Source organism: Bartonella sp. CM86QHHN (assembly GCF_042194695.1).
In the GTDB taxonomy this organism is placed as follows: Bacteria; Pseudomonadota; Alphaproteobacteria; order Rhizobiales; family Rhizobiaceae; genus Bartonella.
In genome coordinates this window covers 115344-173014 of the sequence record NZ_JBHIND010000060.1, presented here as the reverse complement: position 1 = coordinate 173014, position 57671 = coordinate 115344, and the positions used below count along the sequence as shown (strand labels likewise).

44 protein-coding genes (1 of these 44 only partly in view) are annotated in these 57671 nt (G+C 36.0%); 21 read left to right on the top strand and 23 right to left on the bottom strand.

The window, feature by feature from the left end; translation table 11 throughout:
• Positions 1–1492 precede the first annotated feature (1492 nt).
• From ACFIKX_RS06620 to tsaE, 7 genes are all read left to right on the top strand, one after another.
• Entirely contained in the window at positions 1493–2212 is a 720-nt protein-coding gene (locus ACFIKX_RS06620; protein WP_375612793.1) for a sulfate transporter family protein, read from the top strand.
• Positions 2213–3198: 986 nt separating this feature from the next.
• Positions 3199–4119: an acetyl-CoA carboxylase, carboxyltransferase subunit beta gene (accD, locus tag ACFIKX_RS06615; RefSeq protein ID WP_375611366.1), complete on the top strand. Its 921-nt coding sequence runs from the start codon at positions 3199–3201 to the stop codon at positions 4117–4119.
• A gap of 4 nt (positions 4120–4123) precedes the next feature.
• Positions 4124–5443, top strand: coding sequence for a bifunctional folylpolyglutamate synthase/dihydrofolate synthase (locus ACFIKX_RS06610; protein WP_375628509.1), 1320 nt, complete (start codon positions 4124–4126; stop codon positions 5441–5443).
• A gap of 44 nt (positions 5444–5487) precedes the next feature.
• Complete coding sequence (locus tag ACFIKX_RS06605) at positions 5488–6486, top strand: complex I NDUFA9 subunit family protein (protein WP_375628510.1); 999 nt, start codon at positions 5488–5490, stop codon at positions 6484–6486.
• Positions 6487–7199: 713 nt separating this feature from the next.
• Positions 7200–8597: an adenosylhomocysteinase gene (gene ahcY / locus ACFIKX_RS06600; protein ID WP_375612789.1), complete on the top strand. Its 1398-nt coding sequence runs from the start codon at positions 7200–7202 to the stop codon at positions 8595–8597.
• 34 nt (positions 8598–8631) lie between these two features.
• Positions 8632–11097 (top strand): ATP-binding protein, encoded by a 2466-nt coding sequence (locus tag ACFIKX_RS06595; protein ID WP_375628512.1) that lies wholly within the window; start codon positions 8632–8634, stop codon positions 11095–11097.
• Between the two features lie 51 nt (positions 11098–11148).
• Positions 11149–11619 carry a tRNA (adenosine(37)-N6)-threonylcarbamoyltransferase complex ATPase subunit type 1 TsaE gene (gene tsaE / locus ACFIKX_RS06590; RefSeq protein ID WP_375612787.1) on the top strand — a complete coding sequence of 157 codons (471 nt, stop codon included), beginning with the start codon at positions 11149–11151 and terminating at the stop codon, positions 11617–11619.
• 680 nt (positions 11620–12299) lie between these two features.
• On the opposite strand, the gene trxA is transcribed toward tsaE, so the two are convergent.
• From trxA to ACFIKX_RS06560, 6 genes are all read right to left on the bottom strand, one after another.
• Positions 12300–12623: a thioredoxin gene (gene trxA, locus ACFIKX_RS06585; protein ID WP_273790200.1), complete on the bottom strand. Its 324-nt coding sequence runs from the start codon at positions 12621–12623 to the stop codon at positions 12300–12302.
• 177 nt (positions 12624–12800) lie between these two features.
• Positions 12801–16277 carry a double-strand break repair helicase AddA gene (gene addA / locus ACFIKX_RS06580; protein ID WP_375612786.1) on the bottom strand — a complete coding sequence of 1159 codons (3477 nt, stop codon included), beginning with the start codon at positions 16275–16277 and terminating at the stop codon, positions 12801–12803.
• Positions 16274–19396, bottom strand: coding sequence for a double-strand break repair protein AddB (addB, locus tag ACFIKX_RS06575; RefSeq protein ID WP_375628513.1), 3123 nt, complete (start codon positions 19394–19396; stop codon positions 16274–16276). The genes addA and addB overlap by 4 nt, the downstream gene beginning before the upstream one ends.
• A gap of 386 nt (positions 19397–19782) precedes the next feature.
• Positions 19783–21357 (bottom strand): peptide chain release factor 3, encoded by a 1575-nt coding sequence (locus ACFIKX_RS06570; protein ID WP_375628515.1) that lies wholly within the window; start codon positions 21355–21357, stop codon positions 19783–19785.
• The gene (locus tag ACFIKX_RS06565; RefSeq protein ID WP_375628517.1) at positions 21357–23018 is read right to left on the bottom strand and encodes a lysine--tRNA ligase; all 1662 of its coding nucleotides are present in this window, start codon (positions 23016–23018) and stop codon (positions 21357–21359) included. The genes ACFIKX_RS06570 and ACFIKX_RS06565 overlap by 1 nt, the downstream gene beginning before the upstream one ends.
• Positions 23019–23391: 373 nt before the next feature.
• Positions 23392–24627 (bottom strand): argininosuccinate synthase, encoded by a 1236-nt coding sequence (locus ACFIKX_RS06560; protein WP_375628518.1) that lies wholly within the window; start codon positions 24625–24627, stop codon positions 23392–23394.
• Positions 24628–24793: 166 nt separating this feature from the next.
• Between ACFIKX_RS06560 and ACFIKX_RS06555 the strand changes: the two genes are divergently transcribed.
• Positions 24794–25435, top strand: coding sequence for a LysE family translocator (locus tag ACFIKX_RS06555; protein WP_375606111.1), 642 nt, complete (start codon positions 24794–24796; stop codon positions 25433–25435).
• A 789-nt stretch (positions 25436–26224) separates the two neighbouring features.
• On the opposite strand, the gene rlmN is transcribed toward ACFIKX_RS06555, so the two are convergent.
• From rlmN to lptC, 6 genes are all read right to left on the bottom strand, one after another.
• Positions 26225–27451, bottom strand: coding sequence for a 23S rRNA (adenine(2503)-C(2))-methyltransferase RlmN (gene rlmN / locus ACFIKX_RS06550; RefSeq protein WP_375628519.1), 1227 nt, complete (start codon positions 27449–27451; stop codon positions 26225–26227).
• A 41-nt stretch (positions 27452–27492) separates the two neighbouring features.
• On the bottom strand, positions 27493–27996 hold the full coding sequence (locus ACFIKX_RS06545) for an invasion associated locus B family protein (RefSeq protein ID WP_375611465.1): 504 nt from the start codon (positions 27994–27996) through the stop codon (positions 27493–27495).
• Between the two features lie 1885 nt (positions 27997–29881).
• Complete coding sequence (gene ptsN, locus ACFIKX_RS06540; protein ID WP_375611353.1) at positions 29882–30346, bottom strand: PTS IIA-like nitrogen regulatory protein PtsN; 465 nt, start codon at positions 30344–30346, stop codon at positions 29882–29884.
• Between the two features lie 912 nt (positions 30347–31258).
• Positions 31259–32053, bottom strand: a complete 795-nt coding sequence (gene lptB / locus ACFIKX_RS06535) for an LPS export ABC transporter ATP-binding protein (protein ID WP_012754448.1) — start codon at positions 32051–32053, stop codon at positions 31259–31261.
• A gap of 6 nt (positions 32054–32059) precedes the next feature.
• Complete coding sequence (locus tag ACFIKX_RS06530) at positions 32060–32659, bottom strand: LptA/OstA family protein (protein ID WP_375611352.1); 600 nt, start codon at positions 32657–32659, stop codon at positions 32060–32062.
• A gap of 76 nt (positions 32660–32735) precedes the next feature.
• On the bottom strand, positions 32736–33380 hold the full coding sequence (gene lptC, locus ACFIKX_RS06525) for an LPS export ABC transporter periplasmic protein LptC (RefSeq protein WP_375611351.1): 645 nt from the start codon (positions 33378–33380) through the stop codon (positions 32736–32738).
• Between the two features lie 183 nt (positions 33381–33563).
• Between lptC and ihfB the strand changes: the two genes are divergently transcribed.
• The 7 genes from ihfB to ACFIKX_RS06490 all read left to right on the top strand — a co-directional run bounded on the left by ihfB (position 33564) and on the right by ACFIKX_RS06490 (position 39475).
• A complete protein-coding gene (gene ihfB / locus ACFIKX_RS06520) occupies positions 33564–33842 on the top strand; it encodes an integration host factor subunit beta (RefSeq protein ID WP_273790186.1) in 279 nt (92 codons plus the stop codon).
• A gap of 7 nt (positions 33843–33849) precedes the next feature.
• Entirely contained in the window at positions 33850–34146 is a 297-nt protein-coding gene (locus tag ACFIKX_RS06515) for a lipopolysaccharide assembly protein LapA domain-containing protein (protein WP_273790185.1), read from the top strand.
• A 175-nt stretch (positions 34147–34321) separates the two neighbouring features.
• The gene (locus ACFIKX_RS06510; RefSeq protein WP_375611350.1) at positions 34322–35254 is read left to right on the top strand and encodes a class I SAM-dependent methyltransferase; all 933 of its coding nucleotides are present in this window, start codon (positions 34322–34324) and stop codon (positions 35252–35254) included.
• A gap of 2 nt (positions 35255–35256) precedes the next feature.
• On the top strand, positions 35257–36111 hold the full coding sequence (locus ACFIKX_RS06505; protein ID WP_375611349.1) for a TrmH family RNA methyltransferase: 855 nt from the start codon (positions 35257–35259) through the stop codon (positions 36109–36111).
• Positions 36101–36604 carry a signal peptidase II gene (lspA, locus tag ACFIKX_RS06500; protein ID WP_375611348.1) on the top strand — a complete coding sequence of 168 codons (504 nt, stop codon included), beginning with the start codon at positions 36101–36103 and terminating at the stop codon, positions 36602–36604. Before ACFIKX_RS06505 ends, lspA begins: the two co-directional genes overlap by 11 nt.
• 1121 nt (positions 36605–37725) lie before the next feature.
• Complete coding sequence (locus ACFIKX_RS06495) at positions 37726–38499, top strand: Bax inhibitor-1/YccA family protein (RefSeq protein WP_375611347.1); 774 nt, start codon at positions 37726–37728, stop codon at positions 38497–38499.
• Positions 38500–38611: 112 nt separating this feature from the next.
• The gene (locus ACFIKX_RS06490) at positions 38612–39475 is read left to right on the top strand and encodes an endonuclease/exonuclease/phosphatase family protein (RefSeq protein WP_375612773.1); all 864 of its coding nucleotides are present in this window, start codon (positions 38612–38614) and stop codon (positions 39473–39475) included.
• Positions 39476–39480: 5 nt separating this feature from the next.
• Here the strand turns inward: ACFIKX_RS06490 and polA are convergent, their stop codons facing one another.
• From polA to ACFIKX_RS06460, 6 genes are all read right to left on the bottom strand, one after another.
• The gene (gene polA / locus ACFIKX_RS06485; RefSeq protein ID WP_375628523.1) at positions 39481–42408 is read right to left on the bottom strand and encodes a DNA polymerase I; all 2928 of its coding nucleotides are present in this window, start codon (positions 42406–42408) and stop codon (positions 39481–39483) included.
• Positions 42409–42707: 299 nt separating this feature from the next.
• A complete protein-coding gene (dnaQ, locus tag ACFIKX_RS06480) occupies positions 42708–43415 on the bottom strand; it encodes a DNA polymerase III subunit epsilon (RefSeq protein ID WP_375628525.1) in 708 nt (235 codons plus the stop codon).
• A 4-nt stretch (positions 43416–43419) separates the two neighbouring features.
• Positions 43420–44007 carry a dephospho-CoA kinase gene (gene coaE / locus ACFIKX_RS06475; RefSeq protein WP_375612770.1) on the bottom strand — a complete coding sequence of 196 codons (588 nt, stop codon included), beginning with the start codon at positions 44005–44007 and terminating at the stop codon, positions 43420–43422.
• Positions 44004–44876, bottom strand: coding sequence for a shikimate dehydrogenase (locus tag ACFIKX_RS06470; protein ID WP_375628527.1), 873 nt, complete (start codon positions 44874–44876; stop codon positions 44004–44006). The genes coaE and ACFIKX_RS06470 overlap by 4 nt, the downstream gene beginning before the upstream one ends.
• Positions 44869–45465, bottom strand: a complete 597-nt coding sequence (locus ACFIKX_RS06465; protein ID WP_375611343.1) for a Maf family nucleotide pyrophosphatase — start codon at positions 45463–45465, stop codon at positions 44869–44871. Before ACFIKX_RS06465 ends, ACFIKX_RS06470 begins: the two co-directional genes overlap by 8 nt.
• Entirely contained in the window at positions 45462–46301 is an 840-nt protein-coding gene (locus ACFIKX_RS06460; RefSeq protein ID WP_273790174.1) for a pyruvate, water dikinase regulatory protein, read from the bottom strand. Before ACFIKX_RS06460 ends, ACFIKX_RS06465 begins: the two co-directional genes overlap by 4 nt.
• Positions 46302–46853: 552 nt before the next feature.
• On the opposite strand from ACFIKX_RS06460, the gene rho reads away from it, so the two are divergent.
• The 6 genes from rho to ACFIKX_RS06430 all read left to right on the top strand — a co-directional run bounded on the left by rho (position 46854) and on the right by ACFIKX_RS06430 (position 53822).
• Positions 46854–48119 carry a transcription termination factor Rho gene (rho, locus tag ACFIKX_RS06455; protein ID WP_015857121.1) on the top strand — a complete coding sequence of 422 codons (1266 nt, stop codon included), beginning with the start codon at positions 46854–46856 and terminating at the stop codon, positions 48117–48119.
• 31 nt (positions 48120–48150) lie between these two features.
• Complete coding sequence (gene mnmE / locus ACFIKX_RS06450; protein ID WP_375628529.1) at positions 48151–49458, top strand: tRNA uridine-5-carboxymethylaminomethyl(34) synthesis GTPase MnmE; 1308 nt, start codon at positions 48151–48153, stop codon at positions 49456–49458.
• 106 nt (positions 49459–49564) lie between these two features.
• Positions 49565–51433: a tRNA uridine-5-carboxymethylaminomethyl(34) synthesis enzyme MnmG gene (mnmG, locus tag ACFIKX_RS06445; protein WP_375628530.1), complete on the top strand. Its 1869-nt coding sequence runs from the start codon at positions 49565–49567 to the stop codon at positions 51431–51433.
• Positions 51433–52080, top strand: coding sequence for a 16S rRNA (guanine(527)-N(7))-methyltransferase RsmG (gene rsmG / locus ACFIKX_RS06440; RefSeq protein ID WP_375611339.1), 648 nt, complete (start codon positions 51433–51435; stop codon positions 52078–52080). Before mnmG ends, rsmG begins: the two co-directional genes overlap by 1 nt.
• Before the next feature lie 6 nt (positions 52081–52086).
• Positions 52087–52884 carry a ParA family protein gene (locus ACFIKX_RS06435; protein WP_273790170.1) on the top strand — a complete coding sequence of 266 codons (798 nt, stop codon included), beginning with the start codon at positions 52087–52089 and terminating at the stop codon, positions 52882–52884.
• Positions 52885–52925: 41 nt separating this feature from the next.
• Positions 52926–53822, top strand: a complete 897-nt coding sequence (locus ACFIKX_RS06430) for a ParB/RepB/Spo0J family partition protein (protein ID WP_375612765.1) — start codon at positions 52926–52928, stop codon at positions 53820–53822.
• 23 nt (positions 53823–53845) lie between these two features.
• On the opposite strand, the gene ACFIKX_RS06425 is transcribed toward ACFIKX_RS06430, so the two are convergent.
• The 5 genes from ACFIKX_RS06425 to mtaB all read right to left on the bottom strand — a co-directional run.
• Positions 53846–54319 carry a hypothetical protein gene (locus ACFIKX_RS06425; protein ID WP_375628532.1) on the bottom strand — a complete coding sequence of 158 codons (474 nt, stop codon included), beginning with the start codon at positions 54317–54319 and terminating at the stop codon, positions 53846–53848.
• A 2-nt stretch (positions 54320–54321) separates the two neighbouring features.
• Entirely contained in the window at positions 54322–55083 is a 762-nt protein-coding gene (gene gloB / locus ACFIKX_RS06420) for a hydroxyacylglutathione hydrolase (RefSeq protein ID WP_375628534.1), read from the bottom strand.
• A 62-nt stretch (positions 55084–55145) separates the two neighbouring features.
• Positions 55146–55832, bottom strand: coding sequence for a septation protein A (locus tag ACFIKX_RS06415; RefSeq protein ID WP_375620900.1), 687 nt, complete (start codon positions 55830–55832; stop codon positions 55146–55148).
• Positions 55829–57082 (bottom strand): signal recognition particle-docking protein FtsY, encoded by a 1254-nt coding sequence (gene ftsY / locus ACFIKX_RS06410; protein WP_375628536.1) that lies wholly within the window; start codon positions 57080–57082, stop codon positions 55829–55831. Before ftsY ends, ACFIKX_RS06415 begins: the two co-directional genes overlap by 4 nt.
• Positions 57083–57096: 14 nt before the next feature.
• Positions 57097–57671: the end of a tRNA (N(6)-L-threonylcarbamoyladenosine(37)-C(2))-methylthiotransferase MtaB gene (gene mtaB / locus ACFIKX_RS06405; protein WP_375612759.1), read on the bottom strand. Its footprint extends 709 nt past the window's final position; the window shows 575 of its 1284 coding nt (coding positions 710–1284); its start codon lies off the right edge, out of view; it ends in the stop codon at positions 57097–57099.

Below are 57671 nucleotides of genomic sequence, written 5' to 3'. Positions count from 1 at the left end.
ATATACCATTCACAAACGCTGTTGCGAAATGGGTGTGATGAGCCGTTGGGAAATGTTTTTTTAAAAAATCCTATCTCACCCTAGCCTTCATAAAAGCAGGATCTATTGCACCACTGTCTCGCCAGCTTATAAAAAAACAAGCTATCATTCACTTTGGCTACCATCAATTTTGACAAAGCTCTTGTAATGGATAAAATTTATAAAAAGCATTTTCTTTCTTCAATGTTTTTATCCACATATTGGTCATATTTATGATATGCAAATAAATGATTTTGATTGTTTCATGATGAGAGCAGCTAATGAGAAAATATGACAACTTTATTTTGAGCTCTTATTCGCTATGAAAAATAATGTATAAATCAATGATATTATAACATCTCAATGCAATTTTAAGCATACTTCATGCTGACGCTCATAAAGAATGTAGACAAAATTCATTGTACCACTGTCTATAAGTTTATGAAACTGAAGCCTTTATTATTTTCCTCAGTGATCGGTCTTTAAGATTAAATGTCTGTGTCCTCTCTCCAGAATACCAAGACCACAAAGACTAGAATTTTATCCATGATATCTTCACATTGTGATGTTTCATGAGAAGCATTTTTATTCCTTTATCGAAAGCTTTGTATCCATACATTGGTCTCGCCTATAATGTGTACGTAAATAATTTTTTGATGTTGAATAGAGTCTTTGAAATTAAAGAATATTTCTATATTTGGGATTTTATTCAAGTTGAAAATGATCAATTCTCTTCGATAAATTAGTGGTGTTATTATCTAAAAATTATTTGATACAGTGCACCACTTGTATGAAAAGTGCTTCAATGAATGCTTACTTCATTGCACTTATGGCTTTTAAAATTCAAAATCTCATCATTTTTAAGCATCCGTGGTTTCTCCCTTTCTTTGCTTCTTCTCAAAAAACTGCTCTTCTATGGGATCTGACAGTCAATCGCCTAAGCTTATTTTTTCCACTTCTATCATATTAATCATTCTGTTGCCCAAAATTAGAATATCTACGGAGCTACTACGTTACCCCTATTCCATTGAACTCAATATTTTTTTGAAAGCGAGAGGCAAAAGCATGCCGCCAAATAGTAGAAAAGTACAGAATTTTAGGAATTGTGCAAAACAATTAAGCACTTAGATAAACGAAGTTAGATAACTCTACTGAATAAATAGAAGTAAACAACTTTTCTCCCAAATAGTTCTTATTCCTTAATTTTTTACATATATCATATAAACGCAATAATCTACACTATGTACAAAAATACTAAAAATTTCTTCTACAACAGCTACTTTTTAAATTCTTCTTTGTTTTTAAAAATCAAAATTTCTATTTATTCAAACTTTATTTTTAACAAAGAAACCTTAACCGTTTTTTATAATGTTCTTGAAAAAAATCTTGTAATTCAAAGAAAGAAAAAATTACACTGTACATACTTTAAATATATTTCTTGTTTTTTTTGCTTCTTTCCTTAGTTTATTAATCTATGATTTTTACTGCTGCTTATCGTGCTTTACAACGTCTTCTGACCTCGCAATATCGTATTATGATACTGAAAGCATTGGGGGTTACTTTTTTCATTCTCACCATTTTATGGTTATGTGTGCACCAACTTTTTGTGTCTTACTTTTGGCCCTGGATTGCTCAATTTCTTCCTGGACTCCCTAGTTGGGCGGGATGGATTGGTTTTAGCATGCTTATCATCTTTAATCTTGGGTTGGCTCTTTTGTTGGCTTTTTTGATTGCACCCATCACAGCTATGATTGGTGGTTTTTTCATTGACTCTGCTGCTGAAATCATTGAAAAGGAGGATTACCCAAACGAGCCTATTGGACAAGCCTTGCCGTTTCAGCGTTCTCTTATCATTTCCTTTAAATTTGTTATTTTAAGCCTTCTTGGTAATGGAATTGCTTTTATTTTATTCTTCATACCAGGTATTAATTTAATTGCTTTTTATCTTATTAATGGTTATTTGCTCGGTCATGAATATTTCTTGTTTGCGGCTTACCGTTTTCGAACAGAGCAAAATGCGCGTGCTTTTTTACATACTCATTACACAACAGTTTTTGGCGCAGGATTATTGATAGCGATTTTTGTTTCGATTCCTATTATTAATCTAGCAACACCGCTTTTTGCCGCCGCCTTTATGACACATTTACACAAAATGCTTTCCCAAAAGACCATAGCACGCATTACACAAAAATAGTGTTCCTTGACTTTAAGGTTAATAAAACTTGCCAGCCAAAGAAAGCATAATATAAAATTTTATGCTTTATCTTTTATTAAAGCAATATATTGATTTATAATGATAACTTATCGTTTCACAACATGAGTGAAAAACCTAAATATTATGAGGGTTTCTCATTTTAATCCTATTCATATTGGATCAATTGAAATCGTTTGTTGAAATGTCATAAACGGAGGTGGTGTGCGGATAAAAGTACTTTCAAAAAGGCGTGAAATATCTTTATATGAATCCTCTTAATGCAAACATTATCGTCGCATTGAAAACTGAAAAAGAGTATGATGGTGCCGCTTTGTACCTTCTATTTCAGTAAAAACGGATAGCATAATGTCTTTTATACCATTCATGGAGAGTGTATATTCTTCATAAGAGAGTTTTGGAAATTATTGAAAGATATCTGTGTAAAACAAGCACGTAAATGAGTAATATAATGGTATTTTGAGCGTATTCTATTTTAATTGTAAAAAGCGTGCGCTTTAAAGAAACCTTTTGAAAAAAATCTTGCTCTGATGTTAGCATTTCGCTAATATAGCGTTATTGTATTCATTATCTTTAATGGATTATTTTAGCCTTGTTAGCGCCTTATACTATAAGGTTTCTTTTCTTCAAAACTGTTGATACGAATGATTAATTGGATATTCATTTTTATTAAAAAATAAGGCGTTTGTTAACCATCGCAAGGAGTAAATTTTAACACCAAAGTAAAAAATACAAACATGTAAGTTCTTAGAACTTATGAGAAATTTATTATAGGGAATACTCTTCATGATGCATATGATTGTTATGATATGGGAAAAATTAAAAATTAAAAAACAAGCTATACGTACACTGATAAAAGTATTAAATAGACTCCTTTGTTCAACCGGTAAAGCAAATGTGACTGCTTAAGTTCTATATTCTTTCAAATCATGCAAAAGATGCACAATATTTAAAGGAAGGTTATAAAGATGAACTGGATTACAAATTATGTTCGTCCTAAAATTAACTCTATATTGGGGCGCCGTGAAATTCCAGAAAATCTATGGATTAAAGATCCTACCAGTGGTGAAATGGTCTTCCATAAAGATCTGGAAGCTAATCAATTTGTAGCTCCCAATTCTGGTCATCATATGCGTATCAGTGCTAAAAATCGTCTCATGCATTTTTTTGATGATGGTGTTTATACAGCTCTTGAAAATCCAAAAGTTGTAACAGATCCTTTAAAATTTCGTGACGAAAAACGCTATATTGACCGGTTAAAAGATTATCGTTCTAAACTTGGGGTTGATGACAATATTTTAAGTGCACGTGGTACGATTGAAGGCTTACCAATTATTGCAACTGTTCAAGATTTCGCCTTTATGGGTGGATCACTTGGTATGGCTTCAGGAGAAGCTATTATCAAAGCTTTTGATACTGCCATTGCTGAAAGGCGTCCGCTGGTTCTTTTTGCTGCTTCTGGTGGTGCACGCATGCAAGAAGGAACACTCTCGTTGATGCAAATGCCCCGTACAACTGTAGCGATTGAAATGTTGAAAGAAGCAAAGCTTCCCTATATTGTTGTGCTGACTAATCCAACCACCGGTGGTGTTACTGCTTCTTACGCCATGCTTGGTGATATTCACATTGCCGAGCCTGGCGCTATGATTGGTTTTGCTGGTCCACGTGTGATTCAACAAACTATACGCGAAACCCTACCAGAAGGTTTTCAAAGTAGTGAATATCTGCTTGAACATGGTATGATTGATATGGTTGTATCGCGTTTAGAAATGAAAACAACAATTGCACGTATTTTACGCTTGATGATGAAACGCCCTGCTGTTTTTAACCCTTCCGATCCATCCCCAACAGACTCTCAAACATCGCTTTCTAGGACAAAAGCAGCTTAAGTTTATGCAACAAAGTCAAATACAAAGGGTGGTGGATGATTTACTAAAAAATTATCCGAAAAAATTTGATCTTTCTTTAGAGCGTATTGTTCACCTTTTAGAGCGTCTTGGTAACCCACATTTAAAACTTGCCCCTGTTATTCACATCGCTGGAACAAATGGCAAAGGATCTGCTTCAGCAATTTGCCGTGCTCTTTTGGAAAGTGCAGGATACCGCGTTCATGTTTATAGCTCACCTCATCTCGTCAACTGGAATGAACGCTGCCGGTTAGGTCAAAAAGGAGGAGGTCAACTTGTTACAGAAAACCAATTGGCTGAGACAATCCGTGAAATTATAAAAGTAAATCGTCAAGAGCCGATTACTATTTTTGAAATTTTTACAGCCGCTGCCTTTATGTTGTTTAGTATACATCCAGCTGATGTTGTCATTTTAGAAGTTGGATTGGGAGGACGTTTTGATGCTACCAATGTCGTTAACAAACCAGCTGTATCGCTTATTATGCCCATTGATTATGATCATGAGAGCTTTCTTGGAAATACAATTGCTCAAATCGCTTTTCAAAAAGGGGGAATTATAAAACCAAACGTTCCAGTGGTCATCGGAAAGCAGAATTATGAAGAAACTCTTGCTACTTTAATACCCCTTGCCGATAAAAATAAAGCATCTTATGCTCTCTTTGATCAAGATTATCAAAGCTATAAAGAACATGGACGTATGGTTTTTCAAAACCATCAAGGTCTCATGGATCTTCCTCTTCCTAACCTTATTGGAGACCACCAAATTGCTAATGCTGGTGCATCTCTTGAAGCAGTTTATCAAGCGGGTTTTCAACTTTCAGAACAAACCATAAATGACGCTTTGAAAAATATTTATTGGCCCGCACGAATGCAGCATCTTACCCAAGGACTTTTGGTTGATCAACTATCTCCTGATATTGATTTATGGTTAGATGGTGGTCACAATCCTGCTGCAGGAAAAGTTATTGCGGCAGAACTTACACAATGGAGAAAAAAAACAGATCGCCCCATTATTATGATTGCTGGCATGCTTAATACCAAAGATGCTGTCGGTTATTTTCGTCCTTTAGCTAACCTTGTCGATAAAGTATATACGATACCGCTGCTTGACAATAATGCCAGTATCTCTCCAACAGACTTAGCTGAATCAGCCCAAAAAGTAGGAATCCCTGCTGCCCCAAAAGCGCACCTACAAGATGCTTTGCATAAAATTAAAATGGAATATAAAGAGGCTATTGTCCTTATTAGTGGTTCTCTTTATCTTGCGGGTGATATTTTGCGTGACAATAAAACACCACCGTGCTAGATAATTAGCTATTTTTAAAGCTTTGAAAGATAGACTTTTTAATCATGCAACTTGATTGTGCACTTTATCAACATCCTAAACTCATTACTGTTTTTGGCGGATCCGGTTTTGTAGGACGACATGTCGTTGAAACTTTGACTAAGCGGGGATATCGCGTTCGTATCGCTGTTCGTTGTCCACAAAAAGCTTATTACATGCTCCAAATAGGAGAAGTAGGACAAACCCAAATGCTTAAAACAGATATCAAGCATCGTGCCTCTGTTGCACACGCATTGCTTGGAGCTGATGCGGCAGTGTTTTTACCCGGTAGCTTAAAACAAGCAAATCAATCGAATTTTAAAAACACACAAATTGATGGTGTTTACAATGTTGCTGAATTAACAGCAGAAACTGGTATTCCGCTCATCTATATGTCAACACTTGTGGCTAACGAGAATGCTTCATGTCTTTATGCACGTGTTAAGTTTATGGGTGAACAAATCATTCATAACAAGCATCTTCAAGCAATTATTATCCGTCCATCCGTTATCTTTGGACCAGAGGATTGTTTCTTTAACACCTTAGCAGATTTGTCACGTTTTTTACCAATTATGCCTCTTTTTGGAGGTGGACAAAGCAAATTGCAACCCGTGTATGTTGGTGACGTTGCTGAGTTTATCGTGCGCGCTTTAGATGGACAGGTTGCTTGGGGAAAAAATTATGATCTTGGTGGTCCCCAGATTATCACCTTCCAAAATACTCTTGAAAATATACTCAAAATTATTCACCGTAAAAAAACAATCCTATCCATGCCCCTTTCTGCTGGTCTATTGATTGGAGGAATTTTGGGAACAATCGGTAAATTGCCTTTTGTACCAACACTCGTAACAGCCAATCAGATACGTTTTTTGCAAATGGATAACATTGTTTCTAAAGAAGCTATAGAGAATGGATATACTCTAGAAGGTGTGGGTATTACCCCCAGAGCAATGGCAGCATTCTTGCCAAGTTATCTCTGGCGATTTCGTCCACATGGTCAATTTTCCCAAAACCTACTCGTCTAGAATAAATTCTTCCAAAACTGAGTTAATTATTTGATTTATAATTCATAGCGCGTTGTTAGCGGTTTTAAAATCAGAGTGTTCAATAGAGTGATGTTTTTACATTTTAAATACTCTATTCAGTATCACAAAAAATGTTTAATCGTATATCTATAGTCTTTTGATAAAAATCGTTGAAAACAGGAGAAAAGCACTTCTTATAAACTGTCTTTATCAAAGAGCAGGTTCAACATTGGAATCCTAAAGAACCGATTCTGAACTGCCTATCCATAAACATGATAATCTATGGCTTTGTATTTATATTATTTTGCTAAAAAGCTTAATAATGAGATTAAAGTAATTCTTCCTTTTTCAACAACCGCATAAGTGAGTAGAATACGAGTATACTACTTTCGATATTATCCCATAAAAATCAATATAAAAACTGTAAAGCAATGCACCATTTTTATTATTTAAAAGGTATTCCCTCTGGAGACTTTTAAAAGCTTTAAAGTTACGTGAAAAGGATAGAATTTTGTTTATATAATAAGACTTATCATGAAGATCTCTTATTCTGTCAGTAATATCACTATTCAGATCCATAAATGCATATTTTTTGCACAAATTTATGGAGATTTTAAAAGAGCTTTTTCACATAAAGAAGTCCTCTTCTTGTCTTGCATTTTTTTTTAATTTCTCCTACCGTCTTGGAAAAACTTATTTTAAAGGAATGAAGAATGGCAGCTCAAGATTTTGTTGTCAAAGATATTGCACTTGCCGCTTATGGTCGTAAAGAACTTGATATTGCTGAAACTGAAATGCCTGGTTTGATGGCTTGTCGTAAGGAGTTTTCTTCCAGCCAACCTTTGCGCGGAGCGCGTATTTCTGGCTCATTGCACATGACAATTCAGACAGCTGTTTTAATTGAAACATTAAAAGCGATTGGCGCCGATATACGATGGAGCTCTAGCAATATTTTTTCTACGCAAGACCATGCAGCAGCAGCTATCGCCGCAACAGGCATTCCTGTATTTGCCATTAAAGGTGAAACATTGGAAGAATATTGGACTTATATAGATGCAATCTTCCAATGGCCAGATGGTAATCCTTCCAATCTTATTTTAGATGATGGAGCTGACGCCACAAACTATATTTTAATGGGAAGTCGTGCAGAACAAAATAAAGATATTTTATCGCATCCCAAAACAGAAGAAGAAGAAATTTTTTTCAAACAAATACAAAAGCGTATGGATGCAACGCCAGTTTTTTTTACACGACAGCGCGCGGCAATTAAAGGTGTAAGCGAAGAAACCACAACAGGTGTAAACCGTCTTTATCAGTTACAAAAAGAAGGACTTCTACCTTTTCCTGCTATTAATGTTAATGATAGCGTCACTAAATCAAAGTTTGATAATAAATATGGATGTAAAGAATCATTGGTCGATGGTATTCGACGTGGAACAGATGTGATGATCGCTGGTAAAACTGCCATTGTCTGTGGTTATGGTGATGTAGGAAAAGGTTCAGCAGCATCTCTTTCTGGTGCTGGGGCTCGTGTTAAAATAACAGAAATTGATCCTATTTGCGCTCTTCAAGCCGCTATGGATGGCTATGAAGTTGTTAATTTGGATGATGCTGCTTCCAGTGCTGATATTATCATCACGACAACAGGCAATAAAGATGTTGTTCGTTTAGATCATATGCGACAAGTAAAGGATATGTGTATTCTTGGAAATATTGGTCATTTTGATAACGAAATCCAAGTCGCTGCCCTTAGAAATTTGCCATGGACAAATATTAAACCACAAGTTGATATGATCACCTTTCCCGATGGAAAACGCATCATTTTGCTCTCTGAAGGGCGTTTGTTAAACCTCGGGAATGCGACTGGGCATCCTTCTTTTGTCATGTCAGCCTCGTTTACTAATCAAGTTTTAGCGCAAATTGAACTTTTTACCCGTTCAGAACACTATACAAATGAAGTCACTGTTTTGCCTAAACATCTTGATGAAAAGGTTGCACGTCTACATCTGGATCGGTTAGGAATAAAATTAAGTGTTTTATCAGAAGAACAAGCCGCTTATATTGGAGTCTCACCACAAGGACCTTATAAACCAAACCATTATCGTTACTAATACGTTTCCTTGGGTTAAAAAAGGGAAAGATGCCGTGCTCAGCTTTGGTGACTATAACCCCAAAGAAAAAGCTCAAAAAGAGATCCGAATCTATACGTATATATTTTGCCTTTTTTTCTTTTTTTCTCCAACATGCGCTTTTGCTCAGTCATTGGAAGGTTATTTACCATTTTTCTTCACTTTGCCGAATGGTCCATGGCTGCTTTTAGCGCTGTGTGGAGGAATTTCTTGTGCTTCACTTCTCACGTGCCTAGCTGTTATTATGCGTGCAAAAAAAACTGCACAGAAGCCTTTGAAGATAATTCAGGCAAATTTTTCTGAAAAACTTAAATATTATGAATGGCTTCTGGAAGAAACCGAGCAATTCCTTCTTATTTGGGAAAATCCAACAACCTTACCCCGTGTCGTTGGTGCCCTTTCTGCATTGCAAAAAATAGGAATCGACCAGAAAGATTTTCAGCGTTTTGAGCTCTGGGTTGAAGAAAATTCTCTGCGAGAACTTGATTATGCATTGACTCAACTACGTTGTAAATGTCACCCTTTTGATCTTTCTATCACCACCACAAACAATGTACCGCTACAAGTTACAGGAGTCATCGCAGGAACAGTCGCTATTGCTCGTTTTCAAGATATCTCAAAACAACAGAGTGAAAATGCTCGTTTACAGAAAGATATCGCCCGCCTTCTTACTGAACTGAGAATGCAGCGTAATCTTCTTGATCTTATTCAAGAGCCCGTATGGATAAAAGATTGTGAAGGAAAAGTTTGTTTTATCAATCGCGCCTTTAGAGAAATGACAGATTTTCGTGAAGGCAGTGATGAAGTGGGGGATCTTTTCAATGAAAATACACAACGCAAAACAGATGAAATAGAAACAATTTTTCAAGAACATGTTCACACAGTTATTGATGGAGAACGACATCGTTTTCATCTCACACGTATTACAACAGCCGAAGGGATGGCAGCTTTTGCGCGTGATGACAGCGCATATGAAAATCTTGCTCATGAATTAAGTTATGTTCTTCAAAGCCATTGTGAAACACTTGACCAAATTTCAACAGCTGTAGCTATTTTTGATACAAACCAAAAATTAAAATTCTGTAATCATGCTTTTAAAATTTTATGGCCGTTGGAGACTTCCTTTTTAGAAAGTGAACCAAGCCATACATTATTTCTTGAACGTCTACGTGAAAAAGGGCTCATTGCTGAACACCCCGATTGGCGCGCATGGAAAGAAGAACTTTTTAAAGCCTATCGACAAACAGAATCGAACCAACAAATTTGGAATCTTCCAGATGGGCGTACGGTGCGTGTTATCTCGAACCCTCATCCACAAGGAGGTGTCACTTGGCTTTACGAAAACCTTACAGAAAAAATTGATCTTGAACGCCGTTATAATACACTTATTAAAATACAAGGTGAAACACTTGATAAACTTTCCGAAGGCGTGGTTGTTTTTGGTACTGATGGACGCCTTCGTTTATCGAATCCTGCCTTGTCGAAATTGTGGTCTCTTCCTTATAATTTACTGGTAGAAGGGACCCATATTACACAGTTACAAAGCCATTGTTCAGCCTTAACCTTAGGACAAGAATGGGATCAATTTACCAAATTCATTACCGGTTTTGCTGAAAAACGTGAAACATATTCAGGTCGTATAGATCTTAAAAATGATATGATTATTGACTATACTCTGGTTCCTCTTCCCGATGGACAAACAATGCTTACTTTTGTGAATGTTACAGATACTGTCCATGTTGCACGTGCTCTTCAAGAAAGAAATGAAGCATTAGAAAGTGCTGATCGTTTGCGTAATGAATTTGTCCAACATGTTTCCTATGAATTGCGTACACCTCTCACCAATATTATTGGATTTTCCGATATTTTACGTGATCAAATTTTCGGCTCTATCAATAAACGTCAACAAGAATATCTTGGGCATATTCATTCAGAATCAGGAACTCTTTTAAATATTGTTAACGATATTCTTGATCTTGCTACCCTTGATGCAGGCATTATGGAGTTGGACATAAAATCGGTTAATATTGCAGATGCTATGATACAAGCAGTAGCACGTGTAGAAGATCGCCTTAATGGACGGCATATTACGCTTTTACAACAAATTTCTCCTTCCTTAAATTCTATTTCTGCTGATGAAAAGCGCTTGCATCAAATTTTTGTGAATGTACTGAGTAATGCTATTAATTTTGCAACGGAGGCGAGTACTATTGAATTTTGCGTCGATGAACAAGATGATAACATTGTCTTTAGCGTTCACAATCAGGGCTCTGACATCCCAGAAGACGTTCTTGATCGTATTTTTAAACGTTTTTCTTCCCATTCACACCATGGTGGGCGTGCGGGAGCGGGTCTTGGCCTTTCCCTTGTAAAAAGTTTCGTTGAACTACACGGTGGACATGTTGAAATTCTTACCGGTTCTGGAAAAGGAACAACAGTTAAATGTTTTTTCCCACTCTCCAAAGGAGATACGATTTTTTAATTTTAACCTTTATGATAACAAAAATTTTTCATCCATTTCATGGAACTTTTAATGAATTTTAGTTTTTTTCTTGAAAATGAAGAGGCAACAAAGCTTTTTGCACAAAATTTAGCTCTTTCTTTAAAGCCAGGAGATCTTGTAACGCTGCAAGGAGATCTTGGAACTGGAAAATCAACCATTGCACGTACAATCATTCAAACACTTGCGAACGATAACACTATGGATGTTCCAAGCCCTACTTTTACTCTTGTGCAAAGCTATCAACTTCCAAAGTTTGAAATTATTCATGCTGATCTTTATCGCCTTTCTATGGCAGAAGAAATTGATGAATTAGGGCTTCATGAAGCTCGTGAGAAAAATATTTTACTTGTTGAATGGCCAGAAAGAAATACAGCTCTTTTAGAACTCGCCACTTTTGCACTCACCTTACACTATAAAGAACATGGGCGTCATGTAACAGTTAGATCAGCGCAACATTCCATTGAATGTTTGCAACAGTCTTTTACAATTCGTACATTTTAAAAAAACATGAACATCATCATTTTTTAATTTGATAATACCTCAGTACTACCTATGAAATCTGAGATGATAGACAACATAAAGAAGGCTTCATGGAGGCACCAACCATGGAAGATGAAACGAAATGATGACTCTTTTATATAACAATGACATAAATTGCAAAGGACAGCCGTTAATTTATAGAAATTCATCAATTTATTTTAGAGAATCTGATACCTACAATTTTGATTTTAGAGAATAGTATAAGAGAATTTTAAATTGAAGTGATAACCCTTTAGAAGAGCATTATATAACCTGTAGTGAATTGCTTGTCTCTTTCTGCTTAAAAATTGTGAGCTTCAGAAAAGTAATTTGCAAAGTTTTTGCTTAAAATCTCCCTTTATGTGTTGAAAACACTATCTATCTCAATAGTCTTATCTAAGAAGAAATACCTTTAATGAAATTATCATTCTCCCAATATTTTTAACGCGCCTATAAGGAAAGAATTGCATATATTCTTCATACAAAGCAATTTTTTATAAAAAATGGCCAATTGAATCATGCATAAAAGCACGAATTCTTAAATTCATTTAAAATTTTGATTTTTATTGTCTTTTCATTATAACATAATGCAAAAAAGAATATTTTAAAAAAGTCAAAAGGAGAGACAAAATTTCTCTCCTTTATAGTAATTATACGTGGAATTAACTAAGCCCATCTTTTATCCATTCAGAAAGACGTCCTTTAGAGGTAGCGCCAACCATATTCGATGAAATATTTCCATTTTTAAACATTAATAATGTAGGGATAGAACGTACTCCGTATTGGGTAGCCAGTTCCGGATTTTCATCAATATTTACCTTAGCAATTTTAACTTGATTTTGCATTTCTATTGAAATTTCATCCAACATTGGAGCAATCACTTTGCAAGGGCCACACCATTCTGCCCAAAAATCAACCACAACAGGGGTGGAAGAAGTTAGAACTTCACTTTCGAAATTGTCCTTATCAACTTTTATACACGTCATTGATTTATCCTTTATATTCACCTTTTATAGATTGGTATAATAACAATTCATATCAAGTTATTGCAAAGATAAATTATTAAAGGACTTTTTTACACTAGGGATTATGCGTTGTGTTTGTTTGAGCGATTTTATGAAAGTAAATAAAATGTAAAAATGCTTTGCAAGGAAAAGAGTAACTTATAAGGCAACTTCACTAAGAAATGCCTCAAGTTTTTCTGGAGGAAGTTTAAAAATTTTGGCTTCTTTACTGTAGATAAGCAGAGCCTGTATATCTTTATCGGGATGAATAGCTTGCAATAACTTTCGATAAAGAGCCATTTGCAACCAATGATGAGAAGCAATAGCAGCTTCATTTTCTGGCGGGGTTCCTGTTTTAAAATCTGCAAAGATAACGCTGTTTTGCGTGATGTAGAGACGGTCAATTTGACCAGAGATTGCTTGTTCTTTTCCACGAATTTTCACAATACCCATTAAGGAGACCTCAGCACGTGAATGCTCAGAGAAAAGGGGTTTGAGATAAACATGATCTAATATTTTCCAAATATGGCAAAGAGCATCTTCTCTTTGGCTCTCATGCCAATGAGAGGCTTTGATATTGAGATAGTTTCGAGCATAATCTCGACGTTTTTGTGGGGGACAATCGGGTAAATACTGTAACAATCGGTGAACGAGATTACCATATTCAATGGAAAAAGCTCTGTTTGTGTTCATGGCTCCTAAAACAGGTGAAGTGGTAAGCTGTTTTGGACTTGAGGACAGCTCTGTATCAGCTTCAATGGAAAGGCTCGCCACTGACGGTTTTAACGGTTTTGGTAACACTGGTTCTGCTGGTACTTTATGGGAGAAAAAGTCTGGTAGAGGTGGAAGTGTTTGGCACTCAACGGAAGAAATTTTTTGGTTTATAGAAGTAGAAGAAGGCGGTGTAATGCAATAACGCCAAGCTGCAATATCTTCCGCAGGACCTTTTATAGCTACCGCATGTGGTTCGAGAGCTCTCTTTACCAGTTGTAACCATGTATGAGATGGCGTTTTCGGACCTTTATACCCGCAAACAAACAAGCGATCTTCAGCGCGTGTCATTCCTACATAAAGAAGGCGCCTATACTCCTCTTCAGCACGCTCTTTTAAACGCAAAATTGCTTGTTTAGAAGGCATTGTATCGAATTCTGCATTAGGGCGCCAGATAAAAGCTTGTTGGTCACTCAAATATGCATTGTTCAAGGGAACTTCAAGCAAGTGAGGTGAATGCTGGGGATGCCAAATCGCACTACCGGGATCAACTAAAAATACAACAGCAGCCTCCAGTCCTTTTGCGGCGTGAACAGTCATGATGCGAATTTCTTCATGATTTTGGTCAAACTCACGTTTAATTTCTGGTTCACTGACACTTAATGTTTCCAAAAAAGCTTGTAATCCTGGTAACCCCGTTTTTTGAATCGCGAGTGTGTAGTCCATAAAAGCATCAAGCACATCATTGGCTTCCGAGCCTAAGCGCGCTAAAATTTTTTGTCGTCCCTTATCATCATTTAAGATATGACTATAGAATTCGAAGACTGGTATTTTATCCACTAAAGTACGATATTGACTCAAGCTTTCAAAAGTATCTTTAAAAGGAATATGCGACGATGCCTGTTCACAAAGGCTTTTCCAAAGGGAGCCTGTACGGTGAGCGGCAAGTTGATAAAGTTCCTCTTCGCTAAGCGCAAAGAGTGGACTTTTTAAAACACAAGCAAGAGACAAATCGTCTTGTGGTTGCAAAACAAAACGTCCGAGTGCCATTAAATCACGCACACTCATATGTTTTATAAGCTGTAAACGGTCTGCACCAGCGACGGGTATATTGCGTTGTTTAAGGGCACGAGAAAGCGCTAGGGCAAATTGATCACGCTTACGAACCAAAACCATAATATCACTAGCACGCAATAACCGCCCTTTTGCTGGAAGCATTTCTCCTTTGTGTAACCAGCCTGCAATCGTTTCAGCAACTTTTTCTGCCAAACGTACTGCTGGTATATCTAAATGATCAACAGTTACATGCCAATCATCAGGAAATTCGTCTTTTTCTTTAGAAATGGCATCCCATAAAATAACTTCACCTGGACTGTGAGTACGGATAGCTTCGTGTATGGTTTTTGTATTTTCTGCTGAAAGCCCTTTATAATTCTCTGGTGTTTCAAAGACAAGATCCACACTTTTAAGAACATCGGCTGTGGAGCGAAAAGAGTAATTCAATTGTATTTTTTCAAATTTCTGCTTTGCTTGTTGTGCTTTTTTTTGAATAATTTTGCCATTTGCAGCAAAATTTTCTGGTGCAGCGCCCTGAAAGGAATAAATAGACTGTTTTTCATCTCCAACAGCGAAAAGAGTACGTATATTGTCACGTTGACTATGACCTGTAAAAAATTCTTGCGCTAAAAGTTGAATAATTTTCCATTGATCAGGGTTCGTATCTTGTGCTTCATCAAGCAAAATATGATCAAGACCCTTATCAAGTTTATAGTGCACCCATTGGCTTGCACCTTTGCGCTGTAACAAATGGAGTGTGCGCTCAATGAGATCATCAAAGTTTAAAAAACCATTGGCTTTTTTTAAATTTGCATAAATTTTGAGATAAAGGGCACAAAGCTGAAAAGCAGCCATATTGAGGGTGGCAACTTTTGCACAGTGATATTTTTCTAAAAGAACAGAAAGCTTGCTTTGTTTATCTTTAATCAATTGTTGAATAAAAGGCCAAATTTCATCTGATTTTTTAGACGATATAAGTGCAAAATTACGAGGTTTACCTTCTGTTGTAAAATAAATATTTGAAACAATATCAATGATAGTTTCTTCATCACAAGCAGTTTCTAATTGGGGAAGTTTTTCAATGATACTCTTAGTGTTTTTATTCCCATGGGTTTCACAATGGTTAAGAGCATAAAGAGGAAGACGAGCAGTCTGTTGAATTTTTTCTAGTAATTGCTGATTTGTATCATCAGGTGCTAAATTAAACAGCGCCCGCAATTTCTCTTCTCCATTTTCAGACAGAAGAGAAGACAAAAAATCAGACAGTTTATGTTGCTTTTCAGCTGCTTCATACAGCAATTGGTTAAAAGTATGTTCACTGATAACCTTAAGCAGCTGTTTTAGAGCGGGTTGTATATCATGATGCTTTAAAAGTTGGCAGCGGGCTTCTTGTAGTAATTTCTTGCGGTTGATATCATCTATGAGTTCAAAATGTCCAGCAATATTGGCTTCTAGCATAAATTGATGCAAGAGAGATTCGCAAAATGCGTGAATAGTCTGTATTTTCAAACCACCAGGTGTTTCTAAAGCACGAGCAAAGAGTTGGCGCGCATAGGTTATTTTTGTTGCACTGATAGGTTTGTTTTCAAACTTCGATAAGATTTCTTTAAGCTGTGCATCATCGAGTTCATTCCAGCTGGAGAGTGTGCGAAAAATCCGCGATTGCATAACAGCGGCGGCGGCTCTCGTGTAAGTAAGGCATAAAATACGTGCTGGAGAAGTACCGTTTAAAAGCAAACGAATAACGCGTTCGGTTAGAACATGGGTTTTTCCAGATCCTGCATTTGCAGAAACCCATACATGTGTTTTTGGATGTGTTGCTGTTGCTTGTGCATCAAGGGCTGCTTCAGGAATAGAAAAAAGAGTCATGATTGATCTCCTTTATGAAATCCATTTGACCATTCCCATAAGCGTGCCAGATGATCATAGTCACTTTCATATTGTTTTAACATAGGGACTGCGTGTGAAAGATAGCCTTGTTGTGGATTTTGATAATACTCCATTAACGCGATAAGATGTTCCCACGCCCTTTCACCAAGATTAATAACATTTTGGTGATCTTTTTCCGCTTTTTCTGAAAGAATTAATTGAGGAGTAATCTTACCTTTTCCATTAAGAGGAATATAAAATAGTTTTGAGGGGGACAGATTTTGAAAATCTGTAAAAGCTCCTCTCATTAATAGAGCGGTTTCCAATGCTAATTGTGGAAATAATAATTCGCGAACCTGTTTTGATGAAGGGGGTGTACTCGTTTTAAAATCAAGTATTTCAACCGTTTTGTTTGGCAATATATCAATACGATCAGCACGTCCTGAAAGAGTTACCCCTGTTGTACCTATGGGTATTTTTTGCGATTCCACTTCCGAATGTCGTATTCGGGGTTCTAGACTTTGTTCCCATTGCAAAATAAAGGGAGCAAGATTTTCAAATGTATTCCACCAGATTGTTTCAACATCAGCAGGCAAATTAAACTTATCAAATTCTTTACGTCCAATAGCGAGCAACACATCTAATGCATTTGCAGCATTTAGATTTTTTATTTGTGTGCAAAAATCTGCAAGAATAGCGTGATAAAGTGTTCCGCGTTCAGAAGCACCAAGGTCATGAATAAGGGCTTTAAGTGGTTTGAGCCTTAAGATTTTTTTAGCATAAATGGCATAAGGGTCATGGCGTAACGTTGTTATTTCGGTGATGGAAAAATGACGTGGACGCACTGCAATGGGTGGCACAGGGCAAGGGCGTGTTGCACAAGCAGACATGTCCGTATTGTCAAGCATCTTTGCCCAATGGCGTATCTTTTCACCTCGTGCACGGATTTGTTTCCAAACTTGTTGTCCTACGACAGTTTCTAAGCGTTGTAGCCAGCGTGAAGGGAGAGAAGGAACATGATCAACTCGTAGTGCTCGGCTCATCACCACTTTATCCATTCCCATCGCCCATTGAAAATCATGCGCGGAAAGACCAATACGCTGTTCTGGTGGTTCCAGAGTTAACATCATTTTCATCGGTCGCGATAAAAAAGCATCATTTCGGGTTGATATCGGCCATGATCCTTCATTAAGACCACCAATGACCACTGTATCAACCGTTTGCAAACGCGATTCCAAAGTACCCCAGATGAATAAACGTGGATGTCCTCCAGGCGAAGGTGCGACGGAACGGGTTGCTATTATGGCAGAAAACATAGCGGGCCATTCACAAAGATGAAATGTTAATCCCGATTGATCACTGACCAATTCACGCAAAAAATTTGATAAGGCTTGTCCTGCTTCATGTTGATAAAGATGTGCAAGAGAATTATCCTCATTGCGACCAAAATTTTCAAAAACCTCAACAGTTGCTATTGCAGCCTCATTGATGGTGCATTCTTTCTCTTGTTTCATAAGAGACGTTAAAGGCTCAACAGCTTTTTTTAAAAGATGACAAAAGAGACGTGCTTCTTCACATTTCTGCTGATCAAGGGTGTTATTTTCAGAACTATTATGAAAAGATGTTTCAATCCATTTTTCAAGAAATTGATCACATTCGCAAAGATTAATACGCCCTGTATTCCCTCGAAGAACAAAAAGTTCAAAATTTTCTGCCATTTCCCGTAAACGATGACGATTTTGTTGGAGTGTTGTAAGGGGATGTTTAAGAAGAGAAAGAAAAGCAATGGGATCATCAGGTTGCAATACATTTTCTAAGATAAGTCGTAAGAGAGTTACAGGCAATGTTTGTGCAAGTGGTATTCCGCCTGAATCATTTGCTTCAATTCCAAATCGCTGTAATTCCACAGCAACACGGCGTGCTAAATTACGGTCATTTGTAATAAGGGCTGCAGTTTTTTGAGGTTCTTCAATAGCTTTGCGTAAGGTAACAGCTATAGCGAGAGCTTCTTCACGTTCATTTATAGCTTCAATAAATGACCAATCTGCACAAAGATTTTCATAATCATCACGGATAATTTGTATCCATTTATCTGTTGTAGAAGCAGGTCGGAGTGCTTCTGATAAAAGAGCCATTCGCCTTTTCTTTGTGCTACTCTGTTGGCCAATTTCGCAAACATGATGACGTTGACACCCCATGAGAGAAAGAAGTTTTTTTAAATGATATTGAGGATGACTAAAAATATTTTCTGCATGATCAAGAAAATCACAAGCTGTTTTTTCTTTATTGCTCGTGCTTAATGCATTCCATTGTTCTTCATCCATATGAAAATCAAGTCCAGGAAGAACAACAGCCCCTTTTGGCAGAGAAGCTATAACCTTTAAAAGATGAGAAACTGCAGGAATAGAACCTGACACACCAGCTGCAATAATCGGTTTATCAGGCTGCGTACGTCGTAAATTCTCTGCATGCATTGTGAGTGCTTGATTACGCCATTCAGCGGGATTACTTCGTTGCCTTTCTGTCAAGATTTGTGGCCAATTTTGCGTAACAATAGTCAGAAAATCGAGCGTTATCTGCCACCATTCAGCGACCATGTCAGGTGCAATATCTTTAAGTTTCGACCAATCTGCTCCTTCTGTTTCAATTTCATCCATCAAATGTGCTAAATCTTGAGCAAGCCAAATTGCATCAGCACTATGAGCTGGAATAAGCACATCTTCTGTACCAAACATGGCACGCAGATGCGCAGGCAAATTTTCACGCCATGGACGAATAAGGCGCGCTAAAAGCAGTAGGCGTTCACTTTCACCAATGGGCGGATTTAAAGCGCTAGTATGATTTTCAACAAAAAGAAAACTGTCTTCATCTACATCACCTAGAGCACGAATAGTTGGCAAAAAGGTTGATTGTGTATCACTTCTTTCAACAAAAGCTAAACGCAAAGCGCGCGCAGCACGACGTGTCGGAACATAAATAAGGCTATCAGCAAGGGCAGTTTGAATATCTCCATTGGGAGCAAAATTATCAATAAGGGTACCAGAGAGCAGTGCATCAACAAAGTGAGGCAAAAAAGCAGTTCCAGAAGATATAGAAAAGACACGTGGTTTACAAGTCATATGATCTCATATTGGGGATAACAAATTTCATCTTATTGATTATTTGCTTTATTTTGACTGTATACAATTTTCATACAAGAAAAAACTGAAAAGCTCTATTTATACAGGAGATTTTTAGCTGATATTCAAAATACTTAAATATATGACCTTGTCTTAAGCTATTGTGAAAAAATATATCACAATTTTAAAAGGCGCTACAATTACAAATATATTATAACTTATTGAATATTATAAAATAAATTTACCGTATTCTTTATACAGTGCAATCTGAAAGTGTTCTTTACATACTCCTTTTATTTTCAGAAAAAATAACAATATTCAGATCCCTAACTCAATATGAAAAATCATTATCAACCAAATTGTTACATAAAAATTTCTTCTTTACATTAAGAGTTTACTTGATAATCTTTAAAAGTAGAAAATTTTATCTTAGGAGCTCTTTCTGCTTCATAATTTAATGAAAAATGGTTCTCCGCTAAAAAAACTGGATCACCTTCTAAATCATACGCAAGAGCAGAGCGATGATCGTTGAGAAACTTTTGTAACTCATCTTTGCTCTGCGCTGAAATCCAACGGCATAAATTAAAGCGTGCAGACTCAAAATTCACTGGCAAAGAATATTCTATTTTTAATCGCTCTTTTAAAACATCAATTTGCAAAGCACCAATAACACCAATGAGAGAAGGCGACCCATCATCAGGAATAAACAATTGCACAACCCCTTCTTCAGCCATTTGTTGCAAAGCTTCTTTGAGCTTTTTTGCTTTCATTGGATCGCCCAAACAAACACGACGCAAAATCTCTGGTGCAAAATTGGGTACTCCCTTAAAAAGAATATCTTCTCCTTCAGTCAAAGTATCGCCAATACGCAATGTTCCATGATTAGGAATCCCTACGATATCACCAGCATAGGCTTGATCAGCAATTTGGCGCGAACGCGCAAAGAAAAATTGTGGAGCCGAAAGTGTCATCGGTTTTCCTGTTCTGACCAATTTTGTCTTCATACCACGTTCAAGTGTTCCCGAACATACCCGAAAAAATGCAATACGATCACGATGATTAGGATCCATATTCGCTTGAATTTTAAAAACAAATCCCGTCATTTTAGGTTCAGTTGCTATGATATTGCGCTGATCTGCACTTTGATCACGAGGACTTTGACCAAAATCAATAAGCGCATTGATCAAATCACGAACACCAAAATTTCGTAAAGCTGAACCAAAATAAACCGGAGTCATATGACCTTCACGGAAAGCTTGAAGATCAAAATTCTTGCAAACACTTTGAGCGAGTTCTACTCCTTCAAGAAAAGTGGAACGTTGATATTGGGGAAGTAAATGGACAACCTCACTGGGATTTGAAACGATCCGCTGGGTTATCTCATCATCTTTTTGGCGAAAACGGTTATGATGAAGATCAAAAGTCCCAACGAAATCTTTACCCGTCCCAATGGGCCATGTTATGGGGGCGGTATCAAGAGCAAGCTTTTCTTCAATTTCATCTAAAAGCTCTATAGGATCACGCGCCTCACGATCCATTTTATTGATAAAAGTAACAATAGGAATATCCCGCATCCGACACACTTCAAACAGTTTTAGTGTTCTAGGCTCAATCCCGCGGGCCCCATCCAATACCATGATAGCACTATCAACCGCTGTAAGCGTGCGATAAGTATCGTCTGCAAAATCTTCATGGCCTGGGGTATCTAGGAGATTAAAAATATGATTTTCATATTCAAACGTCATCACAGAAGTCACAACAGAAATACCACGATCACGCTCAATATTCATCCAGTCAGAACGAGTTTGAATACGATCTTTTTTGGCTTTTACTTCTCCTGCAAGTTGAATAGCACCACCAAACAATAAAAGCTTTTCCGTCAATGTTGTTTTCCCAGCATCTGGGTGAGCAATAATTGCAAATGTACGGCGCCGCTTTACTTCCTGTACTCTTCGTTCCATTATTCCTCCATAGGTCGTGCAAGTGCTTCAGCAATCAGTGCACGCATTTCATTAATCCCATAAAGCGCTATAAATGATCCCCATCGTGGACCTCGCTCTTGTCCTAAAAGGACCTCATACAACATTTGAAAAAAAACATTGGAAACACCAGGCCCACCTTCAGGGCTTTTTTTGCTATGATCTTGATAGCGTTCCGTTAACCGCGCAACATCAAGAAGTGTATTTTGTAGTGTGTTGCCATCAACAGTTTCAGGAAAATTGGCTAATTTTGCATCAATTTGTGCTAATGTTGCTCGTTCGCTGTCATCTGGTATACGAAATTTTTTGTTTGGTTTAACAAAAACATCAAAATATTTAATGGCAAATTTCACCAATTGATCAAGTTCTGGACAAGTTTGCGCATTTGCCCCCTTAGCGTAACGAGAAATAAAACCCCAAAGAACCCCTGCATTCTCTGCATTTGAAGCACTTACCAAATTTAAAAGCATCGCAAAAGGTACAGGTAAATCAACCTGCGGTGGACAACCATTATGAATATGCCATACAGGATTACTAAGCCGTTCTTGCCAACTTTGACGACCATAGGCAGAAAGATGCGCATAATATTCATCCACAGCTTTGGGAATAACATCAAAATAAAGCCGTTTTGCTGTCTTGGGCTTTGAAAACATATAAAGCCCTAAGCTCTCTGTTGGAGCATATGTAAGCCATTCATCAATGGTTAAGCCATTTCCCTTGGATTTGGAAATTTTTTGCCCTTTATCATCTAAAAAGAGTTCATAGTTAAATCCCTCTGGAGGCTTTCCACCCAGTACTTTACAAATTTTAGAAGAAAGATTTGTGGAATCGATAAGATCTTTTCCTGCCATTTCATAATCAATGCCAAGCGCTGCCCAACGCATAGCCCAATCGACCTTCCACTGACACTTAACTTTGCCCCCCGTAACCTCTGTTTCTATGGTTTCTCCTGTTTCAGGTTCAATATAAGTAACTGTCCCTTTTTCAACATTACGCGCAATCATCGGTACCTGTAATACTTTTCCAGAAAAGGGAGAAATCGGTAGAAAGAGTGAATAGGTCGCTTGCCGTTCTTCACCTAATGTTGGTAAAATAATTGCCATCACCTTGTCATAACAAGCAAGGATTCTTAAAAGTGTTTCATCAAAACGACCAGAATTGTAATAATCCGTAGCACTTGCAAATTCATAATCAAAACCAAAACGATCAAGGAAAGCCCGTAAACGTGCGTTATTTGCCGCTCCAAAAGAAGGATAATCATCTCCAAAAGGATCAGGTACACGGCTCAACGGTTGACCAAGATAATGTTCCATCCTCTCGCGATCAGGCACATTCTCAGGAACCTTGCGCAAACCATCCATATCATCAGAAAAACAAAGTAATTTTGTTTTTACTTTATTCTCTGTGAGAATATGAAATGCATGACGCACCATGGTTGTACGTGCAACTTCCCCAAAAGTTCCAATATGCGGTAAACCAGAAGGTCCATAACCGGTCTCAAATATTATACTGTCTGGGTAACCCGTCTTTTCATACCGTTTGATAATCTTACGTGCTTCTTCAAATGGCCAAGTTCTCGATTGAGCAGCCGCATCCTTTAATTCAGGCGTAAGGCTAAGGGCATCACACTGATTACGCATCATTATTTATCCTAAAAATTATAATCTTCCAAAATAGGGTGTATGGTTCTTGAATTTATTCGTCAATAATAGCAAGCAAAAAGATGTAAATTTCTTTATACTTTTAAGTCACAATACAAAAACCACCCTCGTTATAAACATATTTTGTTCTGATAAAAATCAAAAACATTGAACGTTATAAAGCAAAATTGTCTTGTTTTGATTATCAGAGCCTTCATTGCTATTATTATCATGGGTTTTGCTTATTATATTTATTAGCGCAGAAGATAAGCTTCTAGTATTGAACGAAAGAACGGTAAAAACCAACAGAAAAATGTTTAAACTAGGCATTTCATACAAAAGCACTAATCCACATTACACTTGTCACCGTAACTTTCTATTTCTTTTCTTTATCACCTTGATGACGCCTTGCTAATGTACGTAAACGTAGGGCATTTAATTTAATAAAACCAGTTGCATCTCTTTGATCATAAGCACCTTGATCATCCTCGAAAGTTACCAATTCACTTGAATAAAGTGATTTTTTGCTTTGGCGCCCTTCAACAATCACATTCCCCTTATAAAGCTTTAACGTGACTTCACCTTCAACATGTTCTTGAGATAAATCAATCGCTGCCTGCAACATCTTACGTTCCGGCGAAAACCAAAATCCATAATAAATGAGTTCTGCATAACGTGGCATCAATTCATCTTTTAAATGAGCTGCGCCACGATCTAACGTTAAAGATTCTATAGCTCTGTGAGCCGTTAAAAGAATGGTCCCCCCTGGTGTTTCATAAATACCCCGCGATTTCATACCTACAAAGCGATTTTCTACCAGATCCAACCGACCAATACCATTATCCCGCCCATAATGATTTAGTTCTGCAAGTAAAGTTGCAGGAGATAAATTTTTTCCATTGATTGAAACAGCATCACCTTTTTTAAAGCCAAGAGTGATTCTGGTTGCTTTATCTGGAGCATCTTCCACCGAAAGAGTACGCATATGGACATATTCAGGAGCAGGAAGTGCTGGATTTTCTAAAATCTTTCCTTCTGATGAAGAATGTAATAAATTTGCATCCACTGAAAAAGGAGCTTCGCCTTGCTTATCTTTTTCTACAGGAATTTGATGCATACGCGCAAATTCAAACAGATCTGTCCGACTCTTAAAATCCCAATCACGCCACGGAGCAATAATCTTTATATTAGGATTAAGTGCATAAGCAGAAAGTTCAAAGCGTACCTGATCATTGCCTTTGCCCGTTGCTCCATGAGCAATGGCATCTGCCCCTGTTTCCTTAGCAATTTCAATAAGACGTTTTGAAATAAGTGGACGTGCAATTGATGTTCCTAAAAGATAAGTCCCTTCATAAACGGTATTGGCTCGAAACATCGGAAAAACAAAATCACGCACAAATTCTTCACGCAAATCTTCAATGTAGATTTCTTTAACACCTAACATTTCAGCTTTACGACGAGCAAGCTCTAATTCTTCCCCCTGCCCCAAATCTGCTGTAAAAGTCACAACTTCAACGCCTAGCGTACTTTGTAACCATTTGAGAATAATTGACGTATCCAATCCCCCCGAATAAGCCAAAACAACTTTTCTAATACTTTTCCACTTTTTCATTCTAAAGCTCTATACGAATTGTTCTTTTTTTCTAAAAAATTAAAACGACACAAGAAATATAAAAATAAATTCTCTTTAAACAACATTAAAAAGACTCAAAAAGCATAAATAAAGACGCCTCAAAGTATAAATAATGAACATTACTTAAAAATAAGAGGAGATTGACGTGTCATTTCTACCGGAGTGGTCTATTGTTGTACAATTTGCTTTAGCATCGTTGATTTTAGCACTTATTCCAGGACCTGATATGATGCTTTCTGTAGGACGAACCATTACACAAAGCAAAAAAGCTGGAATTATGTGCGCCTTGGGAAGTGCAACAGGATTTGCCATTCAGGTTACAGCTGTAGCACTTGGTTTATCAGCGCTTATTTTTGCTGCGCCACACGCTTTTGTTTTTCTGAAAATTGTTGGCGCCTTTTATCTTTTATGGTTTGCCTTTCAAGCATTAAGGAGAAACCCGACACTTTCCTTTGAACCAACATCTTCTAAACCTCAAAGCTCTAAACGTAACTATCTTGCTGGTATTGGAATTAATCTTCTCAATCCTAAAGTCATACTCTTTAACGCAACATTCTTACCACAATTTATCAATGCAAATGATCCTATGGCAACACAAAAGCTGCTCTTTTTAGGACTCTCTTATATTCCTATTTCTTTCCCCATTACAATTTCAGTCGTTTTTACAGCGCATAAACTTACCAAAATCCTTAAACAGAACCCTCTTTATCTTCGCTTTCTCGATTGGCTTATTGCAGGTACTTTTACCAGCTTTGCCCTCCATCTCCTTGTGGTTACAAAACATTGATTTATAAGTGTAATGTATCGCTTTTAATTTAAATAAAAAAACAAATATTATAAGATTTTTTCATTTCAAACCTGTTTGTTTTGGATAAAACAATACCTTTCCTTTGTACATCACAAGAGAAGCTGGAGTTTTCGTATGGATAAAAACTATCTAAGAAAAGAATAAAAACACCTCTTATAAACCATCTCAAGTACTAAAAGCTGTTACAACATTGGGAGCTGAAAAATAGAATGGTGGTACCAATTTACACCTTTATTAAACATAAAGGTGTAGGAGTACAATACATTCACAGAAGCTTTTTGTTATACTCCTCACAAGCATTATCGTGATATGAAGAGTGTACTAAGAGATACTTAAAAAACATATCAATGGATAACTCAATGGTATTTATATTTTAGATCCTCTGTTTTGCTTGTGATGCGTGATCTTATTTAAGAAAATAATAAACAAAAGCATGAGGCATTGCACAATCTCCACTTTTTAAAAGATATTACCGTAGATGCTTTTAAAAGACATAAAACCGAATTAACGAGTATGATAATAAGGTAGAAATTAGTTATAATCCTTAAGACCTCATATTCCCTCTAAATTAGGTTTCCTTCTTATTTCAGAGATTATGTAAACAGACTATAGACAATCTCTTACCCCATTTAGCATATAAACGCTGAAACTGTTCGTTTAGCACTTATCCATCTTAATCTCTGTCTCACATATGCCATCGCATGAAGTTTGGATATTAAATTACAAACAAAAAAGTATAGGCCTCGATATCGCTGAAAATTGCGTTACCTAATGACCAATGGCATTTTCAAGTCGTAAACGTTCAGATTTACGTAAGCGCTCTGAAGCTGATTTAAGCTGTCCACATGCAGCTAAAATATCGCGTCCACGCGGTATCCGAATAGGAGAAGCATAGCCCGCTTGATTAACGACATCAGCAAAACGCTCGATTTGCTCCCAATCAGAACATTGATAATTACTCCCTGGCCACGGATTAAAAGGGATTAAATTAATCTTAGCAGGAATCCCTTTCAATAGCTGAATCAATCGCTTAGCATCATCTAAACTATCATTGATATCTTTCAGCATAACATATTCAAATGTGATTCGCTTTGCATTAGAAAGACCAGGATAATTACGGCAAGCATCCATTAATAAAGAAAGCGGATATTTTTTATTAATGGGAACAAGCATATCCCTTAATGTATCGTGTACTGCGTGGAGTGAAATCGCCAACATAACACCAATTTCTTCTCCAGTTCGGATAATTCCAGGAACAACTCCACTAGTTGAAAGCGTAATTCGACGTTTTGATAAAGAAAGTCCATCGCCATCAGAGGCAATCAATAAAGCTTTTTTAACAGCTTCAAAATTATAAAGAGGTTCTCCCATTCCCATCATAACAATATTGGTAATTTTTCGTCCTTCAATGGGAACAATTGCTCCATCAGGGGTATTCTTATCAGGAAAATCACCCAAACAATCACGTGCAACCAATAATTGTGCCAAAATTTCTTCTGCGGTCAGATTACGAACAAGCGTCTGCGTTCCCGTATGGCAAAAAGAGCAGGTTAACGTACACCCTACTTGCGATGAAAGACATAAAGTACCACGTCCTTCTTCAGGGATATAAACCGTTTCAATTTCAACAGGCCTTCCAGCTCCACGTGCAGGAAAACGTAAGAGCCATTTACGCGTACCATCTTTTGATATTTGTTCTCCAACAATTTCTGGGCGCGCAATGGAGAAATGACACTTAAGTGTTTCTTGCATTGCTTTAGAAATATTCAGCATCTCATCAAAATTTGAAACACCACGCACATAAAGCCAATGCCAAAGCTGACGCACACGCATACGCGTTTGATGCTCTGGTACACCAACTGTCTTTAAAGCTTGCATCATTTCATCTTGCGACAAACCAATTAAAGAGAGCTTAGAACTCTCCTTCACGACCACATTATCTGTTTTTCGTGCAAAACATGAACTAACTGGTCTAAGGTCATAGGAAATGGCCATTGCTTTCCAATTCACATCACTATTTTAGAGTTATCGAAACCTTAATGGCACTTTTGAGCTGCATTTAATGCAGCAGTGACCCCTTTTAAGGAATAAGTATAAGTGGTATGCGTTCCTCGTTTTGATATCGCTTGCACTGTCATATTGCTTCCAGCACGCATAGCAGAAACAAGCTGCTTTTCTAGCTCTGATGACGCCAGCCAAGCTGAGGAATCTTTCGTGAAAAAATCAAAGTCCTTACCTCCAATGGTCACTGTCACTCTCGACCCTTCTTGAAGGGTATAACCAGCCATAAACTGCGGTTCAAACGAAATAGGTGAATGAGAACGCTTGGTAACCAAGAAAAAGTTATCACCATGATTAACTGTCGTTGGAAGAGCCTTCAAAGGTACCGATAACACATAGCAAATCGTATTTTTGGGCGATTTATAAGAATAGGCTCCCCACGCTTCAAATTGATTTAAACGGCTTGGCGTTTGTGCATATGCCACTCCCGCTGTAACAAGAACCATTACAGATGCAGCAATAACAGTCTTTTCAAACATCTTCATTTAGCTCACTTCTTTAGTCTCTAACAAGATTTTCTTCATTGGAAAAATTCAACAAAAACTCCTCGATATTCATGTGTTATTGTCCTAATTCCTTCAATAAGCGAAATATTTTCACACTAATCAAAATAGATTTCTACGTTTCATTGTGACCTTTTAATCGTTACCAAAACATAAACTTCTTATTCAATAACCACATTAAAAAATAATATCTTCATTTTACGCTACTTATTTCGTTTTTGTATAAAAAACGATTTCTTTAAGCTATAGAACTTCAAAACGAGATGAAAATATACCATCACTCTGTTAAGAAATAAACCATACTCTTTATATCACAAGCAATCTGATGCAAAATTTTGAAAATACACCCCGGACTCCCCGCAAAAAAGCTTAATCGCCTTACGAATATCACTTCTCGACTTTATGCATTCAATACATTTATGTTCGCAGAATACTCCATCTTTTACTCATTATAGTGCATTCATATTTCGTATTCAATATCGTCCCGATAACACTTTTTCTCAATCTTCAAAAGACCTTGTAAAAATAATAAAATATTATCAAGATATTAATAATAAAACATAAAGAATTTAGATTCTATCTCAATAATCACATACAATTTTGTTTCTTTTGATCTTATTTCCCTATATACTTCATCTCCAATTATTAATTTCTAAAATGATTTTAGTAGCTTATAATAGCTTAATCGTATTATTTTAATGTATTAGACGATATTTTTCTTTCTGTTATAAAAAACTTCTTAAGAATTCTTTGGGAAAGTCTCCTTATCTTATTTCTAAGTAATTTATAAAAAGAAATATAAAACTTTTTTCTATAGCAGTTCTAACATTACCGTTTTTTAAACAATATTTTAATCAATTAAAGACACTTAAATAAATCTTCCTATGCATAAAAACTCTTTCACCCAACCTAAAGGTATAATTTTCATTCTTACCGTACAAAATTGTTCTTTAGCATGAGCTCTATACAACAGCAGACATCTAAATCATATCTATAAAATAGTTGATCTCTCCACTTGTGAAGAAGAAAGCTGGCACCATAACACTATTTTCCAGCTCCCAATGTTTTGCACAACTCTCGATACTTTAGACGATTCATAGGAAGCATTTTTACCCCTTTCTTGTACAGTTTTTATCCACACGCTAATTCCGTTTACAACGTGCAAGGAAATGGTTTTGATTGATTCAACATAAACAAGTTTGGAATGAGAGAATTTTACAATATTCGGATCTCTCATCCAACATGCGAAATAGTGAATTATATTTAAAATCAATATCTTGCTATACTGAAGATACAATATATCTCTTATTTTTTCTTGAGCATTAAAATATTATCCCTAAACACTCAAACTCAACTTACAAAAAAATTCAATGCACAAATAAACTTTTCTGTTGATTTCTTTCCCGCTTTCAAAGGACGAAGATTCTTAATCCAATCTGGACTGAAAAAGTTTGGATTCTTGTCGAGCGATCTCCTCTTTTCTTCCCACTCATGTGATTCACTTAACTAAAGGCTCTACAGACAAGTCCTGTTTAAAAATATTTACCACGCACTCTAAAAGCACTTAATATATTAAGAAGACTTACAGAATTTATCTCACCATATCTCAAATGATAGTGTTTTTACAGTATAACAGGATAAAAGAATCCACGAACATAATAATTAGATGCTTTAATATACGAGAACAAGAAAGGAAAAGCCCTTCGTTTTTGTTGGTTGCTCTTTAAAAAGAAGGTTCAATTAGAAGTAATTTTCTTAAATCTCATGACATAACCTTTTATTATTAGTCTTAAGATGCAAATTATATTATTTCCTACGCTCTGTAGTGCATACCTCGCAATTTATACGCTCATAATAACTTTTAAGCTGCATTTGATTCTGAAGTTTGAATCAATAAAGCATAAAGCGCATTGGCATTATGCGTACTGCGCAACTTTTGTACAACATCAGTGTGACGCAAAACACGTGCGATCTGTGATAAAGCTTTTAAGTGATCTGCACCAGCATTTTCAGGTGCTAAAAGGAGAAAAACGAGATCTATAGGTTCGTCGTCAAGAGCTTCAAAATCAACAGGACTTTCAAGACGTGCAAATATACCAATGATCCGATTAATATCAGGTAATTTTCCATGAGGAATCGCAATACCTCCACCCAAACCCGTTGAACCAAGCTTCTCGCGTTGTAAAACAACATCAAAAATCACATGCTCACTAAGACCTGTTAGCTTGGAAGCTTTTTCGGCTAAAATTTGCAGAACCTGTTTTTTCGAATTAGCCTTAAGAGCCGGAATGATCGCTTCCGGTGCTATTAACTCACTCAAATTCATACTTTAATTTTCCTCTTACACGCTAAAATGCTCATCAATAAACCTATAAACGCTATAGATACTTAATGTTCTTTCACTTTTCGCAACATCGCATGTGTTTTTACTTTTCAATTTATAATGGGTGATGGCTCAATACATCTCATATCACTTCTAAAACAATAATAAATAGTATTCGGATCATCATTAACGGCATGAGAAACCAAACAAATGAAGTTGTTCATAAAGTTAATTTCCTTACGACTCTAGAAAAGGCCATTATTCATAAACTTATTAAACTTGTCATAAGAGTTGATGTATAATCCGCCATCAGAGTTTTTCTTTCTTTAAACAATGAGCCCTTAAATTAAGATGAAAAGCATACTGAGCAAAATGGACCTTTACTTTGAAAATTACTGTATAGCTTGAACATCGACTTATAACAAGAATATAAAGATTTTTAGAAATTTAATGATTATTTTAAAAGATTTATAGATTTAGCCTGATATCTGTAGCCAAGCTCCTATTTTCAAATAGGCGATATAAACCAATAAAATACGACAACTCCTATTGAATAACCGCAATATATAAACCGGTGCTCCCATCAAAATACCTAAAACAGCATCATCGATATATTTTTTGATTCGACAGAGAAAAATATGATAAATATCTCTTACCTTTCAATAACACACGCATTTATTGAGAGCTTCGTTTATCACTCATTATCACGTTAATCTAGTGATATCTTTTCTATGATACAATTATGAGTAAGCTAAACTTATAAAACAACAAACTAACCTCTAATGATGAAGCCTTTTTCACCACTCAATAACAACATTAAGGTTATAGTCATAAAAGAAGTTTTGGCATAAATAAGGAAATTTTCAGTAATAATGTTTGGTTAAACTTAAATGGAAACTCGTGAAAGCTGTAAAATCAAAGAGAAAACTGATTTCCCAAATAAATTCTGCGTACATCAACGTTGTTGATAATATCGTTAGGACAACCGTGAACTAACACCCGCCCTGTATGAATAATATAAGCGCGATCGACAAGCCCTAATGTCTCACGCACATTATGATCCGTTATTAAAACACCAATGCCACGCCTCGTTAAATGACGAATAAGTTGTTGAATATCGAAAATAGCGATAGGATCAATTCCTGCAAATGGTTCATCAAGTAACATAAAATGGGGACGAGAAGCTAAAGCGCGCGCAATTTCAAGTCGCCGACGTTCACCTCCAGATAACGAAAGTGCAGACATTTTACGTAAATGATCAATTTTAAATTCATGTAAAAGGCTATCTAACTCTTCACGTTGTTTAAGGCGATCTTTTTCAACGACCTCTAAAACAGCTTTAATGTTATTTTCTACTGAAAGACCACGAAAAATAGACGCTTCCTGTGGAAGATATCCAATACCTAAACGCGCACGTCGATACATCGGAAGATGCGTAATATCAAATCCATCAATTTTAATGGATCCTCCATCAGATTTTATAAGCCCTGTCACCATATAAAAACAAGTTGTTTTACCTGCCCCATTGGGCCCTAAAATGCCAACGGCTTCTCCCGTACGAATGCCAAAAGAAACACCATTAACAGTTCGTCTTCCTCGATAAACTTTAATCAAATTACTGGCAATCAAGGTCCCTTTTAAGGGATTTTTTGAAGCTTCACTTTCAAGATTATACCTATCGGTCTGTTTTTTTCTTTTGATTCCAAACATGAAATCTTAATGGCCATTCTTTTGATTTTGTTTTAAAATAATAGAAACACGACCTTTTTTCTTAGGCGTCTCACAACCTTCTAAAAAAGCCTTTCCGCTTTCCATATTTGCCGTTAGTTTGCACCCCGTTGCCACATTGTCACCATCAGTTAACACAACATGATTCCCTGTCAAACTCATCATTTTTGACTTTCCATCAAAAACGCCTTTATCACCCGTAGCAACTTGCGTAGCAATTTTTATATAAACTTTTCCTAAAGCTTCCATTTTTTGTATACTCGACGAACCAAATAAAGAAACAGATGATGCCTTTGTATCTTCCTTGTTTTTATCAATTTCTTTATATGCTTTATCGTAGTAAACAACTAATTCTGCCGTTTTTAAAAGACGTTTACCTTGTACCACTGAAACATCACCCTTAAAAAGCGCTATCCCTTCTTTATCACGTATTTCCAAAGAATCTGCATGAAGTTCTACCGGTTCTTTATCGCTTGATAGACTTATTCCAAAATGAGCCACTTCAGCATATCCTAAAACTGCTCCTTCTCCTAACATTCCCATGCTAAAAGCTAACATCACACCTATCCATCTTTTGTACGATTTCATTATTTCAATTCTTCTGTTTGTATATACACATACTTCTCTTTATAAATATCCTTTAAAGATTTGTATTGATATTGCGTTATTGCTTTTGAAGCACTAAATGCACACCACCATGGAAATATATGTTTTTTCCTTTTTCTCGAATTTGTAAGGCGTTTGCGGCAAGATTCAAACCGGCTTGCTGAATATTAACACGTTGATCTGTTTTTAACTGTCCCTCGGATAAGTTAATACTAGCTGACATAAATTGTACCATCATCCCATCATTCGTCGTAATCGTGAATGGCTTATCCAACTGTAAAAAACCATTAATGTTATCGTAAACCCCCCCTTGTGCGACGAGAAAAACCTGTCTTTGTTGGCCCATAAATGCTCTAGCTGTAATGTTTTGCAACCCAATCATTCCAGCGTGGGTATGATCTTGAAATGCCTTTTCTGCTTTAAGCCAATAAGGTTCATGAGCACGCGTATACCCTTCTAATTTTGGATTGAGCATCGTCAAATTCATCACGCCACTTTCTCCATTATTCAAAGGCATAGAATCAGAAGTAACGGGAACCAAGAAAAACGTAAACCAGCAAAAAACCAGCGCTGAAATCAACGCTAAGAGAGGTAAAAAAATTTTTAATATGCTAATGCGACGCGAATGACGGGATGCTTTTTTTAAAACATCTCCAAAAGATGATTGCGTTGAAAAGGCTTTATAATGATTGTGTACGGACATACTCTCCTGATCTCTTAAATCCTCCGCATTTTTAATCTGTATACCCTTTATAGAAGGTATTTTCAAATTTTGTTTCTTGCAATTTGTTTTTTCTTGATTTTATTTTGCTTTTATCCGTTTATATATTGTAATATGCATGGAGTGCACAATTACAAAATTTTTTTGTGTGAAAGTGAGGCTATTGTGGTAAAATCAGAGCTTGTACAAATTATCGCTCGTCATAACCCGCATCTTTTTCAACGGGATGTGGAGAATATTGTAAACGCTATTTTTGAGGAAATTGCAACAGCACTTGCAAATGGCAATCGCGTTGAACTTCGTGGATTTGGAGCTTTTTCTGTAAAAAGCCGTTCAGCCCGTAATGGACGTAACCCACGAACAGGTGAAGCCGTTTCTGTTGAAGAAAAGTGGATTCCTTTTTTTAAAACTGGCAAGGATTTACGCGACCGTCTTAATCAGTGAGAAACTTATGATAATTAAACGTATTCTTCTAACAAGTATCGGTGTGATTCTCGCAGCGGTTTTGATTGTTTTTATCGTGGCTAATCGTCAAATGGTTCCGTTAACCCTTGATCCTTTTCGAGCAAATCCTGAAAGTTTTACTTATCATGCTCCCCTCTTTATATGGCTCTTTATTTTCTTTGGTTTTGGTATTTTATTAGGAAATCTGATCAGTTGGTTTTCCTATCACAAATACAAAAAAGCTCTCAAAAAAAGTAAAGCCGAGATTGAAAAATTGAAAACATCTATCACAAATTTGGTGTAATGGTATTTAAATGAAATCTTTTCTCTCTGTATTCTATATTCAGTACAGAGTTAAAAGTGCTCTTTTTCTTTTTTTTTATACATTGTTTTAATTGACTTTAGCTTTTTTGCACTTTTACGAAACATTTAAGAGCTTTATAATATATTTTTATACCTCATATACCGTGATACAAAACATGCCTGCACAATGCTTTCAATTCTCCCATAACAATAGATATCCGCAGGAAAAGCTGCCCCTTATTTTAGAAACGGGTATAAGCGAAAACTATGCTCTCATTGATTCTGGTCATGGACAAAAATTAGAACGTTATGGAGCTTACCGCATTATTCGACCAGAAGGTCAAGCACTATGGAAACCCGCTTTACCACAAAAACAATGGGCTGATGTTGATGCTATTTTCACAGGAAACCTTGATGAAGAAGGGGTTGGGCGTTGGCATTTTCCTAAAAAGCCACTTGATGAAACATGGGTTCTTGCTTGGAATGGATTGTCTTTTCTAGGCCGTTTTACTTCCTTTCGTCATGTGGGGGTTTTTCCTGAACAAGATGCCCATTGGCGCTCTATGGAAGAACAAATTGTTAAAGCCGAACGCCCTATAAAATTGTTGAATCTTTTTGGCTATACAGGTATTGCCTCTTTGATTGGAGCACGAGCGGGTGCGAATGTTACCCATGTTGATGCTTCTAAAAAAGCCATTGCGTGGGCAAAAGCTAATCAAGAAAGAGCAGGATTACCAGATCATTCTATTCGCTGGATTTGCGATGATGCTATGAAATTTGTCGAGCGTGAACTGCGTCGTAAAAAAAGCTATGATATGATTCTTCTTGATCCCCCTGCTTATGGGCGTGGACCCCATGGTGAAATTTGGCAACTGTTTGATCATTTACCCGCCATGATCACAAATTGTCGTAAACTTCTCTCTGATAAACCGCTCTCTGTTGTCCTTACAGCTTATTCTATTCGTGCTTCCTTCTTTGCACTTCATGCTTTAATGCGTGATGCATTTGTAAATCTTGGTGGTACGGTCGAATCAGGAGAACTCATTTTGCGTGAAGAAGTTGCAGGACGTGCTCTTTCTACTTCTCTTTTTAGCCGTTGGATTGCTTGAATATGTGTAGACCCAAAACTGGTAGAGTGAAAGAAATTACCTCTCTTAGCAACCCCATCATAAAAAATCTTAAAGCACTTAGCCAAAAGAAAAACCGTAATAGAGAAGGTCTTTTCATGGCAGAAGGATTGAAATTGGTCATCGATGCTCTCAATCTTGGCTGGACAATACAGACGCTTATTTTTTCTAAAAGTGAAATCGGTAATGCTACTATCGAAAATACTGCCGCACGTGCTGTAGCCAACGGTGGTTTTGTTATTAAAGCCTCACAAAAGGTTATGGAATCACTTACCCGACGCGATAATCCACAAACAGTTATTGGTATTTTCAAGCAAAAATGGCACTCTTTTGAAATGATAAAAGGGCAGATTAAAGATGTTTACATCGCGCTTGATCGTGTACGTGATCCTGGAAACCTTGGTACCATTATTCGAACCGCTGATGCTGTAGGTGCTAAAGGTGTTATTTTAATTGGCGAGACAACAGACCCTTTCTCGCCTGAAACAGTCCGCGCAACCATGGGATCTATTTTCTCTGTACCACTTTATCGTTTTGATGAAAACGGCTTTTTAAACTGGTCTTCTCACTTTAAAGGTATGATTGTTGGAACACACCTCAAAGGTTCTCTGGATTATCGCACACTTGACTTCAAAAATGGCCCTATTATCCTTTTAATGGGGAATGAAAAACAGGGATTATCAGATCTTCTTACGAATCGGTGTGATAAACTTACGCGTATTCCACAAAGCGGACGAGCAGACTCGCTTAATCTAGCTGTAGCAACAGCTGTTATGCTTTATGAAATCCGTCGCCCCTATTTAATACTTGAACCATGTGAGGAAAAACATGATTCGTAAATCACTCCCTTTTCTTCTCTTGGGCTTGGCTTTTACAGTAGTACTTGATCAAGCTGTCAAATACTGGGTTATGCACAATATGCCTTTAGGAACAGAAATTTCGCTTATTCCTTTTCTTTCCCTTTATCATGTGCGCAATTCTGGCATTGCATTTTCGTTTTTTTCTTCCTTTTCTCAGTGGGGAATCATCGCCATCACGATCATTGTGATTATCTTTCTTCTATGGTTATGGAAAAATACTGAATATAATAAGTCTTTAATGCGCTTTGGCCTTATTCTTATTATTGGGGGAGCCATCGGCAATCTCATTGATCGTATTCGCTTTCATCATGTCACTGATTATATACTTTTTCATATTGATGATATTTTTTATTTTGCTATTTTCAACCTTGCAGATAGTTTTATCACTCTCGGTGTTATTGCCATCCTTATTGAAGAATTGCGTACTTGGATGAAAGCAAGGCGTCATTCCAATAGTACATCTTCTCACTGATATGTTCAGTGCCTTAGAAAACAGAGATTATTGACCATCACAAGTCTGATTACGCATTGATTTCTCTTAATCAATTCTTGTTGCTCGTCATTTCACGTGTTTCTCTTCATGGGACTATAAGATCTTACTTTCTTTTCAACTTTACATTTCTACACTTAGTTAGTGCAAAAGAAATGAACTCAAATAGAATCAATATTTTTTATCCATGTGTCCTACATCACAATTTTTGAGGAGACATTTCACAGCATTCGAAGTTCTGTTTATTTGATTAGAACAATTGCTTTTCGTATGTTTTTTAGTTTTTACAGATATCGATTTTACAGAGCCTTTCTTAAGTGCTTCGTTTAAAAACTCTCCTTTTTTATTTTATATATTGTTTAATAAAAAACATTTTTTCAACTATTTTCAATGGTGTCTTGTTAAAGCAACATATTGATTATAAATATAAATTACCGTTTTTCATATTGAATAAAAGCCCTTACTATTCTAAATCTCTTTTATTTGGAATCTGTTCATGTTGAATCCATTAAAACCATGTCTCTTGCAAGACACAAGCAAGTCAATAATCTTGATTGATTTAATATGAACAGATTTTCAACCAGAGAATCTTGCGATATTCGGAGTATCATTTAGCATTCAAAAAGACAATTTATCATTATACATCAATATATTATAAAAAATCCAATTCAATAGCTCTTATAACCGTGCAAAACAGATGCAATATTGGAGGTTGAAATAGTGTGATGATACTTGCCGCTCTTCTCATAAACGCAAAAATAGTGAATATTTTATAAGGGATTGTATTACATAGTTTCTGTGAAAATAGAAAAGTTTTTAAGTATAGTCTTTTTATCTTGCAAAAATATGGCAAAAAATGGAAATATTTTTTATTAAAATGAACTATTTCCTTACCAATTTGTAAGGTTCCTTCTTCATATAAATCTCTTGTAATTTTTAAATAAATCTCCATAATAAGAGCATATATGCTGGAATTCTGTCAGTGATTCTTAAGGGTTTTTGTATTTGCCCAATTAAGGCTTATACCAAGCTTATCTGTGTAATGACAGAGACACCTTTAAAGCCCTATACCTGACAGAACATATGCTAAAGGATTTTATATTATGGCTAATTTTAAAGATTTACGTTCGGCACCTGCTTCTCATGCCGATGCATCAATTGATCAGGGATTACGCGACTATATGTTGGGTGTCTACAATGCAATGGCCATTGGTTTGCTTATTACAGCTGCTGCCGCTTATGCAATTGTATCATTAGCAACGACAACAGATATGAGCCAAGCAGCAGCTCAAATCAATAGCAGTGTTTATCTAACACCATTTGGAGTAACATTTTATACATCGCCATTCTCTTATATTGTTATGTTTGCACCACTCATAGCAGTCTTATTTCTCAGTTTTAAAATTAATACATTGAGCACAAATGCTGCTCGTAGTCTCTTTTTTGGTTATGCTGCTCTGGTTGGTCTTTCACTGTCTTCAATCGTTTTGCGCTATACGACAGAAAGTGTTGTGCAAACCTTTGTCATTTCCGCCGCAACTTTTGGAGCTCTTTCACTTTATGGATACACAACAAAGCGTGATCTCACAGCAATCGGTTCATTCTTATTCATTGGATTGATCGGCTTGTTGCTTTCCATGATTGTGAACATTTTTCTTGGATCAAGCGCTTTGCAGTTTGCTATCTCTGTGATTGGTGTTTTTATCTTTGCTGGTTTAACAGCCTACGATACCCAGAGCATTAAGTTGATGTATTATGAAGGAGATGAAAGCGATACCAGAGGACGTAAAGTTATTATGGGCGCGCTGAATCTTTATCTTGATTTCATCAATATGTTTGTCTTCTTGCTACAGTTTCTTGGCTCAAACCGTGATTGATTGCAAAAATCATTACTTAATTAAAGAACCTTGTTTCTTTTAGAAACAAGGTTCTTTTGTTTTTAGTGTAAATCTTTACCCTCTGCTTCTTAGAAACTATTCTTTTCGCAAAATGACAAAAATCCCTTATAAGCAAAAATTCCCTTGGTTTACCGGTTTTATCCAACAAAAACTCCATAGCTCCTTTTTAAATACAATTCACAGCCGCTCTCATCATCAATCAAACATCGTCAATCAAAATAGTAATTATGATCTGACCGTTGCTTCCTATAATGTGCATAAATGTGTAGGTGTTGATAAAGTTTTTAATCCTACAAGAATTGTCCGTGTTATTACTGAATTACAAGTTGATATCCTTGCTCTTCAAGAAGCAGATAAACGTTTTGGGGAACGCATCGGTTTGATTAATCTTCAGCTATTAAAAGCTGAAACCGGTTTGATTCCTGTACCTCTTAATACTATGTCACCTCATGGCCATGGTTGGCATGGGAATGCTCTTTTTTTGCGAAAGGGATATGTACGTGATACTTTACAAGTCACTCTTCCTAGTATTGAACCACGTGGGGCTGTAATTGTAGAGTTGGAAATGGCAGCAGGCCCTATTCGTATTATTGCGGCTCATTTTGGCTTATTACGTTACTCTCGTAAACAACAAACAAAAATGCTCCTTGAAATTTTCCAAAAACGCCCCCTTATGCCTACACTCCTCATAGGAGATTTTAATGAATGGCGAATGGGAAAAGGCTCATCTTTAAATCATTTTTCTCCCTATTTTGATAGCACTTTTGAAGTTGTACCAAGCTTTCCCTCTCGTTTTCCTTTGTTAGCCCTTGATAGAGTTTTTTCTTTTCCCCACCAATTGGTAACAAGTATTGAAAATCATTATTCACCACTTGCACGCATTGCTTCAGATCATTTGCCTATCAAAGCCTATCTTAATCTTTCCAACGCAATCAATATTCTTAAAAATAAATAAAAAAATTAATGTGCCTCATCCCAATTTTGAGCCGTCATAACTTTTACTTCAAGCGGGACAGATAAAGATAGAACCGGTATTGTAGCATTTTCCATAACATTTTTAACAACAGTCATGGTTTTTTTACTTTCTTCTTCTGGTACTTCAAAAATCAGTTCATCATGAACTTGCAGCAACATTTTTGCTGATAGTTTTTCTGCTTTTAAAGCATCTTCCATATGTATCATAGCGCGGCGAATAATATCGGCCGCAGAACCTTGAATTGGAGCATTGATAGCTGCCCGCTCATTAAGAGAACGAATTTTTACATTCTTTGCTTTTATTTCTGGATAATGGATACGACGTCCAAAAATTGTTTCTACATAACCATTTTCACGTGCAAAGATTTTGGTCTTCTCCATATAATCTTTAATTCCTGGAAATCTTTCAAAATACAGTTGAATATAACGACCCGCTTCTTGGCGTGAAATTCCCAATTGATTGGCTAATCCAAAAGCTGAAATACCATAAATAATACCAAAATTAATCGCTTTTGCACGCCGTCGTATATCTGAATGCATTCCTTCTATCGCAACACCAAACATTTGTGATGCCGTTATAGCGTGAATATCATGCCCTTTAGCAAAAGCTTCTTTTAATGCTTTTATATCCGCAATATGTGCAAGAATGCGCAACTCAATCTGACTATAATCAGCAGAAAGTAACACATGTCCTTTGGGAGCAATAAAAGCTGTTCGAATTTTACGTCCTTCAGCAGTTCGCACTGGAATATTTTGCAAATTTGGCTCTGATGATGATAACCGACCTGTTGATGTTATTGCCAAAGAATAATTCGTGTGAACTCGCCCTGTTTTTGAAAAAATATAAGAAGGCAAGGCATCTGTATAGGTAGATTTTAGCTTTGAAAGTTGACGCCACTCAATAATTTTACGCGGTAAAATATGACCTTCAGCAGCCAACTCTTCTAAGGTCTGTGCAGAAGTTGACCATTGTCCGCCCTTGGTTTTAGCACCTCCAGGTAATCCCATTTTGCCAAAAAGGATATCCCCTAATTGCTTTGGCGAAGCAAGATTAAACTTTTCATCAGCTTGTTTGTAAATTTCCTCTTCTAGAATCAAAGCAGCTTGTGCCAACTCTCCTGAAAGACGCAATAAAATCTGCCGATCAATAAGAATCCCCCGTTCTTCCATTCTTGCAAGAACTTCTACAAGAGGTCTATCAAGACGCTCATAAATTTTTGTCATTCCACGAGCAACAAGTTGCGGTTTCAATACTTGCCAAAGACGTAGCTTTATATCAGCATCTTCCGCCGCATAAAGGGTTGCTTGTTTTAAATCTACTTGTGCAAAAGAAGTAATTTTTTTCCCGTTATGCGTTAAATCTTTATAGGCAATTGGTTTATGCTCAAGCCAACGTTCAGACAAATCATCCATATTATGGGTTAACATTCCAGCATCAAAAGCATATGATAAAAGCATGGTGTCGTCAAAAGAGCTTATCATAATGTCGTATTGCTTCATCACCAACCAATCATATTTTATATTATGACCAATTTTTAACACCGCTGAATCTTCTAATATCGGTTTTAAAAGTGCTAAAGCTTTTTGAGCCCCAATCTGTGAAGCAATGCGCCCGCCCCTCAAAAGGTCCTCTTCTCCTTCATCAAAATGTTCAAGAGGTATATAAGCTGCTTTTTCCGGCTGTAATGCGAGTGAAAAACCAACAAGCTTTGCTTGCATCGGATCAAGAGATGTTGTTTTAGTATCAAAAGCGAAAAAACCCTGCTCTTGTGCTTGTGATAACCAGTCTTTTAAAATTTCCTCATCAAGAATTGTTGTATAAGCATCTCTTGTAATTTTTTGAGTCAGCGCTTGATCTTTACGTTCTTGTGCAAAAACTTGTGGAGAATTTTCAGAAAAATTATGAAGGGATGCGCGCTCAGTATTCTTGATATCAGAATCATGCCTGATATCAGAATCATTCCTGGGGCTTAGTTTTTCCCATTCAACATTTATATCAAGTGCGTCAATAACAGCTGCATCGCATGTTGTTGCCTCTGCCACGCGACGCGTTAATGTTGAAAACTCCATAGCTTTCAAAAAAGCAATTAAACGTGGACCATCTTGTGGCTCCAAAATAAAATCATCTAAATCATTATCTATAGGAACATCTGTTTTAAGCCTGACAAGTTCACGAGATATTTTAACTTGTTCTCTATAAGCTTGAATGCTTTCACGTCGTTTTGTTTGTTTAATTTCTGTTACGTTTTGCAATAAAAGATCAAGAGAACCAAATTCATTTAACAACTGAGCTGCAGTTTTTGGACCAATGCCTGGAATACCCGGTACATTATCCGTTGAATCTCCAATTAATGCTTGTAAATCAATCATTTTTTCAGGCGCAACACCCCATTTTTCTATAACTTCTAAGATACCTATATGCTTATCTTTCATTCCATCATACAAAGATACATGCGTATTTACGAGTTGCATAAGATCCTTATCGGAAGAAATAATGGTTGTTTTTGCCCCAACCTTTGTTGCCAACTTTGCATAGGTAGCAATTAAATCATCCGCTTCAAAGCCTTCCTTTTCAATACAAGGCAAATTAAAAGCCTTCGTTGCTTGGCGTATTAGCGCGAATTGAGGAATTAGATCTTCAGGAGGTTCAACGCGATTCGCTTTATATTCAGGATAAATTTGTTTCCGAAAAGTATCAGATGAATAATCAAAAATAACAGCAAAATGTGTTGGAACAACACCCGTAGCTGTATTACGAGCATCACAAAGTAATTTCCATAACATATTGCAAAAACCAGCTACTGCTCCTACAGGAAGTCCATCCTTTTTACGTTTTAAAGGCGGCAAAGCATAATAAGCACGAAAAATATAGCCTGATCCGTCAACCAAAAAAAGATGATCTGTTGCTTTCATGACAATTTTTTCTCCATTTCAGCTAAAAAAACAAATTACCCTTATATATTTTTTCACTTTGCCTCTAAAAAGCCATTTTTTCTCTTCATAAGACGTGAAGTCGTTGCACTTTATATTAAGTACCTAGAGCTTTTCTTTGCTGTTACAGGATTAATAGCTTTCATTTTGCTCCTCCTATGATAGCTGAGGTACGATGTAGCGACAGGGTCGTTGTGGTGTTCCCCTCCCCACAACGACCGTTTTTTTTGACATCGATATTCTTTAATTTCAATCGTGACTCTTTTAGATAAAAGATGATGTTATTCATGAATTTTGAAGTTATTCCACAGAGCTTTTTCACCCATTTTGTAGATAAAATCAGCGTGTAACTTTTTTTCTTGCATACTCAATCTTGAAGGTAAAGCTTGCGGGCGAATTTTAACGGCATAAGATGTATCTTTATCGTTCTGGATATGTTCATCAACATCCCTTCTGTTATCAAAACCCAATACACCTTGCTTTCCACCGATGAGCTCAATATAAACATCGGCTAGAATCTCTGCATCAAGCAAAGCACCATGAAGAACACGATGGCTGTTATCAATTCCAAAACGTTTGCATAAAATATCAAGAGAATTAGGACCCATAGGAAATTTACGCCGCGCCATAGCCAATGTATCAAGAATATTATCAACACTGATAAGCGGTTTGTTGACGCGTTTTAATTCTGCATTAATAAAACCAATATCAAAACTCGCATTATGCGCAATCATTGTCGCGTCTTTGATAAATTCCAAAAATTCATCAACAATATCACTAAAACTTTTCTCGTTTTTCAAGCGTTCATTGGTTAATCCGTGAATTGCTACAACTTCATCAGGAATAATAACGCCTTCAGGGTTTAAATAAACATGAAATTGGCGTCCTGTGAGATAACGATCAACCATTTCTACACAACCAATTTCGATTATGCGATCTTTCTCTTTATCTAAACCTGTTGTTTCTGTATCAAAAATAATTTCACGCATAATTTTAATTCTTTAGCAATTTTTTTATCACATCAAAAACCTGTTGACGTGTATTCTCTAAATCTTTCCCTGTATCAATAATAAAATCAGCGCGTTCTCGTTTTTTTTCATCTGGCATTTGTTGAGCGTTGATAAAGGCAAATTTTTTCTCATTCATACCTTGGCGAATCATTACACGTTCTTTTTGTATTTCTGGTGGAGCAGAAACAACAATAACGCTATCCACACGACTTTCACCATTTTTTTCAAACAGAAGTGGAATATCAAGAATAACTAATTTTTTCCCTTGTTCACGCGCTATATCAATAAATTCCCTTTCTTTTTCTTGCACCAAAGGATGAATTATTTTTTCTAATGTTTGTAATTTTTCTTTATCATCAATCAAAATTTCAGAAAGTTTCAAACGGTTAACTTCTCCGTTTTCAACAACACCTGGAAAAATACGCTCTATGAATGACAAAGCTGGCTCACTTTTATAGAGTTGTTGTACCGCCTCATCAGCACTAAAAACAGAAATACCCGCTTGCTTGAAAAAATCAGCAACTGTTGATTTTCCCATAGCAATTGATCCCGTTAATCCTATGATCTTCATTCTCTTTTTTCACTCATATCCTCTAAAATAGCTGTCCGTAACGCTTTTGTTACCTGTGGTCTTATTCCGAACCACTGTTCAAACCCTATAACAGCCTGATGTAGAAGCATCCCAAGTCCATCAACCGTCTTGAGATCACAAGCCTTTGCCTGTAGTAAAAAAGGAGTTATCAATGGTGTATAAATAATATCTGTTACTAATGCCGTTTTTTTTGCTTTATGAAAATCGCAAAAAAAAGAATCACTTTTTTCTTCTGGACTTTTTATGCCAATAGAGGTTGTATTAACAATCAAATCAGCTTGATGAAGTATTTCATGGATTTTATGCCAATCGTAAACTTTAATGATTTTTCCAAAATGCTGAGCTAAATTATCAGCACGTTGTTTTGTACGGTTAATTAAATAAATCTGTTCAAATCCGCGTCTTTTTAAGGCATATATGATAGCGCGTGCGGCACCACCTGCTCCAAAAACAAGAGCTGTTTCCCCTCCCCAATCAGATGCAAAATCATTAAGATTAGCGCTAAAACCATAGGCATCACTATTCGTGGCACAAAGCTTATCTCCTTCATACCAAAGTGTATTAACAGCACCAATCATTGTTGCTCTCTCATCTTTATAATCTGCTAAACGAAAAGCTTCCTGTTTATGAGGCAAAGTAACATTTCCTCCACAAAAGCCTATTTTTTGTAAAGACGCAATAAAATGACTGAACTCTTCAGATGTTACTTCTTGTGCAATATATTCTCCTTGTAAACCATATTGTTTAAGCCAAAAATTGTGAATTTTTGGCGATTTTGAATGATGAATTGGAGAACCAACAACAAAAGCACGCGGATAATTTGTTTTTTTTATTGTTAAGTCAACCATCAATAATTCCTAAGTGACGCAGTTTTATGAGTAGAGGCAGTAAAGGTAAACCAACAATGGTAAAAAAATCTCCTTCAATTTTTTCAAAGAGATGAATTCCTTCTCCTTCAATTTGATATACTCCCACGCTGTTTAAAACATCTTTTCCTACGCGTGCTAAATAACGTTCAATAAATTCTGATGAGAGTAAACGGACGGACATATGTGCACTAAAAGCTTCAACCCAAATTTTTTGACCATTTTTAAATAAAGCTACCGCACTATGAAGAGAATGGGTTTTTCCTGATAATTCACATAAACGTTGATGTGCTTCTTTAATATTTGTTGCTTTGTGAAAAACTTGACCTTCAAAATCAAGAACTTGATCACAACCAATAACGAAAGCATCAGGAAAACGATCTGAAACATTTTTTGCTTTTGCGCTCGCAAGAAAACAGCTGAGTTCTTTAGGTGTTTTTTCTTTTGCTTTTTTTTCTACTTCTCTTTCATCAAAAGAAGCTCCTTCAATGGAAAAATTTAAACCTGCTTTTTTTAATAATTTTGCACGATAAAAACTAAGAGATGCTAATATTAACGTATCTGCGTTCATGAGAATTTTCTCTCATTTCCTTCACGAAATCGTGATAACAGTTCAAATATTGCAGCAGCAGTTTCTTCAATAGAACGTCTTGTGACATCAATAATAGGCCAACCAAAACGTTCGCAAATGCGTTTTGCATAGATTAATTCTTCAGCTATGTTGATACGATTTGTATAATTATCAAGAGCAAAACTTTCTCCCAAATCTCGATTTTGGCGGATATGTGAGATTCTTTCAGCTGAAGCAATTAAACCAATAATTAAAGAATTTTTTGCCTCTAAAAGGGATTCTGGCAAATCAATATTAGGAATAAGAGGAATATTAGCCGTTTTTATTCCGCGATTTGCTAAATAGATACTTGTTGGCGTTTTAGAGGTTCTTGAAATTCCCACAAGAATCACATCTGCTTCGGATAAGCTACTGGAAGACTGTCCATCATCATGCTCTATTGTAAAATCCAGTGCCTCAATACGGCGAAAATAATCCGCATTAAGATCATGTTGTGCGCTCGCACGTAAATGTGTTGGCATTCCAAGGTAAGACTGAAAAGCATTTAAAACAGGATGTAATATATCAATACAGGGAACTTTTATTTTTTTACACATTTTTTGAAGGAGAAGTTTAAATTCTTCATCAATCATTGTGTAAAGAACAATACCTGGTTCTTGTTGTATTTCATCAAGAGCTTTTTGTAACTGTATTCTATTACGAATCATAGGATAGATATGCTCTGTTGCCTGACTCATTGCATATTGCGATGCTACAGCTCTTCCAACAGAGATTAATGTTTCTCCCGTTGCATCAGAAAGCATGTGTAAATGAAAGAATTTTTTTTCTTTTGTCACAAAAATTTTAACTCCTTGTTAAGACATGTGTATATATCTTCACCGTTTTTTATAAAACTAAAATTTAGGAAAAATTCTCCTTTTTTATGCACAAATTAAATGCTTGTGATAATTTAATCCCTCTTATAAAAAAAGAGGGGATAATATCTTTAAGATAGTGATATTTTTATTCTTTTTTCAGTTCCTTTTGTGGATAAAATTGAGGATAAATAATAATCCACACTAAACACAGTTATAAATAAGAATAATCCTTTCTTTAATATAAATTTATTAATATAAATTTCTGTAAAAAATACTTTTGAATAGCATTTCATTAATGCTATAATCCTAACTCACATTTTTGTTATTAAAATAATTAAATACTATTTGGATTTTATATTTTTTCAAGTTTTTCATATAATTACTTAATATTACAGGAACAAATTTCATATAAATGGTACTTGCAGATTAAAAAAATTGAGTGTAGGATATTTTTTCTTAATAATATTTCACTCATAAATTTCCATAAATTATTTAGAACAATCTTCTCCTTAATTACAAAGAGCATATTTCATGCAAAAAATGAAACTACAAGAACTTAAAAGCAAAAATCCCGTTGAGCTTGTTTCTTTTGCTGAAACATTAGAAGTTGAAAATGCCTCCCTTATGCGCAAACAAGAATTAATGTTTGCTATCTTGAAAAAACTTGCTCTACAAGACGTTGAAATTATAGGAGAAGGTGTTGTTGAAGTTTTACAAGACGGATTTGGATTTTTGAGATCTGCTGATGCTAATTATCTTCCTGGTCCTGATGATATTTATCTTTCACCTGCACAAATACAGTCGTTTTCTTTAAAAACAGGCGATACAATTGAAGGTCCCATACGCAGTCCAAAAGAGGGAGAACGTTATTTTGCTCTCCTTAAAATTAATACAATTAATTTCGAAAAACCTGAAAAGATTCGTTATAAAATCCACTTTGATAATCTTACTCCTCTTTATTCAAATGAACGTTTCCAAATGGAAATACAAGATCCTACAGAGAAAGATATGTCATCACGCGTGATTGATTTGATATCTCCATTGGGAAAAGGACAAAGAGGGTTAATTGTAGCTCCTCCTCGGACGGGAAAAACAGTTTTACTTCAAAATATTGCTCATTCTATTACCACTAATCATCCTGAATGTTATCTCATTGTTCTTTTAATTGATGAACGACCAGAAGAAGTTACTGATATGCAGCGTTCAGTAAAAGGAGAAGTGGTTTCTTCTACTTTTGATGAACCTGCAATACGTCACGTACAAGTGGCAGAAATGGTCATTGAAAAAGCCAAACGTCTTGTTGAATATGGGCGTGATGTTGTTATTCTTCTCGATTCTATTACACGTCTTGGGCGTGCATATAATACAGTTGTTCCTTCTTCAGGTAAAGTTTTAACAGGTGGTGTGGATGCAAATGCCCTCCAGCGTCCAAAGCGTTTTTTTGGTGCAGCACGTAATATTGAAGAAGGCGGATCTTTAACCATTATTGCAACGGCTTTGATTGATACAGGAAGTCGTATGGATGAGGTTATTTTTGAAGAATTTAAAGGAACAGGTAATTCGGAAATTGTTCTTGATCGAAAAGTTGCTGATAAACGTATTTTCCCTGCTATGGATATTTTAAAGTCAGGAACGCGTAAGGAAGAACTTCTGGTAGAACGACAAGATTTACACAAAATTTTTGTTCTTCGTCGTATTTTAGCATCTATGAATGTAACAGATGCAATTGAATTTTTGATTGATAAATTAAAGCAAACAAAAAACAATAGTGAATTTTTTGATTCAATGAATACGTAGAGTCATTAAAGTTTTTATTAGGATAAAACCTGTGGATACAATCTTTGCTGTTTCGAGTGGATTGTTACCTTCAGGGGTTGCAGTCATTCGGCTTTCTGGTCCACATGTTGTGGATATAGTTAAAACGCTTTGTGGTCGTTTACCTAAAGCACGTTTTATGCATTATGGAAATCTTACTGCTCGTGATGGTAGTTTTTTAGATTCTGGTTTAACTGTTTTTTTTCCTGCTCCTCATAGTTTTACGGGGGAAGATTGTGCAGAATTCCATTTACATGGAGGAAAAGCAGTCGTTAATCGTTTTCTCGATGAATTGTCGACATTTTCTGGATGCCGTATTGCAGAAGCAGGTGAATTTTCACGTCGTGCTTTTATGGAAGGAAAATTAGATCTTGTTCAAGCAGAAGGTCTTGCTGATTTAATAGAAGCAGAAACGGAAAGCCAACGGCGTTTAGCTGTTATGGGTACAAGTGGACATTTAACGACGCTTTATCGTGATTGGCGTCATAAGCTTATGAAGGCGCGTGCTTTTATTGAGGCAGAACTTGATTTTGTTGATGAAGCAGATATTCCCAACGCAATATCTGATAAAGTTTGGAAAGATGTTCAGGATCTTTGTACTTCTATTCGGGAATATATTACTGAAGGAGAACGTGCGAGTATTTTACGTGATGGATTAAAAATTGTTATTGCTGGTGCTCCAAATTCTGGAAAATCAAGCATTATGAATCGTCTTTCAGGAAGATCTGTTGCTATTGTAACGGAAGAAGCAGGAACAACCCGTGATGCTTTAGAAATGAGAATTATTCTTGGTGGTTTACCTATTTTTTTAACCGATACTGCTGGTTTTAGAAAAACAGAAAATAAAATAGAACAGATGGGAATAGAAATTGCTAAACAGCATGTTAGGGAAGCTGATTTGGTTATTTTGGTTTATGATATAGGAAATCCTAAGCAAGTTGATTTACCAGAAACATCGGCTGAAATATGGTGTGTTGGCAATAAGCTTGATCTTTATGAAAAAAATGATCAGCGTTGGTCTATACAATTTTCCGCATTAACTGGTTTAAATTTTGATTATTTTATAAAAGAACTTGAATTATTTTGTCATCATCGTGCTTCTGAAATTGGAAATATTGTTCCAGCACGTAAAAGGCAACTTCAATTATTAAAGCAGGCTGTTAAAGAGATTGAATTTTCTCTTAATTATCATTCTCTTGATCTCAGTTTACGTGCAGAACATCTCCGTTGTGCAAGTGATTTTCTTGGGAAAATTACAGGAGATATTGATGTTGAAGATTTGCTTGATATTATTTTTTCAGAATTTTGTGTTGGTAAATAATGATTCACGTGAAACATTGATTATTTCATAGACAGATTATAAAGATTATGTAATTTATATCCTGTTTCACGTGAAACCTTAGAATATTTTCTACGGAATGAATTAAATGCAATCATATGATGTTGTTATTGTTGGTGGTGGTCATGCTGGCTGTGAAGCGGCTTCAGCTTCAGCACGTGTAGGAGCCAAAACAGCGCTTGTTACACATAAAATATCAGCACTGGGAACAATGTCGTGTAATCCTGCTATTGGTGGACTTGGAAAAGGGCATCTAGTTCGTGAAATAGATGCGTTAGATGGTCTTATGGGAAGAGCAGCAGATGCTGCTGGAATTCAGTTTAGACTACTTAATAGACGTAAAGGACCGGCAGTAAGAGGACCACGGACACAGGCAGATAGACAACTTTATAAAAAAGCAATTCAAAAATTATTAAAAGAACAAGAAAATCTTACTCTTATTGAGGATGAAGTTATTGATCTGGTTGTTAAAGATAATTGTGTATCAGGTGTTATTTTAAAAAAACAAGGAACAATTTTTTCTGGTGCTGTTGTTTTAACAACAGGTACGTTTTTAAATGGCTTTATTCATATTGGTAATAAAACATGGGCTGCTGGTCGTATGGGAGATCAGTCAAGTGTAAAACTTGCTGAACATTTGAAAAAATATCATATAAAACTTGGACGATTAAAAACAGGAACCCCTGCTCGTTTGAGTAAAAAAACAATTGCTTGGGAAGCTCTCCAAAAACAACAAGCAGATGAAAATCCCATACCCTTTTCTCTTTTAACAGAGAAAATTGAACAACCACAAATTGAATGTGCAATAACACGTACAAATGAGAAAACACATCAAATTATTCGCGAGAATATTTATCTCTCTGCTTTATATTCTGGAAGTATTGAAGGGTTAGGACCACGTTATTGTCCTTCTGTTGAAGATAAAATTGTTAAATTTGGAGAACGTGATGGACATCAGATCTTTCTGGAACCAGAAGGATTAAATGATGATACTGTTTATCCAAATGGTCTTTCTACTTCTCTTCCTGAAGATGTACAAATTTCTCTATTGAAAACCATTGAAGGATTGGAAAATGCTATAGTTTTGCAACCTGGTTATGCTATTGAATATGATTTTGTTAATCCACAACAATTAACAAGAAACTTAGAATTACGTTCTTTACCGGGTTTGTTCTTAGCAGGCCAAATTAATGGTACAACAGGATATGAAGAAGCAGCAGCACAAGGACTTTTAGCTGGATTAAATGCTGCACGTAAAGTAGGTAAATTAGATGAAATACTTATAAGTCGTTCTACTGCTTATATTGGTGTTATGATTGATGATTTGGTTTCACGTGGTGTTTGTGAACCTTATAGGATGTTTACATCACGTGCTGAATTTCGTTTATCTTTACGATCTGATAATGCTGATACGCGTTTAACACCTTTGGCACAAAAATGGGGTATTGTGAGTAAAATACGTTGGGAATGTTATCAGAAAAAACAACAACGGCTTGATCAAGCACGATCAATATGTCAAAATCTTTTTTTAACACCCAATGAAGCTTCTGCTCATGGATTACATGTTAATCATGATGGAATTCGGCGTTCTGCTTATGATTTTCTTGCTTATCCTCATATAACCTTAGAGCGTCTTTCAGATTTTTGGCCACAATTAAAAACAATTGATTCTAAAACAGCAGAATCTTTAGAAATTGAAGCACAATATGCGGTTTATTTAGATAAACAAGCACAAGATATTGCCTCTCTTCAGAGAGATGAGCGTTTAGAAATTCCTTCTTCTCTCGATGTTCAGGCAATTTCAGGTCTTTCAAATGAACTTAAATCAAAAATTCAAGAAGTGTCGCCGCGTTCAATTGCTGATGCACAAAAAATTGATGGCATGACACCCGCCGCGTTATCGCTTATTATTACACATATTCAACGTCAACGACGTGAAAAGGCTAAAACAGCTTAATGAATTTTTCTACAGAAAAAAAATATCAACAATTATTAAATATCGTTCCTTCTGTTTCACGTGAAACGATGGAAAATTTAATTCAGTTTGAGTCTTTAATACTTCAGTGGAATGCACATATTAATTTGATATCTGCTACAACTATACCAGATCTATGGACACGACATATTCTAGATTCAGCACAAATTTTTCCTTTGTATGCTCATTCTTTACATTGGTGTGATTTAGGATCAGGAGGAGGTTTTCCTGCAATTGTGATTGCTATCTTTTTGAAAGAAAAAAAAGCAGGACATATTAATCTTGTTGAAAGTAATGGGAAAAAAGTTGCTTTTTTGCGAACAGTTATTGCTCAACTTAATCTTCCAGCAACGGTTTATCACGCTAGAATTGAAGATATATATCAAAAAATTCCCATATCTGATATTATAACAGCACGGGGATTAGCGCCGCTTGATACTCTTTTACAACTCATTTTTCCTTTATTAACAGAAAAAACAATAGCTCTTTTGCAAAAAGGTCGGGATTACGCTACAGAAATAAAAAATGCCTCTGCCAATTGGCACTTTGATCTGTTAAAACATAAAAGTAAAGTTGATGAAAATTCTGTTATTTTGGAAATTTCTCATATTCGATCATATAGAGGGTAGAGCAAAATGAGCGAAACACGAATTATCGCTATTGCAAACCAAAAGGGTGGAGTCGGAAAAACAACCACAGCAATTAATCTTGCTACAGCTTTAGCGGCTATTGGTGAAAATGTCCTTATTATGGATGTTGATCCACAAGGTAATGCTAGTACAGGTTTAGGGATTGATCGTAATAGCCGTCCTTTATCTTCTTATGATGTTTTGGTTTCGGGCGTTTCAATTACACAGGCGGCTTTAAAAACAGCCGTACCCAATCTTTATATAGTTCCTTCTACACTTGATCTCTTAGGTGTGGAAATGGAAATTTCTTCATCAAAAGATCGCATACAACGCTTACGTAAAGCTCTCTATGATGATCCGGAAATGGAAAAAAAATTCAATTATATTTTAATTGATTGTCCTCCCTCCCTTAATCTTTTAACACTTAATGCTATGGGGGCTGCGGATTCTGTTTTAGTGCCTATGCAATGTGAATTTTTAGCACTTGAAGGTTTAAGTCAATTACTTGAAACAGTAAAACAAGTGCGATCCGTACTTAATCCATCTTTAGAGATCCAAGGTATTGTTTTAACAATGTATGATGGACGTAATAACCTTTCAAATCAAGTTGTTGAAGATGTACGCTCTTTTATGGGAGATAAAGTTTATCGTACTGTTATTCCACGAAATGTAAGAGTATCAGAAGCGCCTTCTTTTGGCAAACCTGTATTGCTTTATGATCTTAAATGTGCTGGGAGCCAAGCTTATTTGCGTCTAGCATCAGAAATGATTCAACGTGAAAAACAAGCACGTGCTGCTGCTTAAAAATGTAAAATTTTTTGTAAGAAAACTCAAAGAGCAAAATTATGAACGATGATCTATCAAAAAAAAGACTAGGACGTGGATTAGCGGCATTGATTGGAGATATCAATTTAAACAACAATATTGCACGTTCATCAAGCTTTGATAAATTAAATGAATCCGGTAGTCTTTCTGAGCGATTTATTTCTATTGAATCTATTTCATGTAATCCTCACAATCCTCGGCGTCATTTTACTGAAACAGAGCTTGATAATTTGACACAATCAATTCGTCAACACGGTGTGGTTCAACCGGTTATTGTGAGGCCTTTAAGAGATCATCCTCATCGGTTTGAATTGATTGCGGGTGAACGGCGCTGGCGTGCAGCACAACGTGCAAATTTAAGTCAATTACCCGTTATTATTCGTGATGTGGACGATAAAACGGCTTTGGAATTGGCAATTATTGAAAATGTTCAACGTGCAGATCTTAATCCTATCGAAGAAGCAAAGGGATATGAGATGCTTCTAAATGAACATGATTATACGCAAGTAGATTTAGCGCAAGTTATAGGAAAAAGTCGTAGTCATGTTGCAAATACGCTTCGTTTGTTAAAACTTCCAGAAAAAGTACAACAATTCTTAACTGATGGACAACTTTCTGCAGGTCATGCACGTTGTCTTATAACCGTTGATGATCCACAAAATTTAGCTGAGAAAATTATTCGTGAAGGGCTTTCAGTACGTCAAACAGAAATACTTGCATATGAGCAAGCTAATCCTAAAACTAAAAAGCGTACCAATACGGAGAAAGATGCTGAAACAAAATCTTTAGAAAAATTACTTGCAGATGTGATAGGAATGAAAGTTATTATTCGACATGGTAAAAAAGGTGGAGATTTAAAAATACATTACTCTTCATTAGAACAATTAGATGAAATTTGTCGGCGTTTACAAAGTTAATCAATTGTTCTAAAAAGATTTTTTTAACAGTTATCTTTTAAAATTTTTATTATTCTATACATATGCTCTTTAGCAAATTCTATATTTCTTGCAGGTAAAGAGTTTTTTTCATAAGTAGAATTTTCTTCATCAGTAAGTACATACAATGTCGCTTGAAGTGCTAGGTGAGCAACAACAAAATCTTTCGGTGTTATATTATTTTCTTTTAAAATATTCACAAGTTTTGGTTTACTAGAAATATAGGTAGTGTAGTTTTCAATACTAGAGTGGATACTAGAATCATAAGTTATAAGATTATTTTTTGTTTTTGGAAGTAAGTTTTTACATTCTTTTTCAATTTTTTCCAGCTTTAAAAGAAAATCTTCTGTTAAGGGATAATTTGCAATGAGAGGTGCTATAAGAGAAGAATTATCTGTTTCCTTTTCCTCTGCCATTGTTTGTTGAATATGTATCACGAAAAGAAAAAGCAGGAACAAACGTAATACGAACTTACGCATGGTTAAAAATTGTCCTTTCTTCTTCGAACTTCAGCAAAAACTTCTTCATCTGTTTTTTCTTCCATTACAAGGTTCTTTCGCAATACACTATCATCCCAGCGGAGAAAGGGATTGGTGGCTTTTTCTTGCCCTAAGGTTACTGGTAAAGTCATAGCGTTTTTTGCACGTAGCAAAAAAACTTCCTCTATTCTTTGGTGGAGTTTTTTATTATGTGGGTCAATTGTTAGTGCGAAAAGAGCGTTATTTTTTGTATATTCGTGTCCACAATAGAGAAGTGTTTCATCAGGAAGTTTACGAAGTTTTTTTAAAGAATTCAGCATTTGTGCTGGTTTTCCTTCGAAAAGACGTCCACAGCCCAATGAAAAAAGTGTATCTCCAGCAAAGAGTAAATTCTTTTCAGGAAAATAGTAAGATAATGCGCCTAGAGTATGACCAGGTGTTGAAAGAGCTAAAAGAAGGAGTGAGCCAAAAGAAAAACTTTCATCAGGTTGAAGTGTTTTATCAAGATGATTGATCTTTTCTTTTTCTGCTTCTGGTCCGATAACCGTAGCGTTGTAAACTTGTTTTAATTCTGATAGGGCTTCTACATGGTCGTGATGATGATGAGTTACAAAAATAGTGTTAAGTGTCCAATTGTGGCGCTTTAAGGCATTGTGAATCGCTTTGCCTTCAGGAGCATCTATTGCAGCTGTCATACCACTTTTTTCATCATGAAGGAGTACACCGAAATTGTCTTCTCGACAAATAAACTGTTCAATCAACATATTTTTTCTCCCGAACAGTGTTTGGCGATGAATCTATAAAATAATCGGTAGTAATGATTTTTTTAAGAATCAGATTTGTCCTCTTCTGTAAAAAGTCCTTTTGAATGTTTTATAATTATAGGCATTTGGGTAAGCATGAAAAGGACTGTTATAGGCATGACGCCAAATACTTTGAAACTTGTCCAGAAATTATCGCTAAAATTACGCCAAATTATTTCATTCAAAATGGCAAGAAAAATGAAAAAAAACGCCCAACGATAGGTAAGTTTTTGCCAACCTAAATCATCAAGTTTTAAGGTAGAATCAAGAGCATAACGTAAAAGTGGTTTTTTAAAAAACATCCCTCCAAAAAGTATAAAAGCAAATAAGCTATTAATGATTGTTGGTTTCATTTTTATGAAAGTTTCATTATGAAGCCAGAGAGTTAGAAAGCCAAAAACTAAAACAAATATTCCTGAAATAAGAGGCATAATAGGAATTTGTCTTGCAAGGATCCATGATAAGCTTAGGGAAATAATAATAGCCACCATAAAAATAGCTGTTGCAGGGAAAATAGGCTTACTAAAATTTTGAAAAAATCCAATGTTTTTTATCAGCCATTCTCCCTTATAATTGGCAAAAAAGAAGGCAACCAATGGACCCATTTCCAAAAGAAACTTAAGTGTTGGTGAGAGAGAAATTTTTTTATTGTTATTCATCTTTTTTTCAGAATTATTGTGTAAATTAAGATTAGATAAAGGCTGTTTCATGCGTGTTTTCCTGCAATAGTTTCGGCAAAGTCAGAAGCAGAAAAGGGTTGAAGGTCTTCAATATCTTCTCCTATACCGATAAAATAAACGGGTAATTTATATTTTGCTGCGATAGCGACAAGAATTCCTCCTCGTGCAGTCCCATCTAGCTTTGTCATAACTAAACCATTAACACCAGCAATATCACTGAAAATGTCCACTTGGTTGAGTGCATTTTGTCCGGTTGTTGCATCAAGAGTTTGAAGGATTGTGTGGGGTGCTTGGGGGGTGTGTTTTTTTAAAACACGAATAATTTTTGCCAACTCATCCATTAATTCAGATTTATTTTGTAAACGCCCTGCTGTATCAATAATTAATACATCACTGTTTGTTTTTTTTGCTTTTTCATAAGCATCAAATGCTAAGCTGGCGGCATCTGCACCCAATTTTGTCGAAATAACAGGAGAATTGGTACGTTCACCCCAAATGTGTAGTTGCTCAATAGCAGCGGCTCGGAAAGTATCACCTGCTGCCAGCATAACTTTTAATCCCCCTTCTGTTAATTTGGCTGAAAGTTTTCCAATAGTTGTCGTTTTTCCAGTGCCATTTACACCTACCAGCAAAATAACATGAGGTTTATGGCTGAGATCAAGTTCTAATGGTATTGCAACAGGTTCCAGAACTTTTTTGACCTCATCAGCTACAATAGTATGAATATCATCTGGGGAGAGGTTTTTTCCGTAACGACTGGAAGCTAAAGTATTTGTGATGCGTGTTGCCGTCTCTACACCTATGTCAGCTTGGATAAGAATATCTTCGAGCTCTTGCAGTGTATCTTCATCAAGTTTTCTTTTAACAAAGAGATCGCCAATTGATCCGCTTAGGCGTTGTGAAGAAAGGGATAGGCCTTTTTTAAGGCGCCCAAACCACGCTGTCTTTTTTTGTTCAACAGAAGGTTCAGATAAAATTTCTTCATTCTTTTTTTCACGGATGTTGTTTGTGACAATAATTTTACCAGAAAAGGGAATTTTATCAGAATGGGATTCTAGAAATGGAGATTTTTCATCATATTTTGTAAGTATTGACTCTGGATTTTTTGTTTGTTCTTCTTTTTCTGTGTTTATAGAGATTTGATTATTTTTTGTCTTTTCATTTTTGTCTTTATTTTCTTCTATTATATCGCTTTTATCAGGAATAGAAATCTGTTGTTCAATTTCTTGCTCTTGAGATTTGTTAAAAGAGAATATTTTTTTTATAAAAGATTTAGTCATAAGAATTCTCCTGCTCAAGCAGCGTTTAATTTTGGAGGGACAGCAATCAATTTATCGCCATCATGATCAACGATAAGGGCTTGAACAATTGTTCCTGCTTTTGCACCTTTAACTTGTACAAGAGTATAATCTTCTGTTCGTCCGATTTCATCTTTTTCAACGAGAATTGTTTGTAGACTGTTTTGTAAATGAGCAAGATGCTTTTGGTAAGCCATATCACCTGCTTTACGCAATTTTTCAGCACGCAGCTTAACTATTTTACGGTTGATTTGTGGCATACGTGCGGCAGGTGTTCCTTCTCTTGGACTAAAGGGGAAGACATGGAGATGGGTTAAATTACAATCTTTGATTAAGGCAAGACTATTTTGAAACATCTCTTCTGTTTCTGTAGGAAAACCAGCAATTAAGTCGGCACCATAAACCATTGTAGAACGTTTGGCACGCAATTCTTGGCAAAATTGAATGGCATGTTCGCGCAGATGACGCCGTTTCATCCGTTTTAAAATCATATTATCACCTGCTTGCAAAGATAAATGCAAATGGGGCATGATTCTTGTTTCATAAGCTAAAAGATTTATGAGTTCTTCGT

Coding starts and splice junctions, on each gene's coding strand:
- coaE (WP_375612770.1), bottom strand. CDS start 44,007: ATGAAGATCATAGGATTAACGGGATCAATTGCTATGGGAAAATCAACA.
- trxA (WP_273790200.1), bottom strand. CDS start 12,623: ATGACGTGTATAAAAGTTGATAAGGACAATTTCGAAAGTGAAGTTCTA.
- polA (WP_375628523.1), bottom strand. CDS start 42,408: ATGAAAGCAACAGATCATCTTTTTTTGGTTGACGGATCAGGCTATATT.
- addA (WP_375612786.1), bottom strand. CDS start 16,277: ATGACTCTTTTTTCTATTCCTGAAGCAGCCCTTGATGCACAAGCAACA.
- lptC (WP_375611351.1), bottom strand. CDS start 33,380: ATGTCCGTACACAATCATTATAAAGCCTTTTCAACGCAATCATCTTTT.
- ACFIKX_RS06545 (WP_375611465.1), bottom strand. CDS start 27,996: ATGTTTGAAAAGACTGTTATTGCTGCATCTGTAATGGTTCTTGTTACA.
- lspA (WP_375611348.1), top strand. CDS start 36,101: ATGATTCGTAAATCACTCCCTTTTCTTCTCTTGGGCTTGGCTTTTACA.
- ACFIKX_RS06465 (WP_375611343.1), bottom strand. CDS start 45,465: ATGAACGCAGATACGTTAATATTAGCATCTCTTAGTTTTTATCGTGCA.
- ACFIKX_RS06530 (WP_375611352.1), bottom strand. CDS start 32,659: ATGAAATCGTACAAAAGATGGATAGGTGTGATGTTAGCTTTTAGCATG.
- ACFIKX_RS06510 (WP_375611350.1), top strand. CDS start 34,322: ATGCCTGCACAATGCTTTCAATTCTCCCATAACAATAGATATCCGCAG.
- ptsN (WP_375611353.1), bottom strand. CDS start 30,346: ATGAATTTGAGTGAGTTAATAGCACCGGAAGCGATCATTCCGGCTCTT.
- rho (WP_015857121.1), top strand. CDS start 46,854: ATGCAAAAAATGAAACTACAAGAACTTAAAAGCAAAAATCCCGTTGAG.
- dnaQ (WP_375628525.1), bottom strand. CDS start 43,415: ATGCGTGAAATTATTTTTGATACAGAAACAACAGGTTTAGATAAAGAG.
- addB (WP_375628513.1), bottom strand. CDS start 19,396: ATGACTTGTAAACCACGTGTCTTTTCTATATCTTCTGGAACTGCTTTT.
- ACFIKX_RS06605 (WP_375628510.1), top strand. CDS start 5,488: ATGCAACTTGATTGTGCACTTTATCAACATCCTAAACTCATTACTGTT.
- accD (WP_375611366.1), top strand. CDS start 3,199: ATGAACTGGATTACAAATTATGTTCGTCCTAAAATTAACTCTATATTG.
- ACFIKX_RS06515 (WP_273790185.1), top strand. CDS start 33,850: ATGATAATTAAACGTATTCTTCTAACAAGTATCGGTGTGATTCTCGCA.
- ACFIKX_RS06505 (WP_375611349.1), top strand. CDS start 35,257: ATGTGTAGACCCAAAACTGGTAGAGTGAAAGAAATTACCTCTCTTAGC.
- ACFIKX_RS06565 (WP_375628517.1), bottom strand. CDS start 23,018: ATGATGCGTAATCAGTGTGATGCCCTTAGCCTTACGCCTGAATTAAAG.
- ACFIKX_RS06610 (WP_375628509.1), top strand. CDS start 4,124: ATGCAACAAAGTCAAATACAAAGGGTGGTGGATGATTTACTAAAAAAT.
- rlmN (WP_375628519.1), bottom strand. CDS start 27,451: ATGGCCATTTCCTATGACCTTAGACCAGTTAGTTCATGTTTTGCACGA.
- mnmG (WP_375628530.1), top strand. CDS start 49,565: ATGCAATCATATGATGTTGTTATTGTTGGTGGTGGTCATGCTGGCTGT.
- ACFIKX_RS06570 (WP_375628515.1), bottom strand. CDS start 21,357: ATGGAACGAAGAGTACAGGAAGTAAAGCGGCGCCGTACATTTGCAATT.
- ACFIKX_RS06415 (WP_375620900.1), bottom strand. CDS start 55,832: ATGAAACAGCCTTTATCTAATCTTAATTTACACAATAATTCTGAAAAA.
- ACFIKX_RS06620 (WP_375612793.1), top strand. CDS start 1,493: ATGATTTTTACTGCTGCTTATCGTGCTTTACAACGTCTTCTGACCTCG.
- lptB (WP_012754448.1), bottom strand. CDS start 32,053: ATGTTTGGAATCAAAAGAAAAAAACAGACCGATAGGTATAATCTTGAA.
- ACFIKX_RS06490 (WP_375612773.1), top strand. CDS start 38,612: ATGACAAAAATCCCTTATAAGCAAAAATTCCCTTGGTTTACCGGTTTT.
- ahcY (WP_375612789.1), top strand. CDS start 7,200: ATGGCAGCTCAAGATTTTGTTGTCAAAGATATTGCACTTGCCGCTTAT.
- ACFIKX_RS06495 (WP_375611347.1), top strand. CDS start 37,726: ATGGCTAATTTTAAAGATTTACGTTCGGCACCTGCTTCTCATGCCGAT.
- ACFIKX_RS06470 (WP_375628527.1), bottom strand. CDS start 44,876: ATGGTTGACTTAACAATAAAAAAAACAAATTATCCGCGTGCTTTTGTT.
- tsaE (WP_375612787.1), top strand. CDS start 11,149: ATGAATTTTAGTTTTTTTCTTGAAAATGAAGAGGCAACAAAGCTTTTT.
- gloB (WP_375628534.1), bottom strand. CDS start 55,083: ATGTTGATTGAACAGTTTATTTGTCGAGAAGACAATTTCGGTGTACTC.
- ACFIKX_RS06435 (WP_273790170.1), top strand. CDS start 52,087: ATGAGCGAAACACGAATTATCGCTATTGCAAACCAAAAGGGTGGAGTC.
- ftsY (WP_375628536.1), bottom strand. CDS start 57,082: ATGACTAAATCTTTTATAAAAAAAATATTCTCTTTTAACAAATCTCAA.
- ACFIKX_RS06425 (WP_375628532.1), bottom strand. CDS start 54,319: ATGCGTAAGTTCGTATTACGTTTGTTCCTGCTTTTTCTTTTCGTGATA.
- ACFIKX_RS06430 (WP_375612765.1), top strand. CDS start 52,926: ATGAACGATGATCTATCAAAAAAAAGACTAGGACGTGGATTAGCGGCA.
- rsmG (WP_375611339.1), top strand. CDS start 51,433: ATGAATTTTTCTACAGAAAAAAAATATCAACAATTATTAAATATCGTT.
- ACFIKX_RS06560 (WP_375628518.1), bottom strand. CDS start 24,627: ATGAAAAAGTGGAAAAGTATTAGAAAAGTTGTTTTGGCTTATTCGGGG.